52 protein-coding genes and 1 pseudogene are annotated in these 48,989 nt (G+C 37.8%); 14 read left to right on the top strand and 39 right to left on the bottom strand.

From position 1 onward, the window contains the following. The 3 genes from R6U02_RS00030 to hisJ form a co-directional block, all read right to left on the bottom strand. Window positions 1–275: aldo/keto reductase (locus R6U02_RS00030; RefSeq protein ID WP_410261594.1), on the bottom strand; the 275-nt coding region annotated here is incomplete at its 3' end. A gap of 66 nt (window positions 276–341) precedes the next feature. Then, entirely contained in the window at window positions 342–563 is a 222-nt protein-coding gene (locus R6U02_RS00035) for a YdbC family protein (protein WP_410261595.1), read from the bottom strand. Then, window positions 556–1,341: a histidinol-phosphatase HisJ gene (gene hisJ, locus R6U02_RS00040; protein ID WP_410261596.1), complete on the bottom strand. Its 786-nt coding sequence runs from the start codon at window positions 1,339–1,341 to the stop codon at window positions 556–558. The genes R6U02_RS00035 and hisJ overlap by 8 nt, the downstream gene beginning before the upstream one ends. 146 nt (window positions 1,342–1,487) lie before the next feature. Between hisJ and R6U02_RS00045 the strand changes: the two genes are divergently transcribed. The 10 genes from R6U02_RS00045 to R6U02_RS00090 all read left to right on the top strand — a co-directional run bounded on the left by R6U02_RS00045 (window position 1,488) and on the right by R6U02_RS00090 (window position 9,527). Then, window positions 1,488–2,345 (top strand): ATP phosphoribosyltransferase regulatory subunit, encoded by an 858-nt coding sequence (locus R6U02_RS00045; protein WP_410261597.1) that lies wholly within the window; start codon window positions 1,488–1,490, stop codon window positions 2,343–2,345. Between the two features lie 14 nt (window positions 2,346–2,359). Then, on the top strand, window positions 2,360–2,959 hold the full coding sequence (gene hisG, locus R6U02_RS00050; RefSeq protein WP_410261598.1) for an ATP phosphoribosyltransferase: 600 nt from the start codon (window positions 2,360–2,362) through the stop codon (window positions 2,957–2,959). A gap of 11 nt (window positions 2,960–2,970) precedes the next feature. Next, window positions 2,971–4,221, top strand: coding sequence for a histidinol dehydrogenase (gene hisD, locus R6U02_RS00055; protein ID WP_410261599.1), 1,251 nt, complete (start codon window positions 2,971–2,973; stop codon window positions 4,219–4,221). After that, window positions 4,218–5,216: an aminotransferase class I/II-fold pyridoxal phosphate-dependent enzyme gene (locus tag R6U02_RS00060; RefSeq protein WP_410261600.1), complete on the top strand. Its 999-nt coding sequence runs from the start codon at window positions 4,218–4,220 to the stop codon at window positions 5,214–5,216. The genes hisD and R6U02_RS00060 overlap by 4 nt, the downstream gene beginning before the upstream one ends. Further along, window positions 5,213–5,794 carry an imidazoleglycerol-phosphate dehydratase HisB gene (hisB, locus tag R6U02_RS00065; RefSeq protein ID WP_410261601.1) on the top strand — a complete coding sequence of 194 codons (582 nt, stop codon included), beginning with the start codon at window positions 5,213–5,215 and terminating at the stop codon, window positions 5,792–5,794. Before R6U02_RS00060 ends, hisB begins: the two co-directional genes overlap by 4 nt. Then, on the top strand, window positions 5,791–6,369 hold the full coding sequence (gene hisH / locus R6U02_RS00070) for an imidazole glycerol phosphate synthase subunit HisH (protein ID WP_410261602.1): 579 nt from the start codon (window positions 5,791–5,793) through the stop codon (window positions 6,367–6,369). The genes hisB and hisH overlap by 4 nt, the downstream gene beginning before the upstream one ends. Then, a complete protein-coding gene (gene hisA, locus R6U02_RS00075; protein WP_410261603.1) occupies window positions 6,366–7,070 on the top strand; it encodes a 1-(5-phosphoribosyl)-5-((5-phosphoribosylamino)methylideneamino)imidazole-4-carboxamide isomerase in 705 nt (234 codons plus the stop codon). Before hisH ends, hisA begins: the two co-directional genes overlap by 4 nt. After that, entirely contained in the window at window positions 7,067–7,831 is a 765-nt protein-coding gene (hisF, locus tag R6U02_RS00080; protein WP_410261604.1) for an imidazole glycerol phosphate synthase subunit HisF, read from the top strand. The genes hisA and hisF overlap by 4 nt, the downstream gene beginning before the upstream one ends. Beyond that, complete coding sequence (hisIE, locus tag R6U02_RS00085; protein ID WP_410261605.1) at window positions 7,824–8,465, top strand: bifunctional phosphoribosyl-AMP cyclohydrolase/phosphoribosyl-ATP diphosphatase HisIE; 642 nt, start codon at window positions 7,824–7,826, stop codon at window positions 8,463–8,465. The genes hisF and hisIE overlap by 8 nt, the downstream gene beginning before the upstream one ends. Before the next feature lie 162 nt (window positions 8,466–8,627). Next, a complete protein-coding gene (locus R6U02_RS00090; protein ID WP_410261606.1) occupies window positions 8,628–9,527 on the top strand; it encodes a cation diffusion facilitator family transporter in 900 nt (299 codons plus the stop codon). A gap of 38 nt (window positions 9,528–9,565) precedes the next feature. Here R6U02_RS00090 and R6U02_RS00095 read toward each other — a convergent pair whose 3' ends face one another. The 5 genes from R6U02_RS00095 to uvsE form a co-directional block, all read right to left on the bottom strand. Next, window positions 9,566–11,125 carry a bifunctional metallophosphatase/5'-nucleotidase gene (locus R6U02_RS00095; protein WP_410261607.1) on the bottom strand — a complete coding sequence of 520 codons (1,560 nt, stop codon included), beginning with the start codon at window positions 11,123–11,125 and terminating at the stop codon, window positions 9,566–9,568. 38 nt (window positions 11,126–11,163) lie between these two features. Beyond that, window positions 11,164–12,072 (bottom strand): glycerophosphodiester phosphodiesterase, encoded by a 909-nt coding sequence (locus tag R6U02_RS00100; protein ID WP_410261608.1) that lies wholly within the window; start codon window positions 12,070–12,072, stop codon window positions 11,164–11,166. 26 nt (window positions 12,073–12,098) lie between these two features. Further along, window positions 12,099–13,094, bottom strand: a complete 996-nt coding sequence (locus tag R6U02_RS00105; RefSeq protein WP_410261609.1) for a YeiH family protein — start codon at window positions 13,092–13,094, stop codon at window positions 12,099–12,101. Window positions 13,095–13,259: 165 nt separating this feature from the next. Next, entirely contained in the window at window positions 13,260–13,988 is a 729-nt protein-coding gene (locus tag R6U02_RS00110) for a tryptophan-rich sensory protein (protein WP_410261610.1), read from the bottom strand. 18 nt (window positions 13,989–14,006) lie between these two features. After that, window positions 14,007–15,266 (bottom strand): UV DNA damage repair endonuclease UvsE, encoded by a 1,260-nt coding sequence (gene uvsE / locus R6U02_RS00115; RefSeq protein ID WP_410261611.1) that lies wholly within the window; start codon window positions 15,264–15,266, stop codon window positions 14,007–14,009. Between the two features lie 153 nt (window positions 15,267–15,419). Here uvsE and R6U02_RS00120 point away from each other — a divergent pair, with 153 nt between their 5' ends. After that, window positions 15,420–15,566, top strand: a complete 147-nt coding sequence (locus R6U02_RS00120) for a lmo0937 family membrane protein (RefSeq protein WP_410261612.1) — start codon at window positions 15,420–15,422, stop codon at window positions 15,564–15,566. A gap of 306 nt (window positions 15,567–15,872) precedes the next feature. Further along, window positions 15,873–16,187, top strand: a pseudogene (locus R6U02_RS00125) (EAL domain-containing protein); the annotation flags it as partial. 414 nt (window positions 16,188–16,601) lie between these two features. On the opposite strand, the gene R6U02_RS00130 reads toward R6U02_RS00125, so the two are convergent. From R6U02_RS00130 to R6U02_RS00240, 23 genes are all read right to left on the bottom strand, one after another. Continuing rightward, window positions 16,602–16,907 (bottom strand): DUF1294 domain-containing protein, encoded by a 306-nt coding sequence (locus tag R6U02_RS00130; protein ID WP_410261613.1) that lies wholly within the window; start codon window positions 16,905–16,907, stop codon window positions 16,602–16,604. 18 nt (window positions 16,908–16,925) lie between these two features. After that, complete coding sequence (locus tag R6U02_RS00135) at window positions 16,926–18,377, bottom strand: bifunctional metallophosphatase/5'-nucleotidase (protein WP_410261614.1); 1,452 nt, start codon at window positions 18,375–18,377, stop codon at window positions 16,926–16,928. 121 nt (window positions 18,378–18,498) lie between these two features. Beyond that, on the bottom strand, window positions 18,499–18,720 hold the full coding sequence (locus R6U02_RS00140) for a helix-turn-helix domain-containing protein (RefSeq protein WP_410261615.1): 222 nt from the start codon (window positions 18,718–18,720) through the stop codon (window positions 18,499–18,501). 10 nt (window positions 18,721–18,730) lie between these two features. After that, entirely contained in the window at window positions 18,731–19,210 is a 480-nt protein-coding gene (locus R6U02_RS00145) for a DUF2975 domain-containing protein (RefSeq protein ID WP_410261616.1), read from the bottom strand. Between the two features lie 229 nt (window positions 19,211–19,439). After that, on the bottom strand, window positions 19,440–20,744 hold the full coding sequence (locus R6U02_RS00150; protein WP_410261617.1) for a CapA family protein: 1,305 nt from the start codon (window positions 20,742–20,744) through the stop codon (window positions 19,440–19,442). Next, window positions 20,731–21,603, bottom strand: a complete 873-nt coding sequence (locus R6U02_RS00155) for a D-alanyl-D-alanine carboxypeptidase family protein (protein WP_410261618.1) — start codon at window positions 21,601–21,603, stop codon at window positions 20,731–20,733. The genes R6U02_RS00150 and R6U02_RS00155 overlap by 14 nt, the downstream gene beginning before the upstream one ends. 111 nt (window positions 21,604–21,714) lie before the next feature. Then, window positions 21,715–22,290 carry a DUF4256 domain-containing protein gene (locus R6U02_RS00160; RefSeq protein ID WP_410261619.1) on the bottom strand — a complete coding sequence of 192 codons (576 nt, stop codon included), beginning with the start codon at window positions 22,288–22,290 and terminating at the stop codon, window positions 21,715–21,717. 124 nt (window positions 22,291–22,414) lie between these two features. Beyond that, window positions 22,415–23,032: a V-type ATP synthase subunit D gene (locus R6U02_RS00165; protein WP_410261620.1), complete on the bottom strand. Its 618-nt coding sequence runs from the start codon at window positions 23,030–23,032 to the stop codon at window positions 22,415–22,417. 5 nt (window positions 23,033–23,037) lie between these two features. Next, window positions 23,038–24,417, bottom strand: coding sequence for a V-type ATP synthase subunit B (locus R6U02_RS00170; RefSeq protein WP_410261621.1), 1,380 nt, complete (start codon window positions 24,415–24,417; stop codon window positions 23,038–23,040). 11 nt (window positions 24,418–24,428) lie between these two features. Further along, complete coding sequence (locus R6U02_RS00175; RefSeq protein WP_410261622.1) at window positions 24,429–26,195, bottom strand: V-type ATP synthase subunit A; 1,767 nt, start codon at window positions 26,193–26,195, stop codon at window positions 24,429–24,431. Beyond that, window positions 26,192–26,785 (bottom strand): hypothetical protein, encoded by a 594-nt coding sequence (locus tag R6U02_RS00180; protein WP_410261623.1) that lies wholly within the window; start codon window positions 26,783–26,785, stop codon window positions 26,192–26,194. Before R6U02_RS00180 ends, R6U02_RS00175 begins: the two co-directional genes overlap by 4 nt. A 16-nt stretch (window positions 26,786–26,801) precedes the next feature. Then, complete coding sequence (locus R6U02_RS00185) at window positions 26,802–27,110, bottom strand: V-type ATP synthase subunit F (RefSeq protein WP_410261624.1); 309 nt, start codon at window positions 27,108–27,110, stop codon at window positions 26,802–26,804. 1 nt (window position 27,111) lies between these two features. Further along, the gene (locus tag R6U02_RS00190) at window positions 27,112–27,408 is read right to left on the bottom strand and encodes an ATP synthase subunit C (protein WP_410261625.1); all 297 of its coding nucleotides are present in this window, start codon (window positions 27,406–27,408) and stop codon (window positions 27,112–27,114) included. Window positions 27,409–27,629: 221 nt separating this feature from the next. Further along, window positions 27,630–29,570: a V-type ATP synthase subunit I gene (locus R6U02_RS00195; RefSeq protein WP_410261626.1), complete on the bottom strand. Its 1,941-nt coding sequence runs from the start codon at window positions 29,568–29,570 to the stop codon at window positions 27,630–27,632. A gap of 33 nt (window positions 29,571–29,603) precedes the next feature. Next, complete coding sequence (locus R6U02_RS00200; RefSeq protein ID WP_410261627.1) at window positions 29,604–30,647, bottom strand: V0D/AC39 family V-type ATPase subunit; 1,044 nt, start codon at window positions 30,645–30,647, stop codon at window positions 29,604–29,606. 10 nt (window positions 30,648–30,657) lie between these two features. Continuing rightward, window positions 30,658–30,972 carry a hypothetical protein gene (locus R6U02_RS00205; protein WP_410261628.1) on the bottom strand — a complete coding sequence of 105 codons (315 nt, stop codon included), beginning with the start codon at window positions 30,970–30,972 and terminating at the stop codon, window positions 30,658–30,660. A gap of 568 nt (window positions 30,973–31,540) precedes the next feature. Continuing rightward, window positions 31,541–32,290, bottom strand: coding sequence for an alpha/beta family hydrolase (locus tag R6U02_RS00210; RefSeq protein WP_410261629.1), 750 nt, complete (start codon window positions 32,288–32,290; stop codon window positions 31,541–31,543). Window positions 32,291–32,374: 84 nt separating this feature from the next. Then, window positions 32,375–32,893 carry a YcxB family protein gene (locus R6U02_RS00215; protein WP_410261630.1) on the bottom strand — a complete coding sequence of 173 codons (519 nt, stop codon included), beginning with the start codon at window positions 32,891–32,893 and terminating at the stop codon, window positions 32,375–32,377. A 34-nt stretch (window positions 32,894–32,927) separates the two neighbouring features. Next, window positions 32,928–33,914, bottom strand: coding sequence for a hypothetical protein (locus R6U02_RS00220; RefSeq protein ID WP_410261631.1), 987 nt, complete (start codon window positions 33,912–33,914; stop codon window positions 32,928–32,930). A 103-nt stretch (window positions 33,915–34,017) separates the two neighbouring features. Further along, complete coding sequence (locus tag R6U02_RS00225; RefSeq protein WP_410261632.1) at window positions 34,018–34,236, bottom strand: YwbE family protein; 219 nt, start codon at window positions 34,234–34,236, stop codon at window positions 34,018–34,020. A 187-nt stretch (window positions 34,237–34,423) separates the two neighbouring features. After that, complete coding sequence (locus R6U02_RS00230) at window positions 34,424–35,275, bottom strand: DUF6544 family protein (protein WP_410261633.1); 852 nt, start codon at window positions 35,273–35,275, stop codon at window positions 34,424–34,426. A gap of 423 nt (window positions 35,276–35,698) precedes the next feature. Next, window positions 35,699–37,039 carry a hemolysin family protein gene (locus R6U02_RS00235; protein ID WP_410261634.1) on the bottom strand — a complete coding sequence of 447 codons (1,341 nt, stop codon included), beginning with the start codon at window positions 37,037–37,039 and terminating at the stop codon, window positions 35,699–35,701. A gap of 150 nt (window positions 37,040–37,189) precedes the next feature. After that, window positions 37,190–38,413: an NADH:flavin oxidoreductase/NADH oxidase family protein gene (locus R6U02_RS00240; RefSeq protein WP_410261635.1), complete on the bottom strand. Its 1,224-nt coding sequence runs from the start codon at window positions 38,411–38,413 to the stop codon at window positions 37,190–37,192. Between the two features lie 339 nt (window positions 38,414–38,752). Between R6U02_RS00240 and heR the strand changes: the two genes are divergently transcribed. Continuing rightward, window positions 38,753–39,538, top strand: a complete 786-nt coding sequence (gene heR / locus R6U02_RS00245) for a heliorhodopsin HeR (protein ID WP_410261636.1) — start codon at window positions 38,753–38,755, stop codon at window positions 39,536–39,538. A gap of 84 nt (window positions 39,539–39,622) precedes the next feature. Here heR and thpR read toward each other — a convergent pair whose 3' ends face one another. From thpR to R6U02_RS00275, 6 genes are all read right to left on the bottom strand, one after another. Next, window positions 39,623–40,183: an RNA 2',3'-cyclic phosphodiesterase gene (gene thpR, locus R6U02_RS00250; protein WP_410261637.1), complete on the bottom strand. Its 561-nt coding sequence runs from the start codon at window positions 40,181–40,183 to the stop codon at window positions 39,623–39,625. Between the two features lie 115 nt (window positions 40,184–40,298). Next, window positions 40,299–41,156: an SDR family oxidoreductase gene (locus R6U02_RS00255; RefSeq protein WP_410261638.1), complete on the bottom strand. Its 858-nt coding sequence runs from the start codon at window positions 41,154–41,156 to the stop codon at window positions 40,299–40,301. Next, window positions 41,153–41,578, bottom strand: coding sequence for a MarR family winged helix-turn-helix transcriptional regulator (locus tag R6U02_RS00260; protein WP_410261639.1), 426 nt, complete (start codon window positions 41,576–41,578; stop codon window positions 41,153–41,155). The genes R6U02_RS00255 and R6U02_RS00260 overlap by 4 nt, the downstream gene beginning before the upstream one ends. Window positions 41,579–41,810: 232 nt before the next feature. After that, window positions 41,811–42,890: a ribosome small subunit-dependent GTPase A gene (gene rsgA / locus R6U02_RS00265; protein WP_410261640.1), complete on the bottom strand. Its 1,080-nt coding sequence runs from the start codon at window positions 42,888–42,890 to the stop codon at window positions 41,811–41,813. Window positions 42,891–43,206: 316 nt separating this feature from the next. Further along, on the bottom strand, window positions 43,207–43,962 hold the full coding sequence (locus tag R6U02_RS00270) for a CPBP family intramembrane glutamic endopeptidase (RefSeq protein WP_410261641.1): 756 nt from the start codon (window positions 43,960–43,962) through the stop codon (window positions 43,207–43,209). A 222-nt stretch (window positions 43,963–44,184) separates the two neighbouring features. Further along, complete coding sequence (locus R6U02_RS00275) at window positions 44,185–45,093, bottom strand: GNAT family N-acetyltransferase (protein ID WP_410261642.1); 909 nt, start codon at window positions 45,091–45,093, stop codon at window positions 44,185–44,187. A 375-nt stretch (window positions 45,094–45,468) separates the two neighbouring features. Between R6U02_RS00275 and R6U02_RS00280 the strand changes: the two genes are divergently transcribed. Continuing rightward, window positions 45,469–46,317 carry a type II CAAX prenyl endopeptidase Rce1 family protein gene (locus tag R6U02_RS00280; protein ID WP_410261643.1) on the top strand — a complete coding sequence of 283 codons (849 nt, stop codon included), beginning with the start codon at window positions 45,469–45,471 and terminating at the stop codon, window positions 46,315–46,317. Window positions 46,318–46,429: 112 nt separating this feature from the next. On the opposite strand, the gene R6U02_RS00285 is transcribed toward R6U02_RS00280, so the two are convergent. Continuing rightward, entirely contained in the window at window positions 46,430–46,858 is a 429-nt protein-coding gene (locus R6U02_RS00285; protein WP_410261644.1) for a hypothetical protein, read from the bottom strand. A gap of 516 nt (window positions 46,859–47,374) precedes the next feature. Next, complete coding sequence (locus tag R6U02_RS00290; RefSeq protein ID WP_410261645.1) at window positions 47,375–48,640, bottom strand: YjiH family protein; 1,266 nt, start codon at window positions 48,638–48,640, stop codon at window positions 47,375–47,377. Between the last annotated feature and the right edge of the window lie 349 nt (window positions 48,641–48,989).

Below are 48,989 nucleotides of genomic sequence, written 5' to 3' on the forward strand. Positions count from 1 at the left end.
TCTTTTACATACTCATCTTCTGCAGGTATTTTAGTGGTTAAATAAAATGCTTCACGGTCAATACCGCTTTCTTTAACTGTTTTACCGACACCCGCTTCATTTCTATAAGAAATTGCGGTATCTATCAGTCGGTAACCCATCTCGATCGCGGATTCAAGCGCAGAAAAATCACCATTCAGGTCACCGTTGTAATCATTATTTTCTTTTCCGTATGTGTTCGTTCCTGTTCCCAAGTATGGCATACTTGTGCCGTTGTTCAAGCGTGCATGTTCCATCGTCTCTCTCCCCATATAGTTAGTTTATTCATTATTTCAGTGATAACCACCCTAACTCTGTTTTGACTACACCTCTATTTCAGCTAGTACCTTTTTCAAATGGACTAACTCTTCATTGTTAAACGTGAGACCTTTACTCATCTTAGTATGGTCAGGGCTCCATTCTCTGATGTCAAACTTTGGCGGACGATTATTCCAACTCACTAAATTTAATTCTTTACGCCATCCTTTAGGTGTTTCAGAAAGAACGGCAAGATGTTCAACCACTTCGTACGAAATTTTATCCATGATTTATACCCCTTTCAAAATATCTACCGACTTCGCCTGGATGGTGTGCATCAGAACCATAGGCTAATTTGACCCCTTTATTTATGGCTGATTCAACAAGTGACTCATAGGGATAAGTGCTGTTGTAAAAAGGTTTATCAAGGCCTGAAAAGTTATAATCCAAAATATAATCGTTCATTTTTGCTTTTTCCAGTAACCTGTCCCAATCGATTTCGTCTTTTTGATCATGTGCTTTGCTAAATTTATATATCAGCGTTATATGGCCGATTGTTTTAGGTGTCCATTCTCCAAATGGTAAAGACAATGCTTTGGATAATGTCCCTTCATAGATGCTTGTTAGTCTATCGTAACCTATTTGCTTTATTTTTTCTAAAAATAGATCCTTATCATAGTCGATACAGAAATAACCTTGGTCAGGGATTTTTAAAAAATGAACACTCAAAATAGAATAAGGAATAGTTTTAGGATATTTTTTTAAAAAGCGACATGTTTCCGCCTCTTTTCCTTCTATATAATCAATTTCAAATCCAGTGTTTACGATAATGTCATCTGCATATTTCACTTTTAATTTTTTTCCCTGATTCAAATAGGCTTCAATGTCTTCTTCTCTCATAGAGCTGTCTTTTGCAGGGGTCGTATCTTCGATTGGCAAAGGCGCGTGTTCAGTAAACGTAATACTTTCAAGTCCATTATCTATAGCCTTTTTAATATACTCTTCCATCTCAAAATCACTACCATGCGGGCAATATTGAGTGTGAACATGATTGTCGGATAACATGCTGTCTATCCCCTCTCTTTTTTCGATTTGAAAACTTTCATAAGGGTACTTTTTATGTTAAAATTTTTTAATCAAACTGTTTTCATTTTTTAAAACTACTTTTATTGTATCAAAATAAAAAATAAATGGAAATGAGGAATATGCTAATGAGTTTCGAAAAAAACAATCAGTATCTGCTAGAAAAAAAACACAAAGAAATAGAGTTTCTCAATCATTTTCATTTATTGGGCTATGATCTACTTGATCTATCTATTCTGGAAAAATTTGAATGGGATAGATTATCGGAAGACGATTTAAAAATGATGAAATATCGCTACACGTGGCAGTCAAACCAATCCCTTCTATCTCTTAGGAGCGACTGGACAGATGCGATCGTCCGCTACCGCCAAAAATATAAATTAAAAGCAGATAAAATTGCTTATTCCGGGCCCGTTTTTCCTGTGGATAAAGAGAAAATGCAGTTTGGAATGGAAATCTTTACCCAGGATATCCCAAAACAGATCGTCACGATGAAAGAGTTATTGCTTTACATTCGCAATCATCTCAACATTTCCTTAACTGTTGCCGTAATCAGTCACTACTCTCTCCTGAAAAAACTATTATCCAAAGAAGAAAGACGAAATCCTGAAATCATGAGGTATTTAAGTGAACGTAATTTAGATCGGTTAACCGAAAGATTAGGAACCTCGCATCCAGTGGTCCTATTAATGAACCAGCCTGTGCCTAATCAGCTCGCCTATGCTAAACAGCACTTTCCAGATTTAAAGAAACCCGTCGAAGAAATACAACATTGGCAATCGGCATTAGAAAAAAATCACATTCCCGTCGTTTATTGCGACTTATTTTCCTCACCGACTCAATCCTATTACAAAGGCATATTTTTACAATTTTATACTAAACATTCTGTTGAACCCATCGTTACAGGTGGCCAGTATTCAAGCCCCACTAAAGCCTTTGGTATGGCTATTAATTTATCAAGCTTACCCATAACAGGCAGCTTATAGAGAGGAAAGTTTAAATGATTACAATTGCATTATCTAAAGGAAGACAATTAGAAGATTTTATTTCGTTTTTAAAACAGCGGAAATTAAGCCAATGGTATACTGCCTTAGAATCTATATCAAGAGAATTATTAGTTGAAACCGAAGATATACGCTTTTTACTAGTTAAAGGCGAAGACGTCCCCGTATACGTCGAGGAAGGTGTCGCTGATCTGGGCATTACAGGGAGTGATGTCTTGTATGAACAAAATCGACAAATAAATAATCTGATGGATCTTCCATTTGGTTATTGTCATTTTGCCTTAGCTGCGAAATCTCCAAAAGAAACGTATCCTGTTGTCGCTACAAAATACGTCAAATTTACTCAAGATTATTTTGACTCTATCCGACAACCCGTCAAAATAATCCCTCTAAAGGGCTCTGTCGAACTGGCCGCCACTATAGGTATGGCCGATGCCATTATGGATATCGTTCAATCTGGAACGACTCTCAGAGAAAATGGTTTGGCAGAACAAGTGCAATTAGATAATATCAATGCGCGGCTCATTACAAACAAACATTCATTTTTCTCTAAAAATGAGGAAATACAGTCGATCATTAACCAATTAAAAAAGTAGGTGGAATATAAATGTACACAATGGATACTTTCAAACAAATATATGCCTCAACGAACGTGACAGACTGGAGCAAATTAAATCAGGTCATGACTATCATACAAACCGTCCAGGAAAAGAAAGATGAAGCATTATTTGACTATTCCGAAAAATTTGATAACGTGTTATTGACGGAGTTGGAAATCAAGGCTTCTGACCTCGAATCAGCTTATCAGTCCATCGACGACGGATTAAGAGACGCTTTAGAAATGGCCTATCAAAACATATGGGACTATCAGACATCCATAAAAATCTCCGACAGTCCAAAGTCAGAACTTTATCAAAAAGTTCACCCATTGAATCGTGTGGGTGTCTATGTGCCAGGTGGGACCGCTCCTCTAGTCTCCACGGTATTAATGACAGCCGTTTTAGCCAAGGTTGCCGGCGTCAATGAAATCATTGTCACTACACCTCCTCAAAAGGATGGCGTCAATCAAGCCATTTTAGCCGCCTGTCATATCGCTCGAGTGGACCGCGTATTTCAAGTAGGCGGTGCTCAAGCCATTGCTGCTTTAGCTTATGGTACAGAATCCATTCCCAGAGTAGATAAAATTGCCGGACCTGGGAACCAGTATGTCGCCTTAGCCAAAAAAATGGTTTATGGTGATGTCGGTATCGATTCTATTGCCGGTCCAAGTGAAATTGTTGTCGTTGTCGATGAAACGACGCGGGCAGAATTTGTTGCCTATGATTTACTTGCACAAGCGGAACATGACGTATTGGCCCGTACCTTTTTGATAAGTGAAAACAAAGAGAAATTATCTGAAATAAAAGAAGCAGCTGATGCTTTGATGGATAAACAACCTCGCGCTCAAATAATAGAGGCCAGTCTGAGGGATCATCATTATTCTATTCATACGACCGATAAAGAAGAAACGATTGAATGCGTCAACTTGATTGCCGGAGAACATGTCTCGGTTCAAACAAAAGATGCAGAGTCATATATTGATCAGATCAAAACTGCCGGCGCTTTATTTATAGGCGACTATTCACCTGAAGCTATTGGTGATTACGTCGCAGGTCCTAGTCACGTTTTACCAACTGGAGGAACAGCGAGATTCAGTAACGGATTAACGGTCAATGACTTTTTGCGAACCAATTCTATTATCGCTCTTAAAAAAGAGTCGTTTTTAAACATGGCTCCAAGCGGTATGCGTATAGCCTTGGAAGAATCGCTCCAAGCCCATCATGATTCCTTATCCTGTCGACTGGAGGGATTGAAGTGATACGCATAGATAAAAATGAAAGTCCGTACAGGGCATTAACAGAAGATGAAATAAGCAAAATCGCGGTAGATACACATTTTAATCACTATGCGAATGATGAATACCAGCAGTTACAAAAAAGTTATGCTGCCTATAACAATTTAGACCCAAACTTAGTCTCTTTTGCAAACGGATCAGATGAATGGATTCAAAAAGCCATGATTATCTTAGGTACAGGACCTGCTTTAGTGCTGGATCCAGATTTTGTGATGTATGAAGAATACGCTATGCAATTCAAGCGTCCACTTGTAAAAATCAGTGCTCAGCCGGATATGACATTTGACTATGAGGAAGTTTTTCGAAAAATCAAGGAATATCGTCCTTCTATTTTTATTTTCTCACAACCTAATAACCCATTTGGTATGATGCACCCCTTTGATTTCGTTGAGAAAGCAGCCGAATTGATGAAAGAGGTCAATGGTTACATTATTATTGACGAAGCTTATGCCGAATTTCTAGATGAGATTCCCAATTATCCTGAAGGTGATCATATCATTCGCTTTCGTACGCTTTCCAAGGTGTATGGTTTAGCGGGATTGCGCATTGGTGTCGCTTTTTCGACTGAGAATACGATGAAAGTACTAAACTCTATCGCACATCCTTACCCGCTCAATACCTTTTCTTTAAATATCGCGAATTATTTATTGAATCGACCCGAACGGCTAACTGATTTTATTGATTTAAATCGAAAGCTGGCCAGACAATTGCACCAGCTCTTTAAAGAAGAAGTCGGAGATGTTATCAATATACTGGAAAGTCACACTAATTTTTTGTTTACGTATGGAGAAAAAGCAGTAGAATTAGGCAGCTTTGTACAACAAAATGGCTTCCGACCCAGAATGTATCCTGAATCTAATCAACCAACACTTAAAGAAGCAGTAAGATATTCGATAGCAACCGCAGAACAAATGGATGAGCTGAGAAAAATCGTAAGGAAATGGAGAGCATCTCAATGACCATAACCAAAGAACGCAACACGAAAGAAACAAGTATCAAATTAAGCATGGCTACAGGTTTATCTGAATCCAATATCGATACAGGTGTAGGCTTTTTAAATCACATGCTGGACCTGTTTGCTTTTCACGGTCATTTCATTCTGGATATTACTGTCGATGGTGATACGGACGTGGATGATCATCACACCACAGAAGACATTGGTATCCTGTTAGGACAAGCCATCGCTGAATTAAATCAGGATAAGTCGTCAATCGAGCGTTACGGAACAGCCTACGTTCCAATGGATGAAACTTTGGCACGTGCAGTCATCGATATCAGCGGTCGTCCTTTTTTATCTTTTGAACCTGATTTTTCCAGCCAGAAGGTCGGTACGTTTGATGTTCAATTAGTCAAGGAGTTCTTCTATGCGCTGACGATTCACGCACGCTTAACCGTTCATCTTGATTTGATCCGCGGTGGAAACACTCATCATGAAATTGAAGCCCTGTTCAAGTCTTATGCACAAGCTTTAAGAAAAGCATCACAGTCATCCAATGTTTCTCGACTTCCTTCATCGAAAGGGGTCATCGAAGAATGATTGCTATTGTAGACTATGGTTTAGGCAACATAGCCAATCTATCAAACGCCCTGCACTATTTGGGTTATGACGTCATCGTCACTCATGATAAAAAAGAACTCAATGAGGCAGACACGATCATCCTCCCTGGCGTCGGCCATTTCAAGGATGCGATGGATCGTCTATCCGAACTAGATTTGTTGCCTGTATTGAACGAATTAAAAGATGAAAAACCGTTTATCGGTATCTGCCTTGGTATGCAGCTGCTTTTTGAGCATAGTGAAGAAGGTGACGCAGATGGGCTTGGCTATTTACCGGGAAGAGTCAAGAAAATAACTGGTTCCCTTCCCGTACCTCACCTAGGATGGAATCAATTAAACTCTACACTTCCTTCTCTTCAGGGCGACGTTTACTTTATTCATTCATATAAAGTGCATACAGAAGAAAATGTTATTGCGACAGCAACTTATGAAGAGCCTGTGGTAGCCATTGTCCAGAAAGATCATTTGATCGGTATTCAGTTTCACCCTGAAAAAAGTGGAGATTTGGGAATACAAATATTAAATCAAGCGATAAAAGGTGGTTTTGATCTGTGATAGAAATTTGGCCGGCAATAGATTTAATTGAAAATCAAAGTGTACGTTTGACTGAAGGTGATTATAACTCAAAAGAGATTATGAAAAGATCCCCTAAAGAAGCTATCTCTTTTTATAATCAATTCAAAGAAGTGACCCGTATCCATATTGTTGATTTGATGGGAGCACTGAAACAGAAACCAACAGAAAAAGCATTTATAAAAGAATTGATCGCGTCCAGTGCCTACCCCGTCGAAATAGGTGGCGGTATTCGTTCAAAAGAAACGATCGACTATTACTTCTCAAGCGGTGCGTCATACGTAATCGTCGGAACCCGTGGCTTGCAGGACAGTGAGTGGCTCAAGGAAATAACAACTCTCTACCCTGGCAAAGTTTATTTAGGTCTGGACGCAAAAAAAGAACAGGTCGCGGTAAACGGCTGGACAGAATCGGTTGGAAAAACAATCTATGATATCGCGGAAGAGACAGCTTCTCTAGCTTTGGGCGGTATTATTTACACCGACATCTCTAAAGACGGTAAAATGCAGGGACCTAACTTCGAACTGACAAAAAAACTTGTTGGGCTTACCCCCCACCCTATCACTGCCTCAGGTGGCATCCGCAGTTTTGCAGATTTGAAACTATTAGAAAAAGCCGGTGTTAAAGCGGCTATTGTCGGAAAAGCGGCTAACACGGATGCTTTTTGGGAGGGTATTAAATGATTAAAAAACGTATTATTCCCTGTCTCGATGTCAGAGATGGCATCGTGGTCAAAGGGATCCAGTTCAAAGGCCTTCGCGAAGTTGGCGACCCGGTTGAGTTAGCTAAACGCTATAATACATTGGGGGCGGATGAATTAGTCTTTCTCGACATTTCAGCAACGGACACGGGCAACGCCTTGATGCTTGATGTGATTCGAGAAACGGCCAAGGAACTTTTTATCCCTATGACTATCGGTGGTGGATTAAAATCTTCGGAAGATATCTCAGCCGTATTAAATGCTGGTGCAGATAAAGTAAGTCTGAATTCAGCAGCCTTAAATAATCCGTCATTGATTAACGAAACCAGCGAAAAGTTTGGCTCACAATGTATCTGTATAGCAGTGGATGCAAAATGGGAAGAAACGGAACAGGACTGGTATTGTTACACTCACGGAGGTAAGAAAAAAACGGATGTGAAAACATTGGATTGGGTAAAAGAAGTGGCGTCTCGAGGAGCAGGAGAATTATTAATTACCAGTATGGATTACGATGGCATGCAGCAGGGATTTGATCATGTATTGCTTTCAAAAATTAAAGAAACAGTCAATATCCCCGTCATCGCTTCAGGAGGGGCAGGAAATGCTCAACATTTTGCGGACCTTTTCTTGAATACGGATGTGTCAGCTGGACTTGCCGCCTCCATTTTCCATGACGAGGACGTTTCGATTCAAGAAGTCAAAGACTTATGTCAGTTAAAAGGAGTGCCGATGCGACATGTCTAATTACAATTCATTACAACCAGATTTTTCAAAAGGATTACTTCCAGTTATTTTACAGCATTATACAACGAAAGACGTTCGCATGATGGGCTACATGAACGAAGAGGCTTTTAAAAAGACGAAACAGGACGAAGTCGTCTGGTTCTTTTCTCGTTCAAAAAATCGGTTATGGAAAAAAGGTGAATCAAGCGGTAATGTTCAATATGTCAAAGAGATGTATTTAGACTGTGATCAAGACGCTTTGCTCATTATGATCGATCCTGCTGGCCCAACCTGCCATACAGGTTCCAAAAGCTGTTTCAATCTCGGCCCCTCATTTACCTTAAAAGATATTGAAGCGACGATACAAGCTCGGGCCAGTTCAGATGAAGAGAAATCCTATACAAATTATCTCTTAAATGAAGGCATCGATAAAATAGCAAAAAAATTCGGTGAAGAAGCATTTGAAGTCGTGATAGCAGCGAAGAACAAAAACAAAGATGAAGTCGCAAACGAAGCAGCCGACACCTTATATCATCTCGGAGTTTTGCTCTATCAGTCAGGTGTATCCATTTCAGAAATCGAAGCCATTTTAGCTTCACGGCATGAAAAACAGAATAATTTTAAAGGTGAACGAAAAGATGTAAACAACTGGTAAGGCATTTCCTTTTCACTATCCAATAGATTCTCTTTAATGGTTACTATCATATTAAATCAGACTTTCGTCACAGTTCTTTGTTGTATTTTCATCTTCATTCTTTTAAAATTAATAAGCATACTGTAAATTTTTGAAATGCAATAAAACAAAAGTAGGGATATTTTGAAAAGTCAAATTAAACGTGTCCGAATAGCCGAACAGGGTGCAAAGGTTTCGATCGGTGTATACGTGATACTAGCCGTAGTTAAAATAGCCGTCGGGTTTTTCCTGCGGTCCACATCTTTATCAGCGGATGGACTGAATAACTTAACGGATGTCCTTTCTTCTGTGACTGTCCTGGTCGGTCTGAGAACAGCGCGTATACCGGCTGATCATAATCATCCTTATGGGCATTGGAAAGCAGAACCCATTGCTAGTTTAATTACGTCGTTCATCATGCTCTTTGTCGGATTCCAAGTGTTTCAAAACAGTCTCGTTCGTCTGTATAGTGGCGAATTAGTTCCACCCAACCGACTCGCTGCTATAGTCGCTATAGTCAGTGCAGTAGTATTGCTCTTTCTCTACCGCTATAATCTGATATTAGCAAAAGAAGCGAAAAGCACCGGATTGAAAGCTGTAGCTCAAGATAATCTGGCCGATAGTTTGACAAGTATGGCAACAGCCATAGCCATTATAGGTGCTTCTTTTGGATGGGTTTGGTTAGATAGCCTCATGGCATCCGTTGTTGCTCTGATTATAATTAAAACGGGTATTGGAATCTTTAAAGAAAGTACCTTTTCATTATCTGACGGATTTAAGGACAAGCAGCTGTCTTTATACAAGAGTGAAATACAGACGATACCGGAAGTCATAAGTGTTGCATCCATAAAAGCTCGCATGTATGGGGCCAATACATATGTGGATGTCACTATATTGGTCGACGGGGACATGACGGTGCAAGAAAGTCATGATGTAACCGAGAATATCGAAAAAATACTGTATGAACAGTTCGATGTCATGCACACCGATGTTCATGTTGAGCCTGATGATTTAATCAAACAATTCAATGAAGAACAAATGTAAAAAGAGGGATTTCTATTTTTATAGAAATCCCTCTTTTTTTATTTTGTAGAAATCACTTTGAAATTATTATTTACATCAGCTGAGATAGGCGAGTATTTCGCAAAATAATCCCCGATAAGTTCATTCATTGGGATCGTCACTTCCCGAATGATTTTCGTCGCATCAAACATACTGTAATTGCCTCCACCTACTGCTCGGTATTGGTTGATCACAATCTCCAGGTCATCATCTGGCATTATGTCTTTACCTTGATACTTGAATTCTACAACTCTTTCTCCTTCAGGCTGTGCGACATCTATCACATAATCGATTCCTTCATACATATCGTAATTATACATCTGAGGTTTGGGATTCATGAATTCTGGATTAATACTTATCTGATCATCATCATTCACTTTGAAATACATTGCCGATTGTTCTATAGCCGTTTTCAATTCTTTCCCTGTCACTTTTAAGACGGCTAGAGTATTTGGATATATGTAATTAAGCACAACATCCCTCATCGTTACTGACTCATCAAATCCTTTTACGGTATTATTGAAAAGTGCAGTACCAGAGATATCACAGTCTGCATAATGCATTTGAACACGATTTATAAACTCAACATAAGGATGTTCTTCTTGTCTTGCTTTTTCCACATCATTGATTTGCATATCACCCTTGACCTTACCAATAGGTTGATCCAGCCAATCTTCCACTTCGTCATTCAACCATTTAAACTGATCGGATAAATTTTCATCAACAGGCATTCCTTCGACCGAAAGCAGTTCAGGTTTCATTTCTTTGATCATGACAGTGTCGTTATTTTTCTCAAGTTCTATAACAACTTTACCTAAATACTCCCCTTTGCTTCCTGGCATTAGGACGGCAGTTTTCCCAACGACTTCAGCTATCAAGCGATGCTGATGACCGGCCAGTAAGACATCGATGCCTGTAACCTCATTCAATATCTTGTAGCCCTCATTCTCTCCTGTCTGCGCTTCTGTTTCCTCACCTGTTTTAAGGTCTTTCTCAAACCCGCCATGATAACTAACGACAACAATATCAGCATTTTCTCTTAACGTAGGTACATATTTTTTAGCAGTATCAACAGCTGATAAAAAGCTCAATCCCTCATAATTTTCAGGATGTTCCCAATTAGGTATATATTGAGTGGTCAAACCTAATACAGCAATTTTAATTCCTTCTTTTTCAAAAATCTTATATGCCTGGCCAAAGGCTAAACTTCCATCACTTTTCACTATATTGGCACATAAGAAAGGATACTTTGCCGTTTCAACTGCAGAATCAAGATAATCTAGCCCATAGTTAAATTCATGATTTCCGATTATGCCAATATCAAAATTCAGTTGATTGACAGCATCCATCAAATATTTAGCGGAATTTTTATGTTTAACTAAGTAATGAGTAAATGGTGATCCTTGAATAATATCGCCGTTTTCAATAGTAAGACTTGGTCCTTTTAACGCTTGTCGCTCTTTTTTTAATAGAGAAGCAATTTTAAATAAGCCGTGTTCCATCTTATGTTCGCGTGACTGATAATCTGTCGGGTAAAGATACCCATGCACGTCACTTGTCTCAAATAATGTAAACTCCATCAAATCTCCCTTTCTGTAAGTGGATTTCAAATGCTTATTTAATCTCGCTTATTTGATAATACATCCATCAGCAACCGAGGGTTATCTGTCACGATTCCATCAGCGCCAAGATCAATAAGTTTTTTCATTATTTCTTCTTCATTTATCGTCCAATAATAGACGTGCATACCACGTTTATTTGCCCCACGGATCAATTTCCAATCAGCTAAATTAAAACCTTCTTGTTCAATTGGCAGCTGAAAGGCTTCTGCTTTGGGTCTATAAAGCGCATTAAGAAATGCCTTGTGCATCGTAACAAATTGTCTTGTCTCTTCTGCACCTGCGCCAATGGCTACTTCCCCATTAGAAACATCCTGGAATCGCAAGTTTATGTCATGATTAAAACTGGTAATCAAAACCTTATCTTTCATAGCGTAGTTTTGAATTTGCTTCCACATTTCATCAATTAAAGCGCCATACATAACTGGATCGTTGGTATCCTTAATTTCTATCAAATGTTTTTTATTATTAAACTCTGAAAAGACTTCTTCTACTGTTGGTATTTTTATGCCCGAGTTTCGAAAGGTGAAATTACCTTTAGCATCTTTAAACTGGTACCCTGCATCTAGAGCTTTTATTTCTAGAAGAGTCATTTCATTGACTCTTCCTTTACCGTTGGTCGTACGATCTACGGTGTCATCATGAATCACTACCAGATGCCCGTCGATAGTGATATGTACATCATACTCCAGAACATCTACACCTAGATCCGCTGCATTTCTAAAGGCTGCCAACGTATTTTCAGGAGCAAGGGCTTTTCCTCCTCGATGAGCAATCACTAAGGGGCCTTCTTTATCTTCGAAAAAGGCATGGTTATTTTTTGAAGATAAAGGGAATAAAAAGAGTAAAAACCAAAGCATAAAGACACCGACTAAAAAAACACCAATAATTTTAACTACTTTCCCCATTTATGTTCCCTCCTCAAACGAATAGGTTACCCAATGATAAACAGAACAACTACATAAGAGACGATGACGACTAACGAGGATAATATGAAACCATGTATAAAAGGTTTCCAACCGGTTTTAACAAAAACTGCCAAATTCGTTTTCAGACCAATTGCAGCTAAAGAAACAACCATCAGAAAACGACTGACTGTTTTCATTACTCCGGCTACACCCGGACTTATGATTCCTATTGAATTAAGTAAAGCCATCAATACGAAAACCAATATAAACCAGGGAACTAAACCCGAAAGAGAGACCTTAGCCTTTCTAAGATCAGGTTGTTTGCGTTTGTTTTTGTAATATATAGTTGAAAAGATTAAAACGGTTGGGATAATGGCCAACGTACGTGTCAGCTTTACCATCGTCGCTACTTCACCGGCCACATCAGAAAAAGCGAAGCTGGCAGCGACCACGCTCGAAGTGTCGTTGATGGATGTTCCGGCCCAATAACCGAAAAAAGTGTCGCTAAGTAACAATAATCGACCGAGTATCGGATACAAGATGATCATCAACATATCGAACAAAAAAGTAGCCGAGATAGCATAAGACACGTCTGCATCTTCTGCTTCAATTACTGGGGCCATTGCAGCAATCGCCGATCCTCCACAAATGGCTGTTCCCGCTGCAATCATATTACTCAGCTTCCAGTTGATTTTAAGTAATTTTCCTAAAAGATATCCACCGCCAAAAGCGGTAAATAAAGTAAATAACAACACCAAAAGAGTCTGACTTCCAACTTCTAATATAATAGAAAAATTGAGAGAAGCACCTAGTAATATAATCGCCCCTTTCAATATTTTCTTTGAAGTATACTGCACGCCTTCTTGTAATACTCTTTCATTATAATAGACTGTACGAACAAAGATACCTAAAAACATGGCAATGACAGTCGCTCCAATGTAATGACCTGGCAATATCGTTTCTATGTATAGTGCAATCAAAGCAATGATTCCTGACAATCCAATTCCGGGTAATTTTTTCAAACTAATCTCCACACTTTTCATCCTTCCAAACGATTATTGGATCATTATACCATTTATCCAATATTTCTTAAGTAAAAAACAAGCAAGTTAAAAAAATCTTCACTTATAGACACAGTTTCCATCATACTGTTCTAACCTATAACTGAAGATTTCATACTACTCATTTCACTGTCTAATTCGTTTGCCCCCTGTATAAACAGATGCCAAAAGATGGAAAAAAATACTTGATCCGCATACGACCGTGAGCCAAAAGAACTGATAATCAGTCTCTATAATAATACCAGTGTAGGCCCAGGCAAAGACCAGCGGGTATAGCCAGTCTCGATTGATCAGTGAAACAAATACTGCAATCACTGTACCAAAAATCAATAAAGCTAACGTCAATTGATATTCGTCAAATCCTAATACTTCCTCAATTCCCATCTCTCTTATCCAAGTCATAATATTAACTAATGCAACCACGGTCACCCCGCCGAAATAAATGGAGAATGGTAACCGATTAAACCAGTGAGAAGAAATACCGGAAATGTTTTTATAAATAATAAGCAGCGTGATGAGCAAAGCGACTATAATAATGATTGAGGCTAAGTACCAACCCTCTGTGAAAGCGATGATCCATAATCCATTTAAAATAAAATTAGCGATGGGCCAATACTGCACACTGTCGTAGACGCGATTTTGATTATGCTTAGAAAAAATCAAGCGTGCGATCCAGATAAATAATAGCAGGTAAATAACGACCCAGATTGAAAAGACGTATCTAGCGGTTTGGATTATTGCAGGATCCTGATCAGCAACCATCCCCACATCTGTTGCAGTGATATAATTGACGACCAACATTAGAATGAACCACATGCTATAAATAATACCCAATTGCTTTTTACTTCTCATCATGATAACCTCCTCAAAAGTCTATAGTTCAAAATATAAAGAGTTTATTAGATAGTCTACTTCATACTTTAATGCCAACTTATATAAAAAGCGTTTAACTCTTTCTAAGTGATTTAAGCCTTCTATCAGATTAGATTTATACTCTTGGTACTTTTCTTTTTCTTTGTCTGTGACTTCTTGATTGACATATCCCCAAACATGTTCCAAGCTGTTTATCGCAGTACTCATATTGATATCTAGAGTAAGAGCTGCTTCAATTAACCGATAAAACGGAATAACAGGGTATGATGACTTATCTTTTAGCAGGCTTCTTATCCTTTCATAAATCACTGGTGACCTTTCTAGTACAGTATACTTGTACCTTGCCCATTCTTTTTCCAAGTCGCTTATCTTTGGATCAGTTGTTGTCGCTAAAAGACACTTTACTGCTGATAAATTTTTATCTTTAACTTCCAGCATGATATCAACATCACACGGCGCTACATCACGATAGAAAGTCATAAATTCATCGATTCCGATAAATTGTGAATGAGATCCTTCCCTCCCAATGAGTTGTTGCTGTGCATAATGCACTTTGGGACGTCCGTCTTCCTTTCTCCACGTTTTTTTCGCTAAATTTATCCAGTAAGAATCAGGATACGTTTCACCATCATTATTTAATGCATTATGCAGGTTATCATATACGACAGGTGCGCCTGTTCTTTCGCTGATATCCAGTACATCATTGATGGTATAAGACCGATCATCATTCTCAATAATGAGCCGGTCTTTAATTTTTCGGTCAAGTTGGTCATACACCTGGGTAAATCTATCTATGGCAGCTTCTTTATCATTATATACACCCCCGACGTGCACGATGATCTTACTTTCTGAACCAACTCCTAATGAATCTAAGAATAGCTTATGGTAATTTAAATCATCGATTGCTCGCTCCACCACTCCTATTATTGGTGAATTAAGTACCGTATACTGACCTGGATGCATCGACACCCTTATATCATATCGCTTGATTTTTTCACCAATTCGCTTAAATAAGGGGGCAAATAAGTTTGGCCAATCTAAATCATTCACAACAAAATCCGATCCGAACGGAATGATATCTGAACTTATCCGAAATAGTTTAATACCTACTTGATGATTGTATTCAATCATTTTCTCTAACACATTTAGATTATGTTCAATCAGCAGTTTCAAGTGATCTTCAGTTGCATTTATCTTGCGGCATGTTTTGTAATTAGCATTGGCTACACCTTTTGTTATGCATGCATAACCTATATTCATGATTTGCTCCTTTTCAAAATAATTATACACTAAGTTTACCATTCTAATGCTGTTCAAACGAATAATTGGCACTTATTATTCAATGCATATCATGAAGCGATTCGAGATACATTTGCTATAATCAGATTAGCAAAAGTTTAAGGAGGTTAAGTTATGTTATGGACACTGATTGGATTATTAATTCTTTTCTGGTTTTTAGGATTTATTTTTGAAATCGGTGGTGCAATTATCCATGTTCTTCTCGTCATTGCACTTATTGTTTTCATCTGGAATATGGTTACAGGAAGAAAAAAACCGTAAAAAGCTATCTCATAATTGCTTTTATGAGGCTGGGACTTTTGTCCCAGCCTCTTTCGCGCTTCCGAATAATTTACAACTTATTTCTATTTGATGTTAAAATATAACAACGGAGGATAATTATACACTGTTCAAATTGTACTATACATAAAAGTGAGTTAACGTTCAAGATTCCAAAACAGCTAAAAGGTTTGATCACTAAAGAGTTTTTTCAACACGCGTATCCATATACTTGGAAGGAAAACATCTTACATACATCAGAAGCTGCTAGTAATGATTTGGTAGATTTCCTGAGAAAAAAATGGATTTAGCTATGCCCTGGATGACGTGGGTTCGGGTTACAATACGCTTGATTTGTTAGGGGAATTACAGCCCCCCTATGTTAAGTTAGACATGGCCATCGCTCAAGGAGTCAGTCAGTGCAAGGAAAAACAGATCATAGCAAAAGCCTTTTTTGATAAGGCACACAGTTATGGAGGAATGTGTCTGGCAGAAGGTATTGAAGACATTGCCGATTTTCACTGGTTAAAGAATCAAGGTTATGAATTATTTCAAGGCTATCTGTTTGGCAGACCCCTTCCAGATCCTTTGATAAATAAAGGAATCGACATGAATCAATTTTAATCTGCTGAATTTTTTTACTTCCCGGGAAATTTGATTATATTTGATTTCCTATGGTTTGTATTCGAATAAACCATAACTTCACCGAAAATTAAAGAACTTAGCTTCTTTCGAAAGTCGAAAGAGGCTAAGTTCTTTAAAGCATATTCCCATATATTGCTTATCACTTATTTCAAAATTTCCCTATACTCTTAGAGATGTTTCTCAAACGTAATCGGTGCTTAAGTAGTCAATGGTGAATGAGCTATCCCTACATACTGATAATAATTTGGACATATCAGATATTTTTTAGCACACCGATATACTTCTATCACTGAATCAATTTGTCATCTGTAGGTTACTATATTAATTGTAGTGCGCAAACACCTCTCTCACTTCATTATCCCTGAAAGATTAGAGACTTGATCGTTATTATTTCTAAAAAAGTGAGGAGATATCTTGTGTTACAAGCAAGTAAATCACACCGAGTGTTAATATTGCAGCTAAAGGTAAACTATATTTAAATAAAGCATGTTGTGTTTTATGTCTAAATAGATACATGCCTGACCATCCGCCGATTCCTCCAAATAAAAAAGAAGACAACAACAGTGTTCTTTCTGAGATCCGGTATTTCCGTTTTACTGCACGACGTTTATCCAAATAATAAATACTGAACGTAAAGACATTCATGAATCCAATGATTATTAAGAGTACACTATTTATTCCATTTACTTCATCAAACATTTTCTTCTCCGTTCATTCCTATACAATTTCATACGTTTTATAGTAATCTATTGAAATTGGACTGTATTTTTTTAAATAATCTGTCATACTCTGCACAGCATGAATAGATGACTCCTTCTTGTTATGACCGTATTCAGGCCCCACTCCTTGGGACGTAACGTAGGCCACCTGATAGCTTTTTGTTTCGTTGACCGGTTCATCTTTGACAAATAAAGATTGAATGCGTTGACCTTTAGGATTTTCTATTTTCAGAAATACTTTCAAGCCTAACGCACGTTTAATGAATCCGCCCATTTGCTGATAGGCATCAGAAGAAACAGAACGCTCCAAATTTTCTTCTATCATAGCCAAGAGTTCCTGACCAGTTATTTCTGCAGTCATAATAGGCGGGTTCATCGGTACAATATTATACAAATCGTTGACCGTCACTTGTCCTGGAACAATCGGTGCACCATATCGCCAGCCGTTTGAAAATGCCATTTCTGCTCCTGTACTTTCAAGAACGGCAGATAAAAGGAAATTGTCCATGGTCGACTCAAGCATTGTTGCACGGTTCAAGGCAGTATTCGTTTCACCTACAACGGTCTCCATTTCTTCTTTAAAAGGTAAGAGTTCGTGTTCAATGATTTCAGATATTCGAGCATCCGGTTTAATATCCTCAGAGACTTCGATCAATTCATGTTCAACATGCGTTATTTTACCATCAGTTATCTCTAAATCGAGACGACCCAGAAACGAACCATGACAACCCGATTGTATCACTATTGTTTCTCCCTGGACAACAGGTTCAGTTAAACGATTGTGCGTGTGTCCACTTAAACAAACATCTATGCCCGCTACTTCTGATACTAATTTCATATCTTGTGGAAAACCTAAATGTGAGACGAGGACCACGAGATCAACCTGCTCCTGTTCTCTAAGAGTCTTAATCATTCCCGCCAATTCATCTTTGCCCAATGTGAATTCAACCCCTTCACTAAAGGATGCCGGCATGGTTTTATCAACGATATTAGAGGCTATCCCTATGATACCTATTTTTGAATTTGCATATTCCTTCACTTTATAAGGTGGAAACAAGCGCTCTCCATTTTCTTTTTTATAAACGTTATTCGCTAATAGTGGAAAATTCAATTCCTTTGATTTCTCAACTAATGTTTCAGGTCCGTATCCGAACTCCCAGTGTAATGCCATAGCATCGATTCCCAGTTCATTAATGATGGGAATGACTGCGGATCCCTCTGTCCTAACCGCTGGTATCGTCCCGTTTAAGGTGTCCCCGTTATCACAGAACAAGACGTCATTGGGGGTTTCATTGCGTATATCTTTCAAGAGTGTCGCGATGCGAGCATACCCTCCAGCGTTTCGATATACAAATTGACCTTCTTCAAAAAACCATTCGGGATGTAAGTTGAAGTAGGCATGCGAATCATTCATTTGAATGATTGTCAGGTTTTTCTTGTTTTTTGACATGATCATTTCTCCTTTATATTTTAGTTACAGTTCTATGATTCATGCTATCTAAAGTGAATGCGCTTGGACTGAATTGTTTGACCTTCTTTTATAATAATTGTGCGCAATCATAGACCCTCCTTTATTCTTGGTTCTCCCCTTCACCATTATACGCAAGAATATCACCAGGCTGGCAGTCGAGAACTCGACAAATCTTATTTAAAGTTGAGAATCTTATAGCCTTTGCTTTTCCTGTTTTCAAGATGGAGATATTTGCCATTGTGATCCCCACCTGTTCAGATAGTTCTGTCACACTCATCTTTCTTTTAGCCAGCATGACATCCAAATTCACTTCTATGGCCATAGCGACCTCCTTATATCGTTAAGTCATTATCCTGTTTAATTTCAAGCGCATTTCCCATCAATTTCTGAAGGACTGCCGCAAATACTGCAACGACTGTTGGTGCAGAAATAAACATCATACCTACTAAAATAACGCCCGGCGCATCATCCACTTCTCCCACAATAAAGTACAGAGGAAAACTTGTTAAATGTAAAGCGGCAATAGAAAAGGCGAAGAGTTTTATTTTTTTTAAGGCTTCTACCGATTTCGCTGAGAAGGCATCATTACAGTCAATAAACTTGAGTAATTTGAAAGCTTGATATAGTGCTGCCAAAAAAGGGAAAAGTGTCAGAGAAAAAACAGTTAAAAGCCCATACAACACACTAGCCATTTTCATACTACTATCTGCTGCATCTTGAATAATTAAAGGAAAACCAAATAGTGTAATGGCTAAAACAGGTAACGCAATGAAAATAACTGCAATTTTCAGTATCAAGGTTTCTTTCTTCAAATCAATCCACTCCTGTTATATTGTTTCCACTAATTCTAGACCTTTATTTATCGTTTATCAATAAATATACATTAGACTTAAACAAAAATTAATATATTTTGCATTAAATAATCACTTGTTTATTTTACACCAAATACTTTCTTTGTAACCTTCATAATAAAAAAGGTGGAAGCAGATACTTTCCTGCTTCCACCTTTTTTAAATATTAAATTAAATATTCCATAACACTTTACTCATTTTCTGAATTCGGCATGTTTATTCTTTCCATTGTTTCTTCGTACGACTTTCTCATACGCTCTTTATACGATTCTTGGATGGTGCTATCTTCCAGGTGTGCTTCGATAGGCAATATACGGTAAGTATAAGGAGCTCCCCCTGTGTCGCTATGGCGATACATCCAAGTTGGAACAAAATCTACACCTTGTATGGTTGTTTCTCCGGTCTGTTCATTTTTTTGGATATCCACACTAGCGATAACGCCATCTTCCGTGGGTTCAAATCCTTCACCCAACGTTTCTCTACGCTGATTCGAGTAAATGTTACCTAGGGAATAAACCACAAAGGCTTCGTTGTCATCCACTTCAATAAAGTCAGCTTCATGAACCACATGCGGGTGACCACCAAAGATGACATCTACACCTTCACGGGCAAGAATTTCTGCATTTGTTGTTTGAAACTCATTAGGATCTCTCGTGTATTCATTTCCCCAATGCGTATAGGCAACGATTATATCTGGATCATGTGCTTTAGCATTTTCGATATCTTTTACCATTTGAGCTTCATCAATAATATTTATCATCGAATGAACTTCTTCAGCAGAATATTGTGCATCCAGTCCATTTGTATGTTCAGTGTACGCAAGTATGGCAACCTTTATTCCTTTTACGTCTTTAATTAGAAATCGTTCGTCTGGATCCGGAGCTGATTCATACGTTCCAACTACGTCCATGTCTTTACCTTTAATTACTTCAGCCGTTCGTCTCAGACCTTCGTCTCTTGTATCCAAGCTATGATTGTTAGATGTAACTATGGTATCAAACCCAGCGTATTTGAGCGCATCTGCTAATTCATCAGGCGCGTTAAACATCGGATACCCATTGTATGGTACCGACGGTCCAGCCAATGTGGTCTCCAAGTTAGCAAGTGCCAAATCCGCTTCTTCAATAAAAGGTTTCACATCTTCAAAAACCGAATTAAAATCATAGGTATCCGTTTGAGCATCATGAGCAGCGATAAGTTGGCTCAGGTGACCCATCACGTCCCCCACTGCGGATATACGGATATCGATAAATGTCTCTTCCGGTTCTTGTTCATCTAAATCTGCGTCAGAAGTATCTCCATCATTGTTTGGTTCTTCTTCATTAGAATTCCCTGACTCTTCTTCCACTTCCTCGTTTGTTTCCACTGTTTCTTGATCATTTTGGAACGGATCAGCCCAAGCCAAGATACCAGCTCCCATTAAAACAACAACTAAGGCAATAATTGCAAGAATCATTCTAGTATTTTTATTGTTTCTTCTATTATTGGATCTCAATGTTTATCCCCCTATCGATTAAATATTCTTCATAAGAAAGTCCACTCTCGAAAACATCTGTTGCTAATTCCGGACCCAAATAACGAATATGCCATGGTTCATAAACATATCCCGTTATGTCTTCTTTACCTTCCAAATAACGGATAATGAAGCCGAACTCATGCGCGTTATTACTGACCCAAGTGCCTTCTTCAGTGTTACCAAATTCTTCCGTTAACTGAAGACCTACACTTTCACTGGTAACGTCCATGACCAGTCCCGTTTGGTGTTCACTCTCACCCGGTCGGGCACTGTATTTGTTCGCTGCTTCTTCACCGTGACTATTAACATAATTATTAAACAATTGAACTTGTGTCTGATATGAGCGGTATCCTGACCGCGCATGAAGAATAATTCCAGAAGTCTCTGCTGCATCAAACATTTCTTTTAGAGCATCCGCAGCAACCTGTCTCATCTGTTTTATTTCAGGATTTGGAAGTACGGTGGGTACTTCCACTGTTACTAAGTTTTCCGGCACATAATCTTCAGGCAGACTGTACTGTTTATTTACTAGAACTGAAAAACTGGCGGGTTCCAAGATATCACCTTCGAGGTCAAGTTGTGGCATCTCTTTATCTACTGAATCAGATTGTTCGTCATCTTCGTTACCTGAAGTACTCGAACCATTTAAATCTTCATCGACTTCAGTCCGATCATCGTCATCAGGTTCTTCAGTCGTTTGTGATTCTTCGTTTTGATTTACTTCTTCTTGAGCTGTTTCATCAGGTGATGGTTCTTCTTCAGAGGTCTGTCCGCAGGCATTCAACAATAAAATACTTGATGCAAGAGTGGTCATCATCATCCGTTTTTTAAAAGTCATTCATAAATCCCCTTCGCTAATCTTTCTTAAGGTTAATCTCTCATATATTTTAACATGTTTCAATTGCTTTTGTATAATAACGAACAAATTTGTACCATTATTTTAAATGTTTCAGACCTTCAAACTTCCTCTGAATCCTCTTGAGGCATAATACGATTCTGCACCATTATGATAAACAAACACAGTATCATAACGCCTATCACAAAACAACGCGCCACCTAACTGTCTGATTTTTTCTGGCGTTTTAATCCAACTCGATGTTTTGGTATCAAATTCACCCAACTTTTGAAGTCTTCTATATTGCATTTCATCAAGCAGTTCAATCCCTATTTCTTTAGCCAATGTAACCGCGCTCGCTTCGGGTGGATACTTTTTTCTGGATTCTAAAGCTAAATCATCATAACACACTTTTCTTCGGCCCGAAGGTGATTGTTCAGAACAATCAATAAACAGCAGTTCCCCCGCATCATATTCACTTTCAATAACATCGGGTTCTCCCTTGGTCTGTTCCATAGCTTGAAGGGAAATTAAAGCCGATTCGTTTGATTCTAATTTATGTGAGACGTCCTGCCACTTCATGTTTTCATGTCTCTTCATATTTTTATCAAAACGCGTTTTCAAAACAGTTAACAGTTTTGATTTTTCATCTGAAGATAGCTTCTTTTTCATTTCAAACTCTTTATTCATTCTATTCACCTCTCGTTTGTTAAAAAGTCACTGATATAATGAGCGATTTCATCCAAAGGATCTTCTTCTAATCAGAAAAAGCATCGCCATGAGACAGTTTGTCCTTGACGATACTTTTAAAAACTCACTTTTTAATGTTCTCTTTCACCACTTTCAGTCTGGTGAATTCTTCTCGTTCTTTCTCTTCCAAGGCATTTTCAATTTCTTTTTTTACCGATTGAAGCCGTGGTATCGAAATATTCTCCAATGCATTTGCGCGCTTCTGGGTTTTTTTGATATTAGTCGCCAGCCTGTAAGCTGAGTTTTCAATTGCAGACAATTGAATGGTCAGTTCTTTCACCTTTTCAAACGCGATCCGTGCCTCATCCAATGAAGAACTTGTACTGTAAAAAGCATAAGCGGGTTTTGTCTTCTGTCTGTCAAACTCGACAAGTGGAATTTCTGTTCCCATAATACTGCGTACTTTCATCCGGATCGAATTCTCCACCGGTACAGTAGCTGCAATTTCCTGAACATAATGGATACCAGATTCAATATTTGCTCGTTCCAAAGCGGCATATGCATCGCGGAAAGTCTGATCTATTTTTTCCTGTATTTCATTTGCTTCATCAACAAGAGACATGATTTCATTTATCAAGATTACTCTTTTACGGTCCATTAGATTATACCCTTGATTGGATAACGCAAGGGTTTTCGATATCTGCATCAGGTTACCTTTTGTTGGTGTTGCATCACTAGTCAATTAAATCACCTATCCTCATTAAAATACTTATCTAGCATTTTAGTATCAATACGATTCAATTCTTCACGTGGTAATATATGCAGCAGTTCCCAGGCAAGATCCAAGGTTTCAATTATTGTCCGATTCTCGTCGTTCTCTTGTCCAATAAAGTCATTTTCAAATCTCTTACCAAATTTCAGATACTTTTTATCCGTACCTGACAGTTCATCCTCACCGATAACTGAGGCCAGAGCCCGGGCATCGTTTACTTTTGAATAAGAAGCGAATAACTGGTCAGCTACCGATTGATGATCTTCACGCGTATAACCTTCTCCGATACCGCCTTTCATTAATCGGGATAAAGATGGAAGAATATTGATTGGCGGATAAATTGATTTCCCAACCAGTGCCCTATCCAATACAATCTGACCTTCCGTGATGTACCCAGTAAGATCGGGAATCGGATGGGTGATATCATCGTTGGGCATACTTAGAATCGGAATCTGGGTAACCGATCCTGGTTTGCCAGCAACAATTCCGGCACGTTCGTACAACGAGGCCAGGTCACTATATAAATATCCAGGATAACCTTTTCTTGACGGAATCTCCTGTTTGGAAGAAGAGACTTCGCGCAATGCTTCACAGTAAGAAGTCATATCCGTTAAAATAACCAGAATATGCATTCCCAAATCATATGCTAGAAATTCTGCAGCTGTCAGAGCCACTTTGGGAGTAATCAAACGCTCTACCACAGGATCATCAGCCAAGTTCAAAAACATGGTCACATGGTCGATAACGCCGCTTTCCTCAAATGTGCGGCGGAAAAAGTCGGCCACATCATGTTTGACGCCCATTGCTGCAAAGACAATTCCAAACTCTTCATCGTTCTCTTTTCCTATGTTGGCCTGGCGCACAATTTGAGCAGCCAGTTTATCATGAGGTAGTCCATCACCAGAAAAAATAGGTAATTTCTGCCCTCGTATCAGTGTTGTCAGTGCATCGATAGCGGAAAGACCGGTTTGAATAAAGTTTCGCGGGTATTCCCGCATGACAGGGTTTAAAGGATTGCCATTCACATCTCTCTTGCTGACGTAATTCAACTCACCTAAGCCGTCTATTGGACGTCCGATTCCATCAAAAGTCCGTCCCAGCATCTCTGGAGCTAACGCCAGTTCCATTGCACTTCCAGTAAGCTTCGTATGGGTATTTTCAAGTGACATATTTGTCGTATTCTCAAATACTTGAATAATGGCTTTATCTTCATATATTTCTATAATCCGTCCCAGTTTGTGTTCTGTTCTTTGGACCGTAAACTCCACAATTTCATCATATGCAGCATCCTGTACGCCTTCCAGTACAACAAGAGGGCCGTTAATTGAGTCGAGTCCTAAATATTCAATTGACATTAAATCCCTCCTTATGCATTTATTGCCATTATTTTAGTATAAAATTCATCAATATCTTTCTTGTATTCGTCAAGTAACTCTAGTTCATCATTGGGTACATCATACTTGATGGAGATAACTCTAGAAAAAATATTTTCCCGCAGTAGTAAGGACATCGGCATTCCAAGCGAAACTAGCGCTTTACAACGTTTACGCAGATAAAGAATGATTCCCATCATTTTTTCCTGTTTCAGCAAGGGTACTGAGGTGTCTTCCGCATGAAACGCATTTTGCTGCAAGAAACCAAGACGGATGATCCGCCCAATTTCAATCGTTAACTTTTGATCATCGGGCAGCACATCGCTCCCAATTAATTTAACGACATCCATCAGAGAACTTTCCTGATAAAGAATCTCCATTATTTGGCGCCTATTATCCACAAAGTCCGGTGAAACATTGTCACGGTACCATGCAGATAAGTCCCCCACATATTCACTGTAACTATTCAGCCAGTTGACGGCCGGATAGTGACGCTCGTTTGCCAATGCTTTATCCAATCCCCAGAAACAACGGATGAAACGCTTGGTATTTTGTGTTACTGGTTCCGAGAAGTCCCCACCTTGAGGGGAAACAGCTCCGATAATCGATACAGAACCTTCTGTTCCATTCAAGTTCTGCATTAAACCTGCTCGCTCATAAAACGTGGCAATCCGGCTTGCCAGATAAGCTGGAAAACCTTCTTCAGCCGGCATTTCTTCAAGACGACCGGACAATTCACGCAATGCTTCTGCCCAACGGGAAGTGGAATCAGCCATGATTGCGACATCATATCCCATATCTCTGTAGTACTCTGCCAATGTTGTTCCTGTATAGATCGATGCCTCACGTGCGGCAACGGGCATATTTGAAGTATTTGCTATCAGAGATGTCCGTTCCATTAGTGAATTCCCTGATTTCGGGTCAATCAATTTCGAAAAATCTTCCAATACTTCAGTCATTTCATTTCCTCGTTCGCCACAGCCAATATAAATAATGATATCTGCATCCGAATATTTAGCAATCTGGTGCTGCATCATTGTTTTTCCGGTACCAAATCCTCCGGGAATAGCCGCTGTACCACCTTTAGCGATCGGAAAGAGAGAATCCACGACTCTTTGTCCTGTGACAAGAGGGATGGAGCTTTCATACCGATTGCTTGTTGGTCTTGGATTCCGGATTGGCCATTCCTGAGCCAGTTTCACTTCAGCAACTGAGTCATCCAGCTGTTGGATTTTCACAATAGTCTCCGTTATGTTATAGTCTCCATCTGCAACAACTTCCACAACCCTGCCTTCTATATTCGGAGGAATCATGGATTTGTGCAGTATCGTTTTAGTTTCCGGCACTTCAGCAATGATCGTGCCACCGGTCACTTCCTGTCCGACTTCAACAGTAATGTGTACCGGCCATTTCCTTTCTGTATCAAGAGGTTGCACATCAGCACCTCTTTTAATATATTCACCGGACAGCTCTGCAATTTTTTTTAAAGGTCTTTCAATACCGTCAAAAATATTATTCAAAATCCCGGGGCCTAGTGTCACACTGATCGGATTACCCGTTGAATAGACTGGTTCACCCGGTTTCATTCCGGAAGTTTCCTCGTAAACCTGGATAGTGGTGCGTTCACTGGTCAAGGAAATGATTTCTCCAATCAGTTTTTCTTTCCCCACAAAAACTTTTTCAGACATCTGAAAAAGAGTTCTACCTTTGATGTACACAATGGGTCCATTGATTCCGTATATCGTTCCTAACTGTTTCACTGATCATTCTCCTCCTCTGCTTTATCAAAAGAGAAGTTCGCTTTTTCTACATCGAATCTCTTCAGGAAAGAATTGTCAATCAATAATTTTCGTGACTGTATAACCCCTCTGCTGCCGCCGATAAACGGACGTTTTGAGATGGTAACGTCATGTTTCAGATGTTTTTCCAGTAAACTTTGTTTTTCTGCATCAACCGGATCGATATACAGGGTGATTTCCTCTCCTTTGGCAAGAGCCAGAGCCTTCTGCATCTGATGTATTAAAAGCTCAATATAATCATCCGTTAGCATGTATTCGTTGACGCGTTCTCTTGCCAGTGCAAAAATCTCTTCTTTTAACTGCTGCTGTTTTTTATGCACATCTCTTTGCTGCTGCAGCTGCAGCTGGGCAAGATGCTTGTTGCTCTCTTTTCTTAAGTTATCTTTTTCCGCATTCAACTCGATCTCGGCCTTGCTTCTTTTTTCGGCTTTATGGTCTTCAAGGATTTCCTTTAAAGATTGTTCAAAGGACTCCACTTGTTCCGTAACCTTTTCATCAGCATATTTGAGAGTCATTTCACGGAAAAAGTCAATTTTTTCCTCTGTATTCATCTTTTCACCTCACTAACTATAGTTTTACGCCGATTGCTTCATTTATATAAGCTGTAATAAAATCTGGTCGACGTCCCGTACCGTAACGGTCAGGAATTTCCACAAGGAGGGGCTGCTGATTATTCAGTCGGATATCAGCAATGATTTCCGGAAAATCCTTCCCCAGTTTTTCTGTCAGTAAAATGATGGCATTGTCTTTATCCTGTACCGCTCTTTGTAATGCTTCTCGAACTTCATCTTTTTCATGTACAACAACACCTTCTACGCCAGCCAGTCTCATTCCTGTAAAGGTATTGATGTTCTCACTGATTAAAAACATCTTCATCTTATAACTGTCCCAAAATCATGAAGGAAATAATCAATCCATATAACGCAATCCCTTCGGCCAAACCAACAAAGATGAGAGATCGACCAAAAATCGAACTATCCTCACTGATTGCGCCTAAAGCAGCAGATGCAGCGCTGGCTACTGCAACGCCCCCACCGATACAGGACAGACCTGTAACCAAAGCAGCAGCAATATATCCTAATCCAGTTGCCAGTCCATAATCCGTTACAGCGGCGGCAGCGGATGTTTCCGTTAGTTCAGAACCAAATACTAGTAGATCTGGATTGTAAGCCAAGATTGTGGCAATAACAATGCCACTAAAAACGGACAGTACATTTACCGTCAGTGATTTTTTAAAGCGGCCTCGTGATTTTTTTCCGGCGAAATAATAAGAGTAAGGTAAAATAAATCCTAGTACGAAAGTTGCTATTAATGTTAGTTTAATGATTATGCTCATATTTTATTTCCTCGCTTTCAATTCATAATAATTATGGTACTTGATTTTCCTTGCGTAAACTATCGGAGAATACTGATAAATGGCTTGCCGTCACCTTTATAAAAGTGACTGAAAATTTCATAAAATTCTAAACGCAGTACTTGAATGCCGACTACAAGACCTTCCAGTCCTGCTACAAACAGATTCCCTAGTATGATGACCGTCCAGTTGATATTGCCCCCTTCTGCAACGCCGGCAAGCATTAGGACCACTTGCATCATAGCTGCATGGCTGACTGCAAATGCACCGACACGGACAAAGGAGATGGTGTTTGAAAAGTAGCTCAGCAGCACTTCAAACAGTTCAAAGAAAGCCTGGACTATAAACATCATCACACTGCTATCTGATTCTGCCTGCGTATGTTCCAGTCTATTCAGGATAGGCTCCTCGAAAGCAATCAGCAGCAAGGGTAATGCGAACATGAACACTAAAATCAGCGTCGCAGGTATCGGATTTCCGCTCATGAACAATAGAACAATCGAGACCAGTGAAAGGTAGAACACTAATCCTGCAACACCATTCCGGTCAAATAGCGCCCTACCGGTTTGATGATTTTTCCATTCGATCACTACATTAAGGATCAAGGTGGTCAGTATCATAAACATCCCGAATGCGACGGCAGCGATAAAGACGGTATTGATGGTTCCAATAAATGGTAAATCGGTCATCGAAGTCATGGGATGAAGCCAAAGCGGTTCTATAATCTCTTCAAAACCAAAAAAGCTTCCGTATAGGAACCCGAACAAAACGGAGAATACACCAGCCAACGCAACTATTCCGCCTAAGTCAATGCCTTTCAACTTATATAGTAAAAATCCGCCAATAGCTAGTACAAATCCCTGACCTACATCGCCGAACATTGCTCCGAAAAGCAGTGAATATGTTAGTGCGACAAGTGAAGTTGGATCAAACTCCCTATAGTTTGGTACACCATACATTCTCACGAATAGTTCATAAGGTCGGAAAATGCTGATGTTATGGATTTTTGTTGGTGGTGTTACTTCCTGTGTGTCCTCTTCATCCTCCACAATCACGATTACATTTGAATCCTCTTTCGTTTCCTGTTCAAATTGTCTGGCAGCTTTTTCGGTCATCCAACCCCTCAGCAAATATCGGGTTTCTTTTTGGACAAACTCATCATGTGTCAAAGCCGCATATTTACGGATATCAAAGTTATGTGCCAAATTTTCCAGACGCTGTTTTGTCTTCAGCAAAGTATTTTTATATGGAGATAGCAATTTTCGGATGATGTTTTCATTATCCGAAATATGTTTATTAAGAACATTCAATTCATTTTTCAGCTGACTGACAATTTCTTTCGGTGTTCCTTCATATTCATCCGGGACAAAGATACGTTCCCAGTTCATAGAAGAAAACATGGCATCAACCCGTGCCAAACTTTTCAGTGGTGTAAAGTAAACCCCATAGGTATAATCTTCATCCTGTACACCTTCGATAAAAATTGAAGGTGTTACATCATATACATATTTCTTGAATTTACTGTAATTAGAACGAGTGAAACGGCCAAACCGAAAGCGAATATACTCCATATGGATAATTTTTTCAATTGGATAATCTAAATTAATAAAAGGAGCAATCAATTCCAAAGATTCTTGTTTCTTGTCTTTCAGTTTTGTATATTGCAGCACTTTTTGATGATAGGGCTCTGTATCCTTTTCTAATTGCTCGATTAAATAACGGATGGTTTCCACTGAAGGTTTATCTTTAGTCACTGGAGGTTCGCTGTCTTTTTCACCTAGATAGTCCAGTAACTTGTTGATTCTCTCCAAATATTCGTTAAATGGACTGGAACTTGTATACGGACGCAGCGTTTTTGCACCGTAAAGTTCTGTCAAAGCATTTTCCAAATGGATTTCATAATGTGAAAGGTATCGGTCTACCATATGGTCAATGTCATCTTTCGGACCGGAAATCGTCAGAAATTTCATTTTGGTTATCAAAACTTATCCTCCTTCATTAAACATTTGACTCAATTATTCTTTTATCCCAATGATCTTTTGAATATTACGGGGGCCTCTGCCATAGTGAATAGCTTCCACGAGGGTAGTCAAAAGTTCCACTTCTTCTTCCTTGTCATGTAGATAGGCATATATCGAAGCAATGGAATAAGGATCTTTTTTTGCATTACTATGGATCATTTCTTCCAAAAGTGTGTCATATAGATTCTCAAGCTGAACACCATCTTCTATATCCTTGATATATTTAGCGTATTTTGTGTTTTCCAGCACGCGCCAAAAGCTTTCGATATTCTCTGCTGAAAGAAGTTCTGAAATCTCCTGTTCCCTTAAACGATAGTTGACTGGTATAAGCAAGGAACTAATCTGCTCTGCAGGCAATTCATAGTACTTTTTGTACCTGTAGATAAAGATAATATTCAGTAGATCAAATTTTGTGCCATAAATCTGTTCGAATGTTTTCTGCTCATCTTTACTTAATATTTTATTCTTCTCACGCCAGATAGTCGTGAAGGCAAACGTATCCAGTGCTGTTTCATAGTCGAATAGAGTAGGTTTTTCTATAGTTTCCAGTAGTTTTATCGGCTGATAGTACATGCTGCCTCTCAGGGCTTCCTTAAATTCTTCTAAATTACTTGTTTTTTTTAACGCTTCAAAATCTAAATGTGAGTGGCGACTGAGATACTGGAGATATTCATAACTGATTTCTTCATAAATTTCAGAGATATCAAAGGCTCTTCGCAAAAACTTCTTCAGAACAATTACTTCATAAGTGATGCCGTAAATTTTTAAAAAATCACGCTGTTTGAAATTGGCAAAGTGATACAGCTTGTTGAAATCCTCATAGACGGAAGAATTCAAAAGACCTTCCAGATAACTACGGTAAACTTTACTCTCATCCACATCTTTCAGAACTTCACTGTATCCGGGCTTATTTTTCAGATATAAAACAACTTCTACTATCGAGTTAAGATGGGAAATCTCAATATAATCTTCCTTTGACAGCAACTTTCCATGCATTCCACGGATTTTGGTGGTTATGGCTGTATATTGATTCAGCAAGTAGTTCACCTCAATCTTTCAGTATGTGCGTGACAATTTCTTGAACAATATCCTCTTTTTTCTGCCTATAGTCTTTCTCAAGTCTTAGGATTTCAGCCTCATAGAGTTTGTTCAGCTCTTTTTTGTTCACTTCTTCTTTCCGATTGATTTCCTGTTGTATCTTTTCCAGCTGCTGCTGAGTTTGCTGATCAATTTGAACATCAAACTCTTTTTGTTTATCTTCATAGATTTTCCGCAAAGTATTTTTTTTCAAATCAACTGTACTTTGCATATCCTGAGCAGCTTGTTCAATTTTGACTAGCTGACTGATAACAGAATCCAACATTCATCCCTCCAATTCTTCTTTATTTACTTTAACCAAACAAATTATACTCTTTTTTTTTCAAGAATCAAGTCATTGAGAGCTCTTGAAAACACTGAAAAACTCTATTTTTCAAGAAATCCTGTCTGTCTTACCACTTAAGTTCACAATCTATAGGTTTATTATACTCCTTCTTACTGTTGATTGAAAAGCGGAATGATAGCTTTATTCCATTGGCTTACAGAGCTTATCTATTTAAATAAACGAGTAACAATAGGCACAATACTGCAGAAAATAGATGTTATTAGGAATCTCTTGTTTCAAGTTAAGTATCGGCTGACCTCTATTCGTTACCCAGCTGTTGTCAACAAAATTGACGAATATATTAAATGACCTGTATTCAGGCTATGATAAAAAAATGCCGGAAAGATTTAATCAATACATCAAAATTTTTAAGTAATCACCTTTCGATACTCATTAAAGTGCGACAGCTCCTTAATGAGGCAAACTCCTTCTCTGACACTGTCTTTGGATAAGTCATTCTATCCGGAGAATTTTTTTACCAGCATCATTTAATGAAGGGCATACATTTTCAATCCTTACGTGTTTTGTTATTAATAAAAGTCTGGATTTCGTCAACAACTTTATCAAGTTGTTCTTCTCGAGAAAGTTCGCTCTCTCCATCACCAGCTTGGAATCCGTAATAACCGAAGTTGGAATGATTTCCACCGTCTATGGCTATATACGTAGCGTTGTCAGGCAGTAACTCTTTTGTTTGCTTATATTGTTCCTGGTTTAAGATACCGTCACGTGTGCCTGTAATGGATAAAGTCGGTAAAGATGACCCTGATAAGTCACTATCATCACTCGGATAAGCAGCCAGAAAGATCAAACCTGCGATTTCATCATAATTTTCTTTAGCATAGATAGAGGCACTCGCTCCACCTAGCGAATGTCCGGCTAGCCACCAATCTTTTTCCGATGGATAAGCCGCTTTAATTTTGTCAATAGCATCACTATCAAGTATGGCTAAATTGAAGGGCATTTGCGGAAGGAACACCTGATATCCCTCATTACTTAATTTGTTAGCCAGAGGAAGATAGGCTTCTGTCTCCACTAACCCTCCTTGATAAAAAACGATATGTCCTTCAATTTCTTCAGGAGTAATAGTTATCCACCCCTCATCCTGAGTAATATTATCTTCTTCGATCAGAGCTTTCGCTGCTGGCATAGCTTCATACGTGTTCATTCTCAAAAAAACATATCCGGAAATAATAATTAAAAGAAATACAATAAACAGACCTAAAAGCCATTTTTTCCCAGAAATATTTTTAATTTTCATTTTTATTTCAAACCTTTCTAAGCTGATTCAGCCTACTAATGTGTTATTTGAATTCGGAAAGATCAAGACTATCACTATTTGTACTTAATAGTTCTTGTGTGAGTTCAAATTCATTAATAGTTCTATTTCATCCGATGTCAAATTTTTCTTTGGAATAATTATAGCTGAGACACTGCTATTATAAAGCACTATCATTTCTTTATAGTCCTTTATCGTTTTAATATTTTCTCTATTTATTTGCACTTGTTCATTTTCACCCGTCACAGTTATGACATCATCGTTGATCGTCAGCGTCTTCTTACCAAATAAAGAAGAATTGTCCTTTTCTGATACAAGTTTTCTGGTTTGTTTCAAAAGTATTTTCTTATGTTGCGTGGGATAGTAGATTACCCACACGATAAAAAACCCTATGGCTATGATAGACCAATATATAAACAATTGATTAAATAAAGCTGTTCCGACAGAATAAATGACCACTGCAAACAAAAGCGGCAGCAAGATGCGTAAGACCCAGAACATTTTTTTCTGAGAGGGAGATTCTTCTATAAGATGTAATTTAAATTGAATAAAATCTTCTTCTGATAATTCATAATCGATTGTCATTATCATCCCTACATTCTCTAATTTATTTGGTGAATCAATTTAAGGAAAATTGTTTGAAAACCCTGCAAATAGCTAAGTCCAAATAAAGCTGTAGCCTTTCTTTGTCTTGACCAGCGGTTATTTTTAAATCCCATGAACCGGATTCTAGTTGTCCGTCAATAAACCATTGCAGTCCTTTTTCGATATTAGGTTGCACTGGTGAAAAACCCAACAGTGATAAAGAGTCTAGTACAGATATTAGGTCCGTGTAACAAAAGGGGTAGACAAATCGTGTCCAATATTTTTTGTCTTGTCTATCTGGATATACGTCTCTTTTGAAAATAAAATCACTAACTAATTCTCCAGCTTCCTTAATTTCCTGTCGTCCTTTGAATAAAGGATGTACCGCAAATGCACGTAATACCACACCTGTGATCATGTAGGACGAAGGTCGATTATAATCAGGATCAATCGTTTCATGATAGTTATAGGTGACACCGATATTATGATTTTTGGTTCTGAAAGGAAGTGCCCATCCTCCGTCATTTTGCCGGTTATTTAGTAACCATTCTAACGCCGCGATGACCCTCAAATCTTCTTTGTATCCTGCTTTAATAAGTAACTCAGCAATACCTGCTGTATAATTTGGTGTATATTGTTTATCATATATCCCTCGGAAATCTCCATCAACTGTTTGAACTGAAAAAAAATATTCGGCTGCTCTTTGAATTGCTGAATGAGACCGATCCAGATTATACATCTCAACTAATTTCCCCAACTCACGATAGGTCTGGTATTGATTTAAGTTATTCATCTTTGTGTTCTTTCGATTTTGAGGATGATTCCAATAACCTTCGGGCTGCTGCTTTTTCACTAATTTCAAAACTTCTCTTAAGTTCCAACATGACTCAAAACTCGCTTCTTCTTCAAACAAGGTATTGATGGTTTTCAGCTTTATGCATTCATTGTTACTCTTTAGCAAGGATGGAATCGGGTCATAGTTCAACTGGTGCAACCAAGGTTGATTTAATCTATCACTCATGCTTATTCTCCTCATTTTATATGTTTATAATCAATAATATACCTCTATTCTACATCAAAAAAGCACCCGTTATCTAAATAACAGATGCTTTTTGTATCTTTATTTAATTGAGTACTTCTTTCACTCTACCGACAATCCCACTTTCAAGTCTTACTTTTATTCCATGGTGATGTGACTTGGAATTGGTCAAAATATCTTTGACGACGCCTTCAGTCAATTTGCCTGAACGCTGATCCTGTTTCTGTACGACTTTCACTTTTTTACCTGGTGCGATATCTGCACGGTTTGTTCCATCCATCATCATTTTCTCCTTTTGAGTCATTACCTTTTAAATGAATATTCAAGGTAACCCTTTTCATATATTGTTGTTTCTCATTAATCCTACCACTAATCAATGTTTGATTATATGATTAACGCGAATTGGATGGAAATACTTCTTGAATAAAGCCCAGCGAGTTTAGTGCCGTAAGATATATTCACCATTCTACATTTCAATTTCCTATATCAGTTTAATATACTGCAGGATTATTATACTCGATTTCCCGTACTTCAAAATTAAACCAGTTAAAATCACCGTCATCTAATTTCCAAGTGATTTTTCCTTTAGTGGGCACTTTAATCCCTTCAAATGTTTTATAGTCACTTACTGAGATCGACCACGTTTCTAAACTGAATTCGCCATCAAACTCGCCATAACGTTCTGCTTCGAAGTTTGTAACTTCCCCCATCTGATTAAAAGTGAATACGCCTGACGTAGATATCCCGCCATAAGTCATCGTAGCTTTCGCGTTATCTTCATCTATTTCTTTCCACCTGATATAGTCGTTTAATACAGCAGAAGGAAACCACACTGTTTCTGCAAGATATCTGAGTAACGTGCCTTGATCGATTTCTTCGCCTTTTGAATCTGCAATGGTGAACAGCGACATCGGTTTGATCAGCATACTGCCTTTTCCGTTCAGATATTTATCTCTGCCGGCAATGTGTACAAACGGTGCCGCATTAATCGTGGCACTCCAAATAAATCCAGGTTCTTCAGAAGTAAAGTATTGTTCCGCTTCAACTGTCATCCATTGACCATCAGCTTCCATCCTCATTTCTGCTTCTTGTTTCAAACGACCAGATACTATTTTTTCTCTTCCGACGATACCACTGTATTGGAGCCATCTTTGCACACTTGCTGGTAAAGCGGTGAGGTCCTCTTCTGATACAACTTCACTTTTATTGTCTACCTTATCAAAGAGTTGTTCGACTTCTGCTCTTACATTTCGTTTAAATAGAGTATTAGCGACTATAGAACTGGCTACAATAACTCCCACCAGTACAACCAGACTAAGTAAAGCACGTTTTAGTAGTGACATGATAGTTAACCTCCATTCGGTAGTAGACTAAATGACAGACCTTTTATTACTATTATACGCAACAATTACACAGATAACGCTTCGTATTAAAAACAAAATACTCCTGCCTGTATATAATAGTAAAAAGAAAAATTTTCATTCCCTATTGATAATAATCAGCCCCCCAGCCGTATGATGACGACTATTGCTAAAAGCATCGCTAAAATATTTAAGACATGATTCAGTTAAAAAGGTCGTTTCATTTAATACCTCCAATCATTAGTAGAAAACTTCTCATCGATGACGTTAAGTCATTATACAGTTGTTTATTTTGTGAAAATATTAACATAAAAATCAGAAAAAAAGCAAACCATATACACAAAAGAACTGAACTCATTAATGAGTTCAGTTCTTTTGTGTATAATCGCTACCTATCAATCTGATCTATTCCGCTTTATTCACAGTATTTTTTTCACCCGACTTATCTACTGTGATCAATACCGATTCAATACGGTTCTCGTTGATATCTTCCACTTCAAATATCAGATGCTGATACCTAACTTTAACTTTATCTTCTTTCATGGGAACATGTCCTAATTCATTGATCAAAAATCCTCTAACAGTATCGAACTCGTCCGTCGGAAAACTCATGTTGAGCGTATGTTCCAAATCACGCAAACGGTAAGTCCCGATTACCCTATATTGATTATCAGAAAGCTGTTTTATTTCATTATCATAAACTCCTGGTTCAATACTTTCACTCGTTATTTCACCTACAATTTCTTCAATGACATCTTCAAGTGTAATCAGTCCTTGCGTACCACCAAACTCATCCAGTACTATGGCCAAGTGTGTATTCTCTTTACGCATTATTGCAAATAATTTATCAATAGTCTGCGAATCCTGCACAAAATGAGGAGCACGCATGACGTCTTTGAGTATAAATGACGAACCGTTATCTTTTCTCATATATTGGAATAGATCTTTGACATGCAATACTCCAACAATGTTGTCAATATGTTCTTCATAAACGGGAAAACGTGTGTACTGATATTTATTAACTAGCTTAAGGATATCATCCAAGCTTGAATCAACCGCTAAGACAACCATATCTGTCCGGTGCGTGATTATATTAGAAGCTGTCGTATCATTAAATTCGAATATATTCTCAATCATCACTCTTTCCCCTGGGTGAATCGTTCCTTTTTCACGACCCAAATCAACCAGCAACCTTATATCTTCTTCAGTTGCCTCTTCATTTTCAGCATTTGGATCGGCACCGACTAATTTGAAAATGAGTTTTATTGAAAAAGTCAAAAATCTGACAATGGGTGCGCTTATTTTTGCCAGTAGGGACACTGGACCTACAGCGATGTTAGCGATGGCTTCGGATTTTTGCATGGCCAATTGTTTGGGTACCAGTTCACCAAAAACCAGGGTAAAATAAGACAGTATCACGGTGATTAGCACGACTGAAATTGTGCTTAGAGCGTTTAGTGAAAGGGGCACGCCTAAATCATTCAGGGACTGTGCCATCGGATCAGCAAAAAAATCAGCAGCAAACGCACTGGATAGAAATCCGGCGAGCGTGATGCCTATCTGAATCGTACTTAAAAACAGACTAGGTCTTGATATAAGTTTATATAATTTCTGGGCTTTTTTATCTCCATTATCTGCCAGATGTTTCACTTTATTATCATTCAAGTTAACGAATGCCAACTCGGAGGCTGCAAAAAACCCATTCACTAAAATTAATACTATAAGTGTTAATATTGCTGTTACCAATTAATTTTCCTCCATAAAAAGCTGTTTTTAGTTCAAAATAAGTCTATCACACCAGGAATGATTGTCAATCGAAGCTCACTTTTAGAAATGCACATTATCTATAACGAATAATATAATCTCAGTCTGATCATTAATTATTGTTTTGGTTATTTAGCGTCTGGGCAATAGACCGTTCAACCCATGTGATTTAAGAGTGTAAAGAAGCGGACACCAGGCATTACGATGCTGTTTAACTTCTTTCCCTTTTGCTATACGTAACATTTGCTGTTCATAGTAACTGATGCCTACGAGCGATCCGACTTTTTTATCCAAGAATTTACTCCCCGTTGTCAACCGTGGTGTATCCATTCGCGTTAGTTCTCCTTTAAACATTTGATCAGGCAGATCCGGAATTAAAGCCAACGGACGAGCCAAACCAATCATGGATGTTTTATTCTGCAGTAACGCTTCTTCCATACTTTTTAATGACCTGAACCCGCCCGTGACGACCACTGGAACATCTATTAAGTTTTTTAATTTCTCAGCATAATTAATAAAGAATATTTCTTCTTTTCCTTCTTCCGTCTCTTTAAACATCTTAGGATTTTCGTAATTTCCACCAGAAATTTCAATTAAATCGATGCCTAAATCAGCTAATTTAAGTGCCACTTGCAGTGATTCTTCTTCACTAAATCCGCCATGATTGAAATCAGTGGCATTCATCTTTATGCTTATAGGAAAATCTGGACCTAACATCTTTCTCATTCCAGTATATATCTCGACTAAAAATCTCATTCGATTTTCCAGTGATCCGCCGTATTCATCATTTCGCTGGTTAGCCTGAGAAGATAAAAATTGACTGACTAAATAACCATGGGCACCATGTATCTGAACACCTTTAAACCCCGCTTTTTTTGCAATTTGTGCTGTTTTAATGTATCGCTCTACCAGTTCTTTCACTTCTTCTGTTGTTAACGCTCTTGGCTTACTAAATAATTGCTTGGAATAATTACTTAAGGGAATCGCACTGGGAGCGACAGGTTCTTTTGAAAGAGACCGAGGTGATTGTCTACCAGGATGATTGATTTGCATCCATAACTGCGTATTATTTTTACTCCCTGCTTCGGCCCATTGCTTCAGCCTGTCAAGATCTCGCTCATCTTCAATAACGACATTACCCGGTTCGCCTAAAGCGTTTCGGTCTACCATGACGTTTCCTGTGACAACAATACCTGAACCACCTTCGGCCCAGGCTTGATACAATTTGTTATGTAAATCAGTTGGTTGATTTTGACGATTCGCCATTATCTCACTCATCGCAGATTTTAAAAATCGATTTTTAATACGTGTTTCATTTGGAAGTATTAATTCCTCAAATACGTTTAGCATCTTCATTTATCTCCTTAAGCAGATTGGGTGTTGCAAATTCAGTGTTTCTTCCATGATATGTTATTGATTTGAGAGACATTTAAACTGATGCTACTCTTTACTAATATAGCACAGATTATTCCGAATTATATAAATGGATGACTTTTAATACAGATTCAGTTGCATAAAACAGTCTTTAATATACTTTTATGATAGAATATACTTAATAATAAAACATCCTACTGTTTGTAACACTCACTCGGATTTCGTTTTGACAGTTTCAGTTAGGGGAGGGATGCCGCAGGACAACTCCGAAAGAAATATCTGTACCATTGTTTCATATCATATAAAAAGAAGGTGCTCATTATGTCAAAAGAAATAACCCTTAAGTCACTGAAGAAATTTAATACAGTGATGGGATTTCTACATCTTGTACAAGGCTTATTAATGTTGGGTTTTGCCATTTTCATCGAAAGGATAGCGGATTTCACAATACCCGTCTTGTCCAATTTCCTCACCTTTGACGAAACACAAATGCGACTCGTCACCGAAACAAATCAACTTTTCGACGTTCCATTTGGTATAGCAGTCTCTTTATTCTTATTTATTTCTGCTCTTGCTCATTTCATAATTATCAGTCCATGGGGAAATCCTATTTATAACCGTGATTTAAAAAAGGGGATCAATAAATTCCGTTGGTACGAATATGCGATCAGCTCTTCCCTGATGATTGTACTCATTGCACTCTTATTTGGAGTCTACGATATCGGTGCACTTATTTTAATTGTAGCCGCTAATGCTTCCATGAATCTATTCGGGTTAGACATGGAAGAAATAAATCAGTATACGGAAAAAACGAATTGGAAACCGTTTGTTTTCGGCAGTGTCGCCGGTCTGGCTCCTTGGGTCGTCATCTTGCTTTACGCCTTCGGTAACTCAAACCCGGCAGAAGTGCCCTGGTTTGTTTATGCCCTTGCAGGCAGCTATTTTGTCTTTTTCAACCTGTTCCCAATCAATATGATCTTACAATATAAAAAAATAGGTAAATGGAACAATTACCTGTATGGAGAAAAGGGTTATATCATTTTAAGCCTTGTAGCAAAATCAGTCTTAGCTTGGTTGGCTTTCGGAGGAGTCATGCAACCTTCGTAAGTAAACGTATATCAAAGGCGCTAGTTGAAATCTAGCGCCTTTTTTGTGCTTTAAATTATATACTGAAACCGAAAATCTGAATGTTTACTGCTCTTCCAAATTGGATACTGATTTTTTGTAAATAGATCTATACACAAGTTCACCGTCTATTCTTGTACTTTCCATTAAAGAAATGCTTTTGACTTTTATTTCTGCATAAGGAATGTTCACTTCTTCTCTGACCATTTCAACCGGTTTATCTAGTACTGCCTGGCGCACCATCGTGATGTGTGGATTGTATTCACGCTCTTCTTTTTTGAATCCTGCTTTTGCCAGTTCTTCCTCTAACCCTCGCTTGAGCTCTTTCAGACAATCTAATTGCCCCTTTATACCTACCCAGATGATCTCTTTTTGTTTTCTGGGAAAATGACCTAAAGTATCTAGGGACAATGTGAATGGTTTCGCTTTTGAAGCTGTTTCATCGATGGCCCGTTTTAGTCCGTTTAGTTCCTCCTCGTCAGCATCTCCTATAAAACGCAGGGTTACATGGGAATTATCACTTATAGTAAAGTTCCCTTTATTTACATATTTTTTTATACTCTCTTGTATACTGTTCAGCTTTTTCTTCGTTTGCTCATCTATCTCTATGGCAATAAAAACCCTCATGTAAATACCTCCTTAATTTAATATGTTTTTTGCCGCTAATACCTAATCCGTGAAAGTTGAATTCCCCCTGTAATTCTGCGCGCAAGATCACTCACTAGACCATTCTTGTCCTAATTTATCCGACAAAGGAGTCGATGTTATCCACTGCAAATCCTTTAAACGTACGTGGCGGTCTACCAGTTAACTGTTCAAATTCATTTGTCACCATTTTTGCCGTGCCCATCCTTGTCATAAAATAAAGGGCTACCGTTACATTTACATACTGCTTATCCAAGCCTCTTTTATTGACGTAATACAGCCAATACCTAATAAAACTCGGATTCTTATAAATGATATTTCTCTCAGTCACTTGACTCAATATTTCTGCTATTTCAAAGTAATCAAGGGACTCTGGTCCGGTTATAGTATGAGTCGTATTCTTATATTTCTCAGCTTCATGTAAAATAGTTGCTACCGATAAGCCGATATCTTTAGCATCAATGAAACTCGTCTTGCTCTTTCCGGCAGGGATTAATATTTCATTATTTTCTCTTATTTCTTCAGAATGGATACCAGACAGATTTTGCATAAAAAAGCCCGGTCTTACATGTGAATAAGGAATGCCTGATTTTTCTATAAATTTCTCGATCTTATGATGAGGCGGAATCGGATTTTTTTCGATGCCCATTAAAGAAAGAAAGCACACCAATTTAACATCGGAGGATTTCATAAAATCTATGAATGGATATAAATCTTTCGGATCTCCAAGATGAGGTGGTCTCATTAGAAATACCCTGTCAACATTCTGTAGCGCATCTTTGAATGTTTGCGGCTTTGTGAAATCTAGAACCACCGCTTCACTTGTGTTCCCAAAAAGTTTGCGGATCTTGGATTTATTGGTTCCTGCAGCAACAACCGCTTCCCCCATTTCAATCAATTCCTGAACAACATATCTCCCGACGTTCCCGGAAGCGCCTGTAACTAAGATTTTCATTTATTACCCCTTTCTAATATAACATTGGCTAACTGCATTGATTCGATGAATTGATTAAATGCATGTTCACCCATATTGTCTCGAAGTAATTCTATCGACATATAATAGTCATTATACGTTGATTCGACAAGTTTATTCCCTTTATCCGTTGTTTTCAATTCATAGCTTCTTTTATCCGCTTCAGACTGTTCTTTCAATAAATAGCCCTTTTTAACAAGTGCATTTACCATCGAGGTAACCGATGGTTTAGTGATTTTGAAAAACTGACTGATATTCATTGGTGTTACTGCCATATCTTGTTTTTGTATGAAAATAAGCACGCCCATTTCGCTTGATCTTACAGGGATATCCGGTTTTGAATTAGTATGTAAACGACAAAACATACTTATTATATCCGCACTATCTATAAGCATATTATTCATTTTTACCTCCAATCAAACAACCATTTAGTTAGTCTAGCTAACTAAATTTTAATGCTCTTTCTTTCGATTGTCAACTGACTACAGAAAAATACAAATCTAAATTTATTATTGATCTCAGCAATCTATTAGATTACTCTCTCGTTTAACGAAGCTTCATTCTTATTGTTATTTTATGATAAAAGAATCAGACAGTTAGATTTAATAATCTAACTGTCTGATTCTTTTTATTTATTCATCTTTCTCTATTACTCTTTTTAGCAAACTTTCTTGCTTTTTTCATACCGCCTACTTCTTTAAACATCTCATTGAATTTTTCTGTTTCAATTTCCTTAGCATTTAACCCCTCATACTTTGCTTCTTTCTTTAATTTCAAATAGCTGGCAAATCTTTCCTCTGTCAGTTCACCCTGATTAATTGCCTTTTTCACTGCACAACCCGGTTCACTGGAATGCGAGCAGTCATTGAATTTACAATCAACTGATAACGCATCAATATCGGCAAAAGTTCTCGATAAATCAGCACTTTCAAGACCAATCTCTCTCATGCCCGGAGTATCTATAACTACTCCCCCGTTTGGAAGTATGATAATTTCTCGACGGGAAGTCGTATGCCTGCCTTTATCGTCATTTCTTATTTCGTTTGTTTTAAGAGCATTTCCGCCTATCAGCTTGTTAATTAAAGTCGATTTCCCAACACCCGATGAACCTATAAAGGCAATGGTCTTTCCAACGCCAAGATACTTTCGGACGGATGAATCCCCATCATCATCCACACTCGATGTGACTAACACATCAACCCCACAGGCAACAGTTTCTAAATCCACCAATTTTTGTTGTAGATCATTACATAAATCAGCTTTTGTTAGCACAATTACTGGAACTGCCCCACTATCCCAGGCAACCCCAAGATAGCGTTCTATCCGACGAAGATTAAAATCATTATTTAACGACATACAAATAAATACAGTGTCAATGTTTGCTGCTATAATTTGTGCATCATACGCCGTTCCTGAAGCTTTTCTAATAAAAGCACTTTTCCTCGTCAGCACTTTGTGAATAATTGCATACCCACTAGCATCCTCATTTCGGTCAAGCATGACAAAATCGCCTACTGCCGGGTAATCCAATAAGGCATCCACATCATAACGAAACTTTCCGGAAATTTGAGCCATGAGATCACCATTATCTGTTGCAACTTTGTATAAATTTTTATATTGAGACATTATTCTTCCAATATAGAGATCCTTATATAAATTGGCTTCATTCAGAAATCTTTGGTTAAGACCTAAGTTTTTCATATCTATTTTACTCAATTATTTTCCTCCTAAGTTTTTACAGCAACTTATGAGAGGTTGTTACAATAAATTATTTTGTATCTACCTCCCGATTATTTACAATCTCCAGTAATAATTTGTTCGACATGCAAAGCAACTCCTTTTTTATAATAATCAACTCAATTTAATTTAATAATATTCCCATTCAACTCGAATTATAGGTACACTAACTTGTAAAGTCAAATTTATTAAAAGACACTAGTATACCATCCGAATTATTAAACTGCTGGATCACATATCACTTTATTTTGCCATCCTTACTATGGATCAATACATTTACGTACCAACCACAAGTTCAACTGCTTAACAGCATTAAAATGGTTCCACCTAGTGTATTAACAACTAAATGAGCGATGATGATAATCGTGGTATTTTGGAACTTTTGTGCCACAAACGATGCAGCTAGCGCTCCAGGGAGCAGGAATATTAGGTTCCACCACCAAAAAACATGGAATAATGTCCACAAGAGTCCGTGAATGATCCAAGTGTATTGACCATGAACTAATTCTTGCCTTGGCAGTATGTAACCTCTCCACCAGAGCTCTTCTCCAAAGATATTGAAGAACAAAAAGGATAATTGAAAGACAATTAGTATGACCAAAGGTGTTGTTTCGAATTCTGGTGGTATACCACTTAATGTCATTCGAGGATCCAGCGTAGATGGCAGGTAGTCAGGAGGATTAAATCTCACTGTATCGAGCAACCATTTTTGAGTAGGCAATAAAAGAAAATTTCCAGAGACCATGAACACGGACAAACCAATCGTCCATAACCATTCCCTTTTCCTTAAAGGTGCCAATCGAAATCTTTCCTTGATTATCTTCCAATTCAACCTGTAGCCATCAATTTTAAGAGCTACAAACGACGCAACGAATAATAAAAGAACGGGGCCCATTAATGTTAACGAATAATTTAAAATTGGGTTTACGCCAGCCTCACCTAATAAGGGCATAACTATATAGATACTGAAGCAGAAAATAGCAGCCGGTATACCAAAAAACAATCCGGACTCCCATAATGGCATTGGCTTAATAGTTTTTTTCACATTCATAAGCTAAATCCTCCTCGTTATCTTCAAAAGTGATCAACAGTAATTTTTTCCATGGGATCAATATCTATTTGAAAAAAATTAATATATAGTTTGACTTTTCTTTCATCAACTCACACCGCTCATTAGTCACTTGAAATATTTCTGAATATTATTGAGAAACTTATTAATTCAATAATGAAACAATCATTTTATAGAAATGATAACTGCATGATTTTTTGATATTCACCTTGAAACATGCTTATTTTCCAATCTCCATTCCGTAGCTGTAGAATAAGGTCTTAGTCCAATATTGTAATAAAACTGCTGTGATGACCCTACCAATACTCTTTTTGCTCCTAATTCTCCCGCTCGTCTTATACCTTCAAGCACCGCCGCTTTACCTAAACCCATTCGCCGATACTCGGGATCTGTAGCCACTGGTTCTATTACTGCAAAATCCAGTTCTTTTTCATACCAGATCCCACAGTAAGAAACAAAGTTCCCTTTGGGAGAAACTATTGCGATTTTCAAATTCAAATCAACATTAGGACGCCTCATCTGTTTTTTTCCAGATGCATTATTTGCCTCTGAAAAACAGAACTCACCTTCTCCATTTAGTTCATGATCGAATCCTTTCCACAACACGCGATAATAGCCCTGCAAGTCAAAGATTTCTTCCATACTGGTTATTTCAAATCCTTTTGGAACAGTTATTTCTATCGGCGTTTTAGCAATGTAGAAAATCGAATCTTCCTCTTTATTCTCAGTCGCTACAAATCCCAAATCAGATGCGGCATCTTGCAAAGCTACATCAGAGTCCGGGATAACGATACCAATTTCATTGTCTTTAGCTAAACAGTCATTTGCATAGAGTATCATATCCTTTTTCAAAAAATCATACTCCGGTAAGTTTAAGCAATACGCTCTGCCCAACTGTAAATCGAACGTAGCTACACCCACTATCTTGTCTGAATCTTGCCAAACGCCAATCTTATTTATTGAATTCACGTCCAAGTAGTCATGCGTGATCATCCAGTCCCACCTAGCATAAGTGAAGGACGTACTCACTGTTTCCACTAAAAAATCTCGTATCTTATAATAATCATCAGTAATGCCTGCGCCGCCTTTATAATGTCTAAAATGAATGGTCATAAATGTCCTCCTTATATTTATAAAATGAAAATTGAGCCTTTAATTTTTTTGTGTAAAATGACTCTATTCACTATCAATTCGTTGATCATATAAAACGGCCTAAGGTAAATTCTTATATTTTGATAATATACTAAAAGAGATTTAAAATATAAGAAAGAATAATTCAGAAAATCTAATCATAATTCTTTCTTCTCCTAAAGATTACGTTGCGTCTTAACATTCAGGCTAACGGTTTCCGTTATATAAAAAGATAGAATCGCCGAAAAGGTAAGCGTTTACATCATGCAATACAAAATATAGTAATGATAAACAGACGCCCTACATCTGTTTTTATACTGCGAAACCATAATGCCAGTTGAAGAAAGGAGAATGAAAATGGAACAAAAGGATAGAAGTACTCTCACCTATTTCATTTTGTTGGCCTATGCCATAACTTGGACGTGCTGGATCATAGCCTTCTTACTGGACTTTAACGATCCTACTTTCCTGAATATGATCGATCGGGATTTTATTCAAACAACTCCCGTTCTACCAATTATCATCTTTCGTCTCGGTGTATATGGTCCCCTCATAGCCTCTTTAGTCATTACGTGGCGTTATTATGAAAAAGAAGAACGCGCTCTCTTTTTCAGGAGGATTCTTTTATGGAATATACACTTGAAATGGTACCTTATCGCCTTTTCACTTCCTTTGATCATAGTCTTAATAGTCTGGATGATCGGTTTATTATTAAGCATTCCTTCTAGAGACTTTTTTAATTCACAAATTTCTATATCTCTATTACTGCCATTTTTTCTTTATCAAGTCTTCACCAGTGGACTTGAAGAACCGGGATGGCGGGGATTCGCCTTAGAAATTTTACAAAAATCGTATACCTTTGATGAAATGAACTGGCGTCTAGGAACATTATGGGCAATCTGGCATTTTCCTTATGTAATCTTTTTATATCATAATGATGGTTTGGTTTTCACCTTATTTTCACTCATTGGTTTCACTTTATCGATCATTGGGCAGACCTTTATTATTTCATGGTTATACCTTAACACCAGAAGCGTCTTTTTAATGATTCTGTTTCACGCCTGGTTAAATACCGGAACCACGCTTGTGCTTGGGGACATTACTATCGAGAATCCTATTATGGGAACAGTGCCTGCTTTAGTTACTTGGGGAGTTGTTCTTTTTCTATCAAAATACTCACCTGTCCATACACTGAAGCAGCAGTAAACAATCATTACCTTTCTCTAAAAATAGTAAACCATTGTGTAGATAGGTATAGTGACCCCTAAAGTTAGGCAGAAGCATTCTAATCTTAGGGGTCGCTATAATTAACTTATATTTAGCCATGTCTTACTTTAGCAATTTCTCCTACTGGTAGCCAGTCGTCCATATTTCCATAATCTTTCTTATCCAATTTAAAAGGTTCAACCGTCTCCACAGTATCTACCTCAATAAAGATGATATATCTTTTGCCTGCCCAACGTGCAAATTGTGCATCTGTTAACTGCAGTTTATCCTGATTTTCTTGGACCAGTTTGACGGATTCTGACTTCAACAGCTTTTGGGAATTAAAAACATTACTGACACGACCTTTTGCTCGTATCTCACCTTCAGCATTATTATTAATGAAATATAATACATCTCCAACGCTTACTTTACCATAGGGAACTTTCCTACCGGCAGCACCTCTAATAATTATCTTTTTTACTCCTTCAACTAATTTATCCAATTCTTTTGCTTTTGCATCAACATAAACGACATGATCCATTACTTTTACCCCCTTATGTTCTTCATCACTGTATATCTCTATAGATGTTCCTCTAATTTATCGAATCATAAAATCATTTCTAATCGACAATCATAAGGCTCTTATCTTATTAACTTTTCGATACGCCAGCAGTGTTTAACCTCCTGATAACGGTTGAACCGAGAAAATAGGTTAAGAGACAATTCCAATATTCTTAATCCCTCATACTCGTATGCAACTTCCAACAGCATTGCCTTCTTACTAAATGTTAAATTCGAATAGACTGTTTATCGCACTCATAGATGATATTGCTTCTTTAATTCTATTATTCTTGAAAAATAGAATTTGTCTAGAAATTGGACTTAGATAACATGTTTTTTATATTGATCCATCCACTGAACAACATAATTCATTCATACTAGGCTTCGACGTTATAAATAAAAAAGCAACCCGCACCTCCTTGGTTTACAGCCAAGGAGGTGCGGGTTGTTATACGATTAAAGTTAACACAAATTTATATACCCTATCAGATTAACTCTAGAATGAAATAACATTCATTACTGCTAAAACATTGGTGATGATAATCAATATTGGGATAGATACTATTGTTCTAAAAAGAAAGACTTTGACAACATCCCAAAAATTTAATCCGATTTTAGTTTTAACCAAGATCATGCCGGTTTCAGACATGAATACTAACTGAGTAAACGCTAAGACACCGATGAAGAAACGTGCAGCTTCACTAGTAGATCCACTTATAAACAAAGCGGGTAAATACATGTCAGCAAATCCCGCAACGGATGCAGGTGCCATTTGTGCTGCCACTTCTGTACTGTATCCTATCAATTCATACATAGGCACTAGCGGAGCACTGATGATATCAAAAAACGGCGTATATTCGGCAATAATTAATGAAAATGTTCCTATGGCCATAATAATTGGTAAAAACCCGACATATATATGAACAATATTCTTAAAGGCATCAATCACCGTAGGGATGATTTTAGTCTCTTTTGCCTGTTCTACAGCAGAATCATAGGCATGTTCAAGAATCGTTTTATCTTCCGGAATTTCAACCGATTTTGGTGTTTTCCCTTCATAATAAGTCGGTTCGAATTTTTTGAGCGGTAAACGTGCCATAATAAAGGCAATGACCAACGTCACTAATAGAATAGAACCATAAAAGATAGGGAAAATATCACTGAACTCTAACATTTCAGCCACGGCAGCCGCAAAAGCAATACCTACAACCGAAAAACTGGTTGCTATGATGTAAGCTTCTCTTCTATTGTAGTAACCTCGTTGATACTGTCTGTCAGTTACCACTATACCAATTGTACCGTCCCCTACAAAGGATGCAATCGCATCGATCATTGAATAACCCGGTACTCTAAACACTTTCACCACAACAGGACCTAACAAAATACCGATAAATTCAACGATACCAAAATGAGTGAGCAGTGGAAGTGCAAGTATCCCCACAAAGAAAGTTATGTAAAGCGTAGTCAACAGTCCACCTTCACCAGCCATGAGTCCTCCAGTATTGGGATCCAGTATGAGACTTGTAAAATCATAACTTTCAAACCAATTATTTAAAACCATGAGATATAAGAATGAACCGACAATTCTTAATACTACATTAAAAGCAGAAGCTTTAAACATAGAATTAATAAACTTACTTTGCGACGTATAGAACATGAATACAACAGTCGCAACTAACACGATCCATGCGCTTGCCGCTGTAAAGGTAAGGAATTCATCTAGAATATTATTTTTAACAAAATCAATGATATGAGATAACATAATTTTACTCTCATCATTTATTGTAAAGGGTACTAGAAAAAATACAAACCCAAAAATCGATAGAAATATGAATTTCAACTTATTTATCACGTATAAAAACCTCCATTGTTATCGTTTATCAGAATAGCACATCCATAACTGTATTACAATTATTTCACATCATTGATTAATTCATTTAATGGAATAATGATGCATAAAAACACTTTATCCGAATCTAATACACGCACCTTTTTATTGAAATTAAGTATCTAACAGCATTATTATTCATTGGATTAGATGCTTTTATAACATGGTTTTTTTATGTTAATGCTATTAATAAACCACCTCGATTAGTTTTGCATTACTTAAA

It is taken from the genome of Alkalibacterium sp. (genome assembly GCF_046484155.1).
Lineage (GTDB): Bacteria > Bacillota > Bacilli > Lactobacillales > Carnobacteriaceae_A > Alkalibacterium.

What these genes read in the sequence shown, in the direction of transcription:
- R6U02_RS00035 (WP_410261595.1), bottom strand. Translation starts at nt 563, where the DNA reads ATGGATAAAATTTCGTACGAAGTGGTTGAACATCTTGCCGTTCTTTCT.
- hisJ (WP_410261596.1), bottom strand. Translation starts at nt 1,341, where the DNA reads ATGTTATCCGACAATCATGTTCACACTCAATATTGCCCGCATGGTAGT.
- R6U02_RS00045 (WP_410261597.1), top strand. Translation starts at nt 1,488, where the DNA reads ATGAGTTTCGAAAAAAACAATCAGTATCTGCTAGAAAAAAAACACAAA.
- hisG (WP_410261598.1), top strand. Translation starts at nt 2,360, where the DNA reads ATGATTACAATTGCATTATCTAAAGGAAGACAATTAGAAGATTTTATT.
- hisD (WP_410261599.1), top strand. Translation starts at nt 2,971, where the DNA reads ATGTACACAATGGATACTTTCAAACAAATATATGCCTCAACGAACGTG.
- hisB (WP_410261601.1), top strand. Translation starts at nt 5,213, where the DNA reads ATGACCATAACCAAAGAACGCAACACGAAAGAAACAAGTATCAAATTA.
- hisH (WP_410261602.1), top strand. Translation starts at nt 5,791, where the DNA reads ATGATTGCTATTGTAGACTATGGTTTAGGCAACATAGCCAATCTATCA.
- hisF (WP_410261604.1), top strand. Translation starts at nt 7,067, where the DNA reads ATGATTAAAAAACGTATTATTCCCTGTCTCGATGTCAGAGATGGCATC.
- hisIE (WP_410261605.1), top strand. Translation starts at nt 7,824, where the DNA reads ATGTCTAATTACAATTCATTACAACCAGATTTTTCAAAAGGATTACTT.
- R6U02_RS00095 (WP_410261607.1), bottom strand. Translation starts at nt 11,125, where the DNA reads ATGGAGTTTACATTATTTGAGACAAGTGACGTGCATGGGTATCTTTAC.
- R6U02_RS00100 (WP_410261608.1), bottom strand. Translation starts at nt 12,072, where the DNA reads ATGGGGAAAGTAGTTAAAATTATTGGTGTTTTTTTAGTCGGTGTCTTT.
- R6U02_RS00110 (WP_410261610.1), bottom strand. Translation starts at nt 13,988, where the DNA reads ATGATGAGAAGTAAAAAGCAATTGGGTATTATTTATAGCATGTGGTTC.
- uvsE (WP_410261611.1), bottom strand. Translation starts at nt 15,266, where the DNA reads ATGAATATAGGTTATGCATGCATAACAAAAGGTGTAGCCAATGCTAAT.
- R6U02_RS00120 (WP_410261612.1), top strand. Translation starts at nt 15,420, where the DNA reads ATGTTATGGACACTGATTGGATTATTAATTCTTTTCTGGTTTTTAGGA.
- R6U02_RS00130 (WP_410261613.1), bottom strand. Translation starts at nt 16,907, where the DNA reads ATGTTTGATGAAGTAAATGGAATAAATAGTGTACTCTTAATAATCATT.
- R6U02_RS00135 (WP_410261614.1), bottom strand. Translation starts at nt 18,377, where the DNA reads ATGTCAAAAAACAAGAAAAACCTGACAATCATTCAAATGAATGATTCG.
- R6U02_RS00140 (WP_410261615.1), bottom strand. Translation starts at nt 18,720, where the DNA reads ATGGCCATAGAAGTGAATTTGGATGTCATGCTGGCTAAAAGAAAGATG.
- R6U02_RS00155 (WP_410261618.1), bottom strand. Translation starts at nt 21,603, where the DNA reads ATGACTTTTAAAAAACGGATGATGATGACCACTCTTGCATCAAGTATT.
- R6U02_RS00160 (WP_410261619.1), bottom strand. Translation starts at nt 22,290, where the DNA reads ATGAATAAAGAGTTTGAAATGAAAAAGAAGCTATCTTCAGATGAAAAA.
- R6U02_RS00170 (WP_410261621.1), bottom strand. Translation starts at nt 24,417, where the DNA reads ATGTCAATTGAATATTTAGGACTCGACTCAATTAACGGCCCTCTTGTT.
- R6U02_RS00180 (WP_410261623.1), bottom strand. Translation starts at nt 26,785, where the DNA reads ATGAATACAGAGGAAAAAATTGACTTTTTCCGTGAAATGACTCTCAAA.
- R6U02_RS00185 (WP_410261624.1), bottom strand. Translation starts at nt 27,110, where the DNA reads ATGAAGATGTTTTTAATCAGTGAGAACATCAATACCTTTACAGGAATG.
- R6U02_RS00205 (WP_410261628.1), bottom strand. Translation starts at nt 30,972, where the DNA reads ATGTTGGATTCTGTTATCAGTCAGCTAGTCAAAATTGAACAAGCTGCT.
- R6U02_RS00210 (WP_410261629.1), bottom strand. Translation starts at nt 32,290, where the DNA reads ATGAAAATTAAAAATATTTCTGGGAAAAAATGGCTTTTAGGTCTGTTT.
- R6U02_RS00215 (WP_410261630.1), bottom strand. Translation starts at nt 32,893, where the DNA reads ATGACAATCGATTATGAATTATCAGAAGAAGATTTTATTCAATTTAAA.
- R6U02_RS00220 (WP_410261631.1), bottom strand. Translation starts at nt 33,914, where the DNA reads ATGAGTGATAGATTAAATCAACCTTGGTTGCACCAGTTGAACTATGAC.
- R6U02_RS00225 (WP_410261632.1), bottom strand. Translation starts at nt 34,236, where the DNA reads ATGACTCAAAAGGAGAAAATGATGATGGATGGAACAAACCGTGCAGAT.
- R6U02_RS00230 (WP_410261633.1), bottom strand. Translation starts at nt 35,275, where the DNA reads ATGTCACTACTAAAACGTGCTTTACTTAGTCTGGTTGTACTGGTGGGA.
- R6U02_RS00240 (WP_410261635.1), bottom strand. Translation starts at nt 38,413, where the DNA reads ATGAAGATGCTAAACGTATTTGAGGAATTAATACTTCCAAATGAAACA.
- heR (WP_410261636.1), top strand. Translation starts at nt 38,753, where the DNA reads ATGTCAAAAGAAATAACCCTTAAGTCACTGAAGAAATTTAATACAGTG.
- thpR (WP_410261637.1), bottom strand. Translation starts at nt 40,183, where the DNA reads ATGAGGGTTTTTATTGCCATAGAGATAGATGAGCAAACGAAGAAAAAG.
- R6U02_RS00255 (WP_410261638.1), bottom strand. Translation starts at nt 41,156, where the DNA reads ATGAAAATCTTAGTTACAGGCGCTTCCGGGAACGTCGGGAGATATGTT.
- R6U02_RS00260 (WP_410261639.1), bottom strand. Translation starts at nt 41,578, where the DNA reads ATGAATAATATGCTTATAGATAGTGCGGATATAATAAGTATGTTTTGT.
- R6U02_RS00270 (WP_410261641.1), bottom strand. Translation starts at nt 43,962, where the DNA reads ATGAATGTGAAAAAAACTATTAAGCCAATGCCATTATGGGAGTCCGGA.
- R6U02_RS00275 (WP_410261642.1), bottom strand. Translation starts at nt 45,093, where the DNA reads ATGACCATTCATTTTAGACATTATAAAGGCGGCGCAGGCATTACTGAT.
- R6U02_RS00280 (WP_410261643.1), top strand. Translation starts at nt 45,469, where the DNA reads ATGGAACAAAAGGATAGAAGTACTCTCACCTATTTCATTTTGTTGGCC.
- R6U02_RS00285 (WP_410261644.1), bottom strand. Translation starts at nt 46,858, where the DNA reads ATGGATCATGTCGTTTATGTTGATGCAAAAGCAAAAGAATTGGATAAA.
- R6U02_RS00290 (WP_410261645.1), bottom strand. Translation starts at nt 48,640, where the DNA reads ATGTTATCTCATATCATTGATTTTGTTAAAAATAATATTCTAGATGAA.